Annotated in this window: 53 protein-coding genes and 5 tRNA genes (2 of these 58 cut by a window edge); 33 read left to right on the top strand and 25 right to left on the bottom strand. The window is 71.8% G+C overall.

Annotation, left to right across the window (positions count from 1 at the left end):
• Positions 1-459 carry the 3' portion of a PIN domain-containing protein gene (locus ACIBH1_RS21050; RefSeq protein ID WP_397315497.1) on the top strand. The gene continues 93 nt to the left of window position 1, outside the view, so only the last 459 of its 552 coding nucleotides appear in the window; its start codon lies off the left edge, out of view; it ends in the stop codon at positions 457-459.
• Between the two features lie 457 nt (positions 460-916).
• On the opposite strand, the gene ACIBH1_RS21045 is transcribed toward ACIBH1_RS21050, so the two are convergent.
• The 3 genes from ACIBH1_RS21045 to ACIBH1_RS21035 form a co-directional block, all read right to left on the bottom strand.
• Positions 917-991, bottom strand: a tRNA-Val gene (locus ACIBH1_RS21045).
• 21 nt (positions 992-1,012) lie between these two features.
• Positions 1,013-1,084: transfer RNA gene (locus ACIBH1_RS21040), tRNA-Gly, on the bottom strand.
• A gap of 20 nt (positions 1,085-1,104) precedes the next feature.
• A complete protein-coding gene (locus ACIBH1_RS21035; RefSeq protein ID WP_397315496.1) occupies positions 1,105-1,767 on the bottom strand; it encodes an ACT domain-containing protein in 663 nt (220 codons plus the stop codon).
• Between ACIBH1_RS21035 and dusB the strand changes: the two genes are divergently transcribed.
• Complete coding sequence (dusB, locus tag ACIBH1_RS21030; RefSeq protein ID WP_397315495.1) at positions 1,679-3,076, top strand: tRNA dihydrouridine synthase DusB; 1,398 nt, start codon at positions 1,679-1,681, stop codon at positions 3,074-3,076. The genes ACIBH1_RS21035 and dusB overlap by 89 nt on opposite strands.
• 6 nt (positions 3,077-3,082) lie before the next feature.
• Positions 3,083-3,868: a phytanoyl-CoA dioxygenase family protein gene (locus tag ACIBH1_RS21025; protein WP_397315494.1), complete on the top strand. Its 786-nt coding sequence runs from the start codon at positions 3,083-3,085 to the stop codon at positions 3,866-3,868.
• An 11-nt stretch (positions 3,869-3,879) separates the two neighbouring features.
• Here ACIBH1_RS21025 and ACIBH1_RS21020 read toward each other — a convergent pair whose 3' ends face one another.
• A complete protein-coding gene (locus tag ACIBH1_RS21020) occupies positions 3,880-4,371 on the bottom strand; it encodes a DUF2087 domain-containing protein (protein ID WP_397315493.1) in 492 nt (163 codons plus the stop codon).
• 26 nt (positions 4,372-4,397) lie between these two features.
• Between ACIBH1_RS21020 and ACIBH1_RS21015 the strand changes: the two genes are divergently transcribed.
• Entirely contained in the window at positions 4,398-4,985 is a 588-nt protein-coding gene (locus tag ACIBH1_RS21015; RefSeq protein ID WP_397315492.1) for a hypothetical protein, read from the top strand.
• A 124-nt stretch (positions 4,986-5,109) separates the two neighbouring features.
• On the opposite strand, the gene ACIBH1_RS21010 is transcribed toward ACIBH1_RS21015, so the two are convergent.
• The gene (locus ACIBH1_RS21010) at positions 5,110-7,611 is read right to left on the bottom strand and encodes a DEAD/DEAH box helicase (protein ID WP_397315491.1); all 2,502 of its coding nucleotides are present in this window, start codon (positions 7,609-7,611) and stop codon (positions 5,110-5,112) included.
• A gap of 109 nt (positions 7,612-7,720) precedes the next feature.
• Between ACIBH1_RS21010 and ACIBH1_RS21005 the strand changes: the two genes are divergently transcribed.
• Positions 7,721-8,635 carry a DUF4344 domain-containing metallopeptidase gene (locus ACIBH1_RS21005; protein ID WP_397315490.1) on the top strand — a complete coding sequence of 305 codons (915 nt, stop codon included), beginning with the start codon at positions 7,721-7,723 and terminating at the stop codon, positions 8,633-8,635.
• Here ACIBH1_RS21005 and ACIBH1_RS21000 read toward each other — a convergent pair.
• Together ACIBH1_RS21000 and ACIBH1_RS20995 are read right to left on the bottom strand one after the other, a co-directional pair.
• A complete protein-coding gene (locus ACIBH1_RS21000) occupies positions 8,624-9,124 on the bottom strand; it encodes a GNAT family N-acetyltransferase (protein ID WP_397315489.1) in 501 nt (166 codons plus the stop codon). The two genes, ACIBH1_RS21005 and ACIBH1_RS21000, sit on opposite strands and share 12 nt — an antisense overlap.
• On the bottom strand, positions 9,121-10,377 hold the full coding sequence (locus tag ACIBH1_RS20995; RefSeq protein WP_397315488.1) for an acyltransferase: 1,257 nt from the start codon (positions 10,375-10,377) through the stop codon (positions 9,121-9,123). Before ACIBH1_RS20995 ends, ACIBH1_RS21000 begins: the two co-directional genes overlap by 4 nt.
• Positions 10,378-10,533: 156 nt before the next feature.
• On the opposite strand from ACIBH1_RS20995, the gene ACIBH1_RS20990 reads away from it, so the two are divergent.
• Together ACIBH1_RS20990 and ACIBH1_RS20985 are read left to right on the top strand one after the other, a co-directional pair.
• Positions 10,534-11,796 (top strand): sensor histidine kinase, encoded by a 1,263-nt coding sequence (locus ACIBH1_RS20990; RefSeq protein ID WP_397315487.1) that lies wholly within the window; start codon positions 10,534-10,536, stop codon positions 11,794-11,796.
• Entirely contained in the window at positions 11,774-12,421 is a 648-nt protein-coding gene (locus ACIBH1_RS20985) for a response regulator (RefSeq protein ID WP_397315486.1), read from the top strand. The genes ACIBH1_RS20990 and ACIBH1_RS20985 overlap by 23 nt, the downstream gene beginning before the upstream one ends.
• Positions 12,422-12,500: 79 nt before the next feature.
• Here the strand turns inward: ACIBH1_RS20985 and mihF are convergent, their stop codons facing one another.
• The 3 genes from mihF to ACIBH1_RS20970 all read right to left on the bottom strand — a co-directional run bounded on the left by mihF (position 12,501) and on the right by ACIBH1_RS20970 (position 14,568).
• Positions 12,501-12,806, bottom strand: a complete 306-nt coding sequence (mihF, locus tag ACIBH1_RS20980; protein WP_181613748.1) for an integration host factor, actinobacterial type — start codon at positions 12,804-12,806, stop codon at positions 12,501-12,503.
• A gap of 102 nt (positions 12,807-12,908) precedes the next feature.
• A complete protein-coding gene (locus ACIBH1_RS20975) occupies positions 12,909-13,313 on the bottom strand; it encodes a heme-binding protein (protein ID WP_397315485.1) in 405 nt (134 codons plus the stop codon).
• A 124-nt stretch (positions 13,314-13,437) separates the two neighbouring features.
• A complete protein-coding gene (locus ACIBH1_RS20970) occupies positions 13,438-14,568 on the bottom strand; it encodes an ROK family protein (protein ID WP_397315484.1) in 1,131 nt (376 codons plus the stop codon).
• 53 nt (positions 14,569-14,621) lie between these two features.
• Between ACIBH1_RS20970 and ACIBH1_RS20965 the strand changes: the two genes are divergently transcribed.
• The 12 genes from ACIBH1_RS20965 (at position 14,622) to ACIBH1_RS20910 (ending at position 27,064) form a co-directional block, all read left to right on the top strand.
• Positions 14,622-15,800, top strand: coding sequence for an MFS transporter (locus tag ACIBH1_RS20965; RefSeq protein WP_397315483.1), 1,179 nt, complete (start codon positions 14,622-14,624; stop codon positions 15,798-15,800).
• 100 nt (positions 15,801-15,900) lie between these two features.
• The gene (locus ACIBH1_RS20960; protein WP_397315482.1) at positions 15,901-16,908 is read left to right on the top strand and encodes a LacI family DNA-binding transcriptional regulator; all 1,008 of its coding nucleotides are present in this window, start codon (positions 15,901-15,903) and stop codon (positions 16,906-16,908) included.
• Entirely contained in the window at positions 16,905-17,816 is a 912-nt protein-coding gene (locus ACIBH1_RS20955) for a carbohydrate ABC transporter permease (RefSeq protein ID WP_397315481.1), read from the top strand. Before ACIBH1_RS20960 ends, ACIBH1_RS20955 begins: the two co-directional genes overlap by 4 nt.
• A complete protein-coding gene (locus ACIBH1_RS20950; RefSeq protein ID WP_397315480.1) occupies positions 17,813-18,631 on the top strand; it encodes a carbohydrate ABC transporter permease in 819 nt (272 codons plus the stop codon). The genes ACIBH1_RS20955 and ACIBH1_RS20950 overlap by 4 nt, the downstream gene beginning before the upstream one ends.
• A 17-nt stretch (positions 18,632-18,648) precedes the next feature.
• Positions 18,649-19,959 carry an ABC transporter substrate-binding protein gene (locus ACIBH1_RS20945; RefSeq protein ID WP_397315479.1) on the top strand — a complete coding sequence of 437 codons (1,311 nt, stop codon included), beginning with the start codon at positions 18,649-18,651 and terminating at the stop codon, positions 19,957-19,959.
• A gap of 5 nt (positions 19,960-19,964) precedes the next feature.
• Complete coding sequence (locus tag ACIBH1_RS20940) at positions 19,965-20,927, top strand: ADP-ribosylglycohydrolase family protein (RefSeq protein WP_397315478.1); 963 nt, start codon at positions 19,965-19,967, stop codon at positions 20,925-20,927.
• Positions 20,928-21,995 (top strand): ADP-ribosylglycohydrolase family protein, encoded by a 1,068-nt coding sequence (locus tag ACIBH1_RS20935; RefSeq protein WP_397315477.1) that lies wholly within the window; start codon positions 20,928-20,930, stop codon positions 21,993-21,995. It begins immediately after the preceding gene.
• The gene (locus ACIBH1_RS20930; protein WP_397315476.1) at positions 21,992-23,131 is read left to right on the top strand and encodes an ADP-ribosylglycohydrolase family protein; all 1,140 of its coding nucleotides are present in this window, start codon (positions 21,992-21,994) and stop codon (positions 23,129-23,131) included. Before ACIBH1_RS20935 ends, ACIBH1_RS20930 begins: the two co-directional genes overlap by 4 nt.
• A complete protein-coding gene (locus ACIBH1_RS20925) occupies positions 23,128-24,522 on the top strand; it encodes an ADP-ribosylglycohydrolase family protein (protein WP_397315475.1) in 1,395 nt (464 codons plus the stop codon). The genes ACIBH1_RS20930 and ACIBH1_RS20925 overlap by 4 nt, the downstream gene beginning before the upstream one ends.
• Positions 24,503-25,393, top strand: coding sequence for a ribokinase (gene rbsK, locus ACIBH1_RS20920; RefSeq protein WP_397315474.1), 891 nt, complete (start codon positions 24,503-24,505; stop codon positions 25,391-25,393). Before ACIBH1_RS20925 ends, rbsK begins: the two co-directional genes overlap by 20 nt.
• Before the next feature lie 85 nt (positions 25,394-25,478).
• Positions 25,479-26,258, top strand: a complete 780-nt coding sequence (locus tag ACIBH1_RS20915; protein ID WP_397315473.1) for a maleylpyruvate isomerase family mycothiol-dependent enzyme — start codon at positions 25,479-25,481, stop codon at positions 26,256-26,258.
• Positions 26,259-26,272: 14 nt separating this feature from the next.
• Positions 26,273-27,064: an inositol monophosphatase family protein gene (locus tag ACIBH1_RS20910; RefSeq protein ID WP_397315472.1), complete on the top strand. Its 792-nt coding sequence runs from the start codon at positions 26,273-26,275 to the stop codon at positions 27,062-27,064.
• 100 nt (positions 27,065-27,164) lie between these two features.
• On the opposite strand, the gene ACIBH1_RS20905 is transcribed toward ACIBH1_RS20910, so the two are convergent.
• Positions 27,165-27,737, bottom strand: coding sequence for a TetR family transcriptional regulator (locus tag ACIBH1_RS20905; RefSeq protein ID WP_397315471.1), 573 nt, complete (start codon positions 27,735-27,737; stop codon positions 27,165-27,167).
• 64 nt (positions 27,738-27,801) lie between these two features.
• Between ACIBH1_RS20905 and ACIBH1_RS20900 the strand changes: the two genes are divergently transcribed.
• A complete protein-coding gene (locus tag ACIBH1_RS20900; protein WP_397315470.1) occupies positions 27,802-28,701 on the top strand; it encodes an oxidoreductase in 900 nt (299 codons plus the stop codon).
• A gap of 17 nt (positions 28,702-28,718) precedes the next feature.
• On the opposite strand, the gene pyrF is transcribed toward ACIBH1_RS20900, so the two are convergent.
• Positions 28,719-29,531 carry an orotidine-5'-phosphate decarboxylase gene (gene pyrF / locus ACIBH1_RS20895; protein WP_397315469.1) on the bottom strand — a complete coding sequence of 271 codons (813 nt, stop codon included), beginning with the start codon at positions 29,529-29,531 and terminating at the stop codon, positions 28,719-28,721.
• Between the two features lie 4 nt (positions 29,532-29,535).
• Positions 29,536-30,156, bottom strand: coding sequence for a pyroglutamyl-peptidase I (gene pcp / locus ACIBH1_RS20890; protein WP_397315468.1), 621 nt, complete (start codon positions 30,154-30,156; stop codon positions 29,536-29,538).
• 24 nt (positions 30,157-30,180) lie between these two features.
• Between pcp and ACIBH1_RS20885 the strand changes: the two genes are divergently transcribed.
• Entirely contained in the window at positions 30,181-30,660 is a 480-nt protein-coding gene (locus ACIBH1_RS20885) for a DUF2283 domain-containing protein (RefSeq protein WP_397315467.1), read from the top strand.
• Here the strand turns inward: ACIBH1_RS20885 and ACIBH1_RS20880 are convergent.
• Complete coding sequence (locus tag ACIBH1_RS20880) at positions 30,643-30,999, bottom strand: hypothetical protein (RefSeq protein ID WP_397315466.1); 357 nt, start codon at positions 30,997-30,999, stop codon at positions 30,643-30,645. The two genes, ACIBH1_RS20885 and ACIBH1_RS20880, sit on opposite strands and share 18 nt — an antisense overlap.
• A gap of 24 nt (positions 31,000-31,023) precedes the next feature.
• Here ACIBH1_RS20880 and ACIBH1_RS20875 point away from each other — a divergent pair, with 24 nt between their 5' ends.
• Both ACIBH1_RS20875 and ACIBH1_RS20870 read left to right on the top strand, forming a co-directional pair.
• Positions 31,024-31,845, top strand: coding sequence for a Cof-type HAD-IIB family hydrolase (locus ACIBH1_RS20875; protein ID WP_397315465.1), 822 nt, complete (start codon positions 31,024-31,026; stop codon positions 31,843-31,845).
• Positions 31,845-34,508, top strand: a complete 2,664-nt coding sequence (locus ACIBH1_RS20870; RefSeq protein ID WP_397315464.1) for a glycoside hydrolase family 2 TIM barrel-domain containing protein — start codon at positions 31,845-31,847, stop codon at positions 34,506-34,508. Before ACIBH1_RS20875 ends, ACIBH1_RS20870 begins: the two co-directional genes overlap by 1 nt.
• On the opposite strand, the gene nfi is transcribed toward ACIBH1_RS20870, so the two are convergent.
• Positions 34,501-35,151 (bottom strand): deoxyribonuclease V, encoded by a 651-nt coding sequence (gene nfi / locus ACIBH1_RS20865; RefSeq protein WP_397315463.1) that lies wholly within the window; start codon positions 35,149-35,151, stop codon positions 34,501-34,503. The genes ACIBH1_RS20870 and nfi overlap by 8 nt on opposite strands.
• A gap of 77 nt (positions 35,152-35,228) precedes the next feature.
• Here nfi and ACIBH1_RS20860 point away from each other — a divergent pair, with 77 nt between their 5' ends.
• From ACIBH1_RS20860 to ACIBH1_RS20850, 3 genes are read left to right on the top strand one after another with little or no spacing between them, the layout of a single operon-like run.
• A complete protein-coding gene (locus ACIBH1_RS20860; RefSeq protein WP_397315462.1) occupies positions 35,229-36,344 on the top strand; it encodes an alpha/beta hydrolase in 1,116 nt (371 codons plus the stop codon).
• 27 nt (positions 36,345-36,371) lie between these two features.
• Complete coding sequence (locus ACIBH1_RS20855) at positions 36,372-39,662, top strand: protein kinase (protein WP_397315461.1); 3,291 nt, start codon at positions 36,372-36,374, stop codon at positions 39,660-39,662.
• Complete coding sequence (locus tag ACIBH1_RS20850) at positions 39,659-40,375, top strand: sulfite exporter TauE/SafE family protein (RefSeq protein ID WP_397315460.1); 717 nt, start codon at positions 39,659-39,661, stop codon at positions 40,373-40,375. Before ACIBH1_RS20855 ends, ACIBH1_RS20850 begins: the two co-directional genes overlap by 4 nt.
• Here the strand turns inward: ACIBH1_RS20850 and ACIBH1_RS20845 are convergent.
• The 6 genes from ACIBH1_RS20845 to ACIBH1_RS20820 are packed head-to-tail and all read right to left on the bottom strand — an operon-like array spanning position 40,355 to position 47,333.
• On the bottom strand, positions 40,355-41,266 hold the full coding sequence (locus tag ACIBH1_RS20845) for an SGNH/GDSL hydrolase family protein (protein WP_397315459.1): 912 nt from the start codon (positions 41,264-41,266) through the stop codon (positions 40,355-40,357). The genes ACIBH1_RS20850 and ACIBH1_RS20845 overlap by 21 nt on opposite strands.
• Before the next feature lie 46 nt (positions 41,267-41,312).
• Complete coding sequence (locus ACIBH1_RS20840) at positions 41,313-42,521, bottom strand: serine/threonine-protein kinase (RefSeq protein WP_397315458.1); 1,209 nt, start codon at positions 42,519-42,521, stop codon at positions 41,313-41,315.
• Between the two features lie 37 nt (positions 42,522-42,558).
• Complete coding sequence (locus ACIBH1_RS20835; protein WP_397315457.1) at positions 42,559-44,058, bottom strand: M1 family metallopeptidase; 1,500 nt, start codon at positions 44,056-44,058, stop codon at positions 42,559-42,561.
• A gap of 55 nt (positions 44,059-44,113) precedes the next feature.
• Positions 44,114-44,659, bottom strand: a complete 546-nt coding sequence (locus ACIBH1_RS20830; protein WP_397315456.1) for a hypothetical protein — start codon at positions 44,657-44,659, stop codon at positions 44,114-44,116.
• A gap of 32 nt (positions 44,660-44,691) precedes the next feature.
• A complete protein-coding gene (locus tag ACIBH1_RS20825) occupies positions 44,692-46,260 on the bottom strand; it encodes a cation:proton antiporter (RefSeq protein WP_397315455.1) in 1,569 nt (522 codons plus the stop codon).
• A complete protein-coding gene (locus tag ACIBH1_RS20820; protein ID WP_397315453.1) occupies positions 46,260-47,333 on the bottom strand; it encodes a hypothetical protein in 1,074 nt (357 codons plus the stop codon). The genes ACIBH1_RS20825 and ACIBH1_RS20820 overlap by 1 nt, the downstream gene beginning before the upstream one ends.
• Before the next feature lie 62 nt (positions 47,334-47,395).
• Here ACIBH1_RS20820 and ACIBH1_RS20815 point away from each other — a divergent pair, with 62 nt between their 5' ends.
• Positions 47,396-48,025 (top strand): LysE family translocator, encoded by a 630-nt coding sequence (locus ACIBH1_RS20815; protein WP_397315451.1) that lies wholly within the window; start codon positions 47,396-47,398, stop codon positions 48,023-48,025.
• Between the two features lie 5 nt (positions 48,026-48,030).
• Here ACIBH1_RS20815 and ACIBH1_RS20810 read toward each other — a convergent pair.
• The 3 genes from ACIBH1_RS20810 to ACIBH1_RS20800 form a co-directional block, all read right to left on the bottom strand.
• Positions 48,031-48,105 (bottom strand) — tRNA-Val (locus ACIBH1_RS20810).
• 13 nt (positions 48,106-48,118) lie between these two features.
• A tRNA-Cys gene (locus ACIBH1_RS20805) sits at positions 48,119-48,189 on the bottom strand.
• A gap of 15 nt (positions 48,190-48,204) precedes the next feature.
• A tRNA-Gly gene (locus tag ACIBH1_RS20800) sits at positions 48,205-48,276 on the bottom strand.
• A 113-nt stretch (positions 48,277-48,389) separates the two neighbouring features.
• Here ACIBH1_RS20800 and ACIBH1_RS20795 point away from each other — a divergent pair.
• The 3 genes from ACIBH1_RS20795 to ACIBH1_RS20785 all read left to right on the top strand — a co-directional run bounded on the left by ACIBH1_RS20795 (position 48,390) and on the right by ACIBH1_RS20785 (position 51,644).
• The gene (locus ACIBH1_RS20795) at positions 48,390-49,070 is read left to right on the top strand and encodes an ArsR/SmtB family transcription factor (RefSeq protein ID WP_397315450.1); all 681 of its coding nucleotides are present in this window, start codon (positions 48,390-48,392) and stop codon (positions 49,068-49,070) included.
• A gap of 32 nt (positions 49,071-49,102) precedes the next feature.
• Positions 49,103-50,653: a histidine ammonia-lyase gene (gene hutH / locus ACIBH1_RS20790; RefSeq protein ID WP_397315448.1), complete on the top strand. Its 1,551-nt coding sequence runs from the start codon at positions 49,103-49,105 to the stop codon at positions 50,651-50,653.
• Positions 50,654-50,726: 73 nt separating this feature from the next.
• On the top strand, positions 50,727-51,644 hold the full coding sequence (locus ACIBH1_RS20785) for an SMP-30/gluconolactonase/LRE family protein (RefSeq protein ID WP_397315446.1): 918 nt from the start codon (positions 50,727-50,729) through the stop codon (positions 51,642-51,644).
• On the opposite strand, the gene ACIBH1_RS20780 is transcribed toward ACIBH1_RS20785, so the two are convergent.
• Entirely contained in the window at positions 51,634-52,788 is a 1,155-nt protein-coding gene (locus ACIBH1_RS20780; protein WP_397315444.1) for a Rid family hydrolase, read from the bottom strand. The genes ACIBH1_RS20785 and ACIBH1_RS20780 overlap by 11 nt on opposite strands.
• 57 nt (positions 52,789-52,845) lie before the next feature.
• On the opposite strand from ACIBH1_RS20780, the gene ACIBH1_RS20775 reads away from it, so the two are divergent.
• The 3 genes in view from ACIBH1_RS20775 to ACIBH1_RS20765 are tightly spaced (at most 4 nt apart) and all read left to right on the top strand, a layout consistent with a single transcriptional unit that may run on beyond the window.
• Positions 52,846-53,712, top strand: a complete 867-nt coding sequence (locus ACIBH1_RS20775; protein ID WP_397315443.1) for a LysR family transcriptional regulator — start codon at positions 52,846-52,848, stop codon at positions 53,710-53,712.
• Between the two features lie 4 nt (positions 53,713-53,716).
• A complete protein-coding gene (locus ACIBH1_RS20770; protein ID WP_397315442.1) occupies positions 53,717-54,721 on the top strand; it encodes a chorismate-binding protein in 1,005 nt (334 codons plus the stop codon).
• Positions 54,718-55,181 carry the 5' portion of an aminotransferase class IV gene (locus ACIBH1_RS20765; RefSeq protein WP_397315441.1) on the top strand. It continues 367 nt past the right edge of the window, so the window shows 464 of its 831 coding nt (coding positions 1-464); its start codon is at positions 54,718-54,720; its stop codon lies beyond the right edge, outside the window. Before ACIBH1_RS20770 ends, ACIBH1_RS20765 begins: the two co-directional genes overlap by 4 nt.

Raw genomic sequence — 55,181 nt, 5'->3', positions numbered from 1 at the left:
GCCCATTGGACCAATGAGATCCTGGATGAGGTGATCCGTAATCTCGCCGCCAATCGGCCAGACATCCCGGCCGGCAAGCTGACCGTCCTGCGGGAGCGCATGAACGCCGCGCTCCCCGCCGCGCTGGTAGAAGGCCACGAGGCTCTGATCGAGGGCCTGAAACTGCCCGACGCAGACGACCGTCACGTCTTGGCCGCCGCGATCAGGTGCGGAGCGGAGATCATCGTGACCTCCAACTTGAAAGACTTTCCCGCTGACGCACTCGCGACTTATGGAATCGAGGTCAGAAGCCCCGACGACTTCGTCCTCGATCAGCTCGATCTTGACGAGGGCGCGGTACGCGCCTGCGTCCACCAGATTGCCAACGGTAGAGTCCGGCCTCCGAAAACCTTTGCCGCAATCCTCGATGCACTGGAGCGTGCCGGACTGGTGGAATCAGCCGCGGCGCTTCGGGACTGATTCTCTCGCGGTTGTGAGGGGGGCGGCAGTTGAGGATCCCTCTTGAGGGGAGCGGTGATTCCTGGCGCGTTCAGACGCGTTGAGTTACATGGCTACCTGGCCGTTGCGGTTCGCCAGGAGCATTCCGAGCATGCTCAATGCAGTCGATCGGGGGCATTGTGAGAGCGCCCGGTGGTGACGTCCATTGAGTCTTGCGGAGCACCGTGCCTCCGTGTTGCGCGGTTGCGGCGACTCGGTTCCGCGCACAGCATGGGATCCCCGCAGGGGTGGAACCTCTGGCGACTTGCTCGCACCAGCTCAACCATCAAGAACAGCGCAACCATGCGGGGCCCGGGGCGGCAGCCCCGGCTGGGGGTTTGGGGGCTCGGCCCCCAATGAGGGCAGCCTGACTTACCAGGCGCGAAGCGCCCACCCTAGGAAGCCCATGCCCTTGAAAGGGGAAGGCGGGAAGAATTGATGGTGGACGATACTGGGATTGAACCAGTGACCTCTTCCGTGTCAGGGAAGCGCTCTCCCGCTGAGCTAATCGTCCAAAATCTCCGAGGAGACTCCGAGCGGAAGACGGGATTCGAACCCGCGACCCTCACCTTGGCAAGGTGATGCTCTACCCCTGAGCCACTTCCGCGTGTCGCTGCAGGAAGTACTTTACCCGACTCCAGGCGTGCTTGTGTCCCCGCTGGACGTCCGGCGGGAGATGGCGCGTTCGGTGCCCGGCAGGCTGAGGAAGATCTCGAGGATGCGGGTCAGGCGGTGCACCTCGGTCCGGTGGAAGCATGGTCCGTCGGCTCGGGCGAGGAGCAGGGTGAGGGCCAGGGGTGGCAGTGGCGCGGTGATGACGTGCAGGGCCGGGTCCAGGGTGGAGGCCACGGGGCGGGGTGGGGCTTCGGCGGGGATGGGGACCTCGGTGGGAGCTCGCCAGCTGGCGTACACCGGGCGCTCGGGGGTGGTGACGGCGGCCCAGTCGGCGCTGAAGAGCACCGGGAGGGAGTCGACGAGGGTGCTGAGGCCGCGTTCGCCGGCGGTGGTGATGTATTTGAGGATTTCCAGCTCCGGATAGGTGCCGGGGGCCTCGCGGGTGATCCAGATGCCTTCGACGTGGACGCCGGGGATGGTGTGGAGGCTTTTGGTGAGGGCCTCGCGTGACAGGCCGTCTGGGCAGAAGACGGTGAGGTCGTCGACGGCGCGTCCGGCGCCGCGGTCGAGGACGGTGAGCTGGGTGATGTCGGCGCCAGACTGGCCCAGGACGTGGGTGACCTGCCCGAGCGATCCTGGCCGGTCGGGGAGGGCGAGCCGCAGACGGAGAAGCATCGGTTCCAGCGTAGCTGCGAATAACGCTCTGGGGCCGGGCTGCGCTACAACTGTGGGAGTGAAGATTGGGCCGATTGGGGTGTGGCCGCCGGTGGTGCTGGCGCCGATGGCGGGCATTACGAATGCGGCGTTCCGGGTGATCTGTCGTGATGTCCAAGGGGCGGCGGCGCCAGTCCTGAAGGCGGCGGCGCCGGTCGAAGGCGTGACGGCGCCGGTCCAAGGGGCGGCGTCAGTCCAAGGGATGACGGTGCCGGTCCAAGACGCGACGCTCCAGGCCGGTGGTGTGGCTGGGCCGGTGGATGCCGCCGGCCTGTACGTCTGCGAGATGATCACCACCCGTGCCCTGGTGGAGCGCAACGTCAAAACCATGCGCATGATCAGGTTCGCCCCCGGCGAGTCACCCCGGAGCATCCAGCTCTACGGCGTCGACCCCGACACGGTCGGCCGCGCCGTGAAGATGATCGTCGACGAGGACCTCGCCGACCACATCGACCTGAACTTCGGCTGCCCCGTCCCCAAGGTCACCCGGCGCGGCGGCGGGTCCGCTCTGCCGTACAAGCGCAACCTGCTGCGCCGCATCCTGAGGAGCGCTGTCGCGAACGCGGGCGCGCTGCCGGTGACGATCAAGATGCGCACGGGCATCGACGACGACCACCTGACCTACCTCGACGCGGGCCGGATCGCGCAGGAGGAGGGCGTGGCCGCGGTCGCGCTGCACGCTCGTACGGCCAGGCAGCACTACGGCGGCACGGCCGACTGGAGCCACATCGCCCGCCTGAAGGAGGCGGTGACGCAGATCCCGGTGCTGGGCAACGGCGACATCTGGTGCGCCGACGACGCGATGCGGATGGTGGCGCAGACCGGGTGCGACGGCGTCGTGGTCGGGCGGGGCTGCCTGGGCCGCCCGTGGTTGTTCCGCGATCTGCAGAACGCCTTCAACGGCAGCCCGGAGCGGGCCAGGCCGGCGCTGGGCGAGGTGGCCGAGGTGATGGGCCGCCACCTGGAGGCGCTGGTGGGCACGCTGGGCAGCGAGCGGTCGGCGGTGGTCGACTTCCGCAAGCACGTCGGCTGGTACCTGAAGGGCTTCACCGTCGGCGCGGAGCTGCGGCGGGAGCTGACGAGCGTGGAGTCGGTGGACGAGTTCCGCCGCATCACGAACAATCTCGACCAGGGGCAGCCGTGGCCGCCCAACACCGACACCCCGCGGGGCAAGTCGGGCGAGCGGTCGAAGGTGCTGCTGCCCGAGGGCTGGCTCGACGACCCCGACGACGGTGTGGTGAGCGAGGAGTCCGACGTCTCTGGAGGGTGATCGCCGGTGGGGGAGCTCGACGACTTCCTGTTCGACCTGCGCGGCTTCCTGATCCTGCGTGACGCGATCGACGCCGGGCTGCTGGCCAGGCTCAACGCCGAGGTCGACGCCTTCCCCCGGGAGCTCGGGCGCGGCGGCTGGCATCGGGGGGCGCAGCGGCGCGACTACACCGGCGAAAGCGGTTACGAGCTGCACCAGGCCGTCGCGGCGGGGGCGCCGTTCGAGGAGCTGATCGACCATCCGAGCTGGTACGACCTGGTCAGGCACTACGCGGGGGAGGAGGACAGCTACGTCGAGGGTGTCTTCGTCGACGAGACCATCGCCTCGGTGCGTCACAGCGGCGGGCGTCACGGCCTGCACTCCGGCGGGCACCGTTCGGCGCTGCGCACGGCGTACGGCTACAGCCACGGGGTGTTCCGCTGCGGCATGGTCAACATCCTGCTCGCCCTCACCGACATCGGCCCGGGTGACGGGCCGACCATCGTGGTGCCGGGCTCGCACAAGTCGAACCTGCCGCACCCGTTGGCGGCCATCCGTCACCCCGAGGACCTGCCAGGGGCCGAGCCGGTGCATCTGGGCAAGGGGGATGCGCTGCTGTTCACCGACGCGCTGCTGCATGGGGGCGCGACGAGGACCAATCCGGGGGAGCGGCGGGTCGTGATCTACCGGTATGGGCCGGTGTGGGGGTCGAGCAGGTACGGCTACGTCTATGACGAGGAGTGGCTGGCGGGGCTGACCGAGCGGCGCAGGCGCATCCTGCGGCCACAGCCGCCGGTCAGGCCGGGCGACTGAAGGCCTGAAGGTTACAGGTCGACCGGGCCGCCGCTGCGCCAGTACACGTTGTCCTCGCGCGACAGCAGGTCCTCGTCGATCAGATACCGCCGCAAGGCGGCGTAGTCATCGTGAAACGCCCGCAACGCCACGTTGACATCTTTCTCCGCATATCGCACCCCGGGCTCGAAGACCCGCACGATGTACTGCAGCACGATGCGCCGCTTGTCGCGCTTCATCGGCATCTCGCGCAGCCGCCCGTCGCCCAGGAAGGTGCGCAGCACCTTCTCCTCTGGGCTCAGCTTCGGCGTGGGCGCCGCCGTGGCCTGCAGGATCTCGCGGAACCGCATCGGCCGCGCCTGCCAGCCCCCGTCGTCCTGCCGTACGGCCAGGCCACCGCGCTCGAGGCGGTGCAGCACCTCGTCGGGCGCGTCGCAGGAGCCGAGCACGAGGCCGGCGAAGGCGCGAAGGGTGTCGTCCTGGGCGAGCAACCCGATGGTCCGTCTGATTTCTTCGTCGTGCACCTGCCCATTTTGGCATCATGTGCCCGGTGAAGCTGATCCTTTTTCTCTCCGTCGCCGCTGGTCTGACCATCCCGAACGGTTTCCTGCTGTACGAGGGCCAGGCCGCCAAGAAGGACGACGACCCGGAGACCTCCTGGCAGGTCACCGCCCGCAAGAGCGCCCTGTTCGCGGTCAACCCGTGCAACAAGGCCGGTCTGGCGCAGAAGGGGCGTACGGCGGCCAAGACCATCGTGTACACCGCGGTGCCCGACTTCTCCAAGACCGAGCAGGTGATCCTCTACTCGTCGGTCGAGGCGGCGCAGGACGCGATGGGCGAGCTTCGTGCGGCGGTGCGCAAGTGCGCCGTGCGCAAGGACTACGGCGCGGGCTCCTACCGCTTCGCGGCCTCGGCGCGCTCGCTGGGCGACGAGGCGCTGGCGGTGCGCGGGCAGTACTACCAGGGCAGCAAGGCGCGCATCGGCGGCGAGCGGGCGATCGTGGCGCGCCGGGCCGACGCGATCGTGATCTACACGCAGGGCGGGGAGTGGGGCAAGCCCGCCAGTGGTGACTACGCGCGACAGGCCAAGGACGCTACTCGCATGCTCGGCAAGATCTGCGAGATCGCGGCCTGCTGACCGGCAATTGTCCCGATCTTGCGACATTCTCATGACGAGACTCCGACCATAGCCGGACAACACTGAAGAGACAGGCGTGTGCCGGGACGTCCTTGCCAGTCCGTTCCGGTACACGCCTTCGTCGTCAGAGGCGGTTGAGCCCCCGGACGTGCACGACCGCGCGGCCCTCCTCGTCGGAGGCGGCCAGGTCGATCTCCGCGTCGAAGCCCCAGTCGCCGTTGGTCTCGGGGTCGAGCACGACCTGGCGCACCTTCCACAGGCCCGTCTCCTCGGTGATGCGCAGCAGGTTGGGCCCGCGCGCGTCGCCGTCCATGATGATCTCGTCGTGCTCGTCGTAGTAGGCGTCGAGCATGGCGCCCCAGTCGCGGTCGGGGTAGAGCTCCTCCAGCTCCTCCTGCCGGTCCATGGCGGCCAGCTCGACCAGGCGGAACATGGCGTTGCGCACCAGGACGCGGAAGGCGCGCGGGTTGCCGGTGACCGGGCGCACCCTGGTCTCGAGCTCCTGCTCGCGCTCCAGCGCCTCGGCGGGGTTGGCCAGCTTCTCCCACTCGTCGATGAGCGAGGAGTCGACCTGCCGCACCAGCTCGCCGAGCCATTCGATGAGGTCGACCAGGTCGTCGGTCTTGAGGTGCTCGGGGATGGTGCGCGACAGCGTGCGGTAGGCGTCGGCCAGGTAGCGCAGGACCGTGCCCTCCGAGCGCGGCAGCTCGTAGAAGGAGATGTACTCGGTGAAGGTCATCGCCCGCTCGTACATGTCGCGGATGACCGACTTGGGGCTGACGGTGTAGTCGGCGACCCACGGGTGGCCGCGCCGGTAGGTCTCGTAGGCGCCCAGCAGCAGGGTTTCGAGCGGCATGGGGTACATGACCTCGGCCAGCAGCTCCATGCGCTCGTCGTATTCGATGCCGTCGGCCTTCATCTGCGCCACGGCCTCGCCGCGCGCCTTCTTCAGCTGGGCCGACAGGATCTGCCGCGGGTCCTCCAGAATCGACTCCACGATGGAGACCATGTCGAGCGCGTAGGTGGGCGACTCGCGGTCGAGCAGGTCCATCGCGGCCAGGGCGAAGGTGGACAGCGCCTGGTTGAGGGCGAAGTCCTCCTGCAGGTCGATGGTCAGCCGGGCGCGGCGGCCCTGGTCGTCGGGCTCGGCCAGCTGCTCGACGATGCCGCCGGCCAGCAGCGAGCGGTAGATCGCGATGGCCTGGCTGATGTGCCGCCGCTGCCACTTGCGGTCTTCGTGGTTGTCGGTCAGCAGCTTCTTCATCGCCTGGAAACAGTCGCCCGGCCGGTTGATGACGGCCAGCAGCATGGCGTTGCTGACCTTGAAGCGCGACCCCAGGGGCTCGGGCTCGGCGTCCTGGAGCTTGGCGAAGGTCTCCTCGCTCCAGCCGACGAAGCCCTCCGGCGGCTTCTTGCGGGCGTAGCCGCGCCGCCTCTTGGGGTCGTCGCCGATTTTGGCCAGGGCCTTGGCGTTCTCGATGTCGTGCTCGGGCGCCTGGCAGGAGACGTAGCCGATGGTGTCGAAGCCGGCGCGCCCGGCCCGGCCGGCGATCTGGTGGAACTCGCGGGCGCGCAGGCGGCGCACCTTGTTGCCGTCGTACTTCGACAGCGCGGTGAACAGCACGGTGCGGATCGGCACGTTGACGCCCACGCCGAGGGTGTCGGTGCCGCAGATGACCTTCAGCAGGCCGGCCTGGGCCAGGCGCTCGACCAAGCGGCGGTACTTCGGGAGCATGCCCGCGTGGTGCACGCCGATGCCGTGCCGTACGAGCCGTGACAGGGCCTGGCCGAAGCGGGTGGTGAAGCGGAACTTGCCGATCATCGTGGCGATGGCCTCTTTCTCGGCCTTCGAGCACATGTTGATCGACATCAGTGACTGCGCCCGCTCCATCGCCGCGGCCTGGGTGAAGTGCACCACGTAGACCGGGGCCTGGCCGGTGGAGAGCATCTCCTCCAGCGTCTCGTGCAGGGGCGTCATGCGGTAGGAGTAGATCAGCGGGACGGGTCGCTCGGCGTGCTTGACCACCGCCGTGGGGCGGCCGGTGCGCCGGGCCAGGTCCTCCTCGAACATCGTGACGTCGCCGAGGGTGGCCGACATCAGGACGAACTGCGCCTGCGGCAGCTCCAGCAGCGGCACCTGCCAGGCCCAGCCGCGGTCGGGCTCGGCGTAGAAGTGGAACTCGTCCATGACGACCTGGTGCACGTCGGCGCGCTCGCCGTCGCGCAGCGCCAGGTTGGCCAGGATCTCGGCGGTGCAGCAGATGATGGGCGCTCCGGCGTTGACCGACGCGTCGCCGGTCATCATGCCGACGTTCTCGGTGCCGAAGATCGCGCACAGGTCGAAGAACTTCTCCGAGACCAGCGCCTTGATCGGCGCGGTGTAGAAGCTGCGCTGGTCCTTGGTCAGGGCCGCGAAGTGGGCGCCCGCCGCCACCAGCGACTTGCCGGAGCCGGTCGGGGTGGCCAGGATCACGTTGCTTCCCGAGACGACCTCGATGAGCGCCTCCTCCTGCGCCGGGTAGAGCGTCAGGCCCCGTTCGGAGTTCCACTCGGCGAAGGCCGAGAAGATGTCGTCGGGGCTGGCGTCGATGTCGTCCGGCAAGCGGTCAATGAGGAGGTTGTCCACCCGTCCATAATCTCACCGAGTCAACCGGGCCCAGTCAGGACACGGTCGTGAGTGGATCTCACCGGCCCCCGCACAGTGACACGATGGAATCGTCTGATTACATACCGCTATGAGACTGATCGTGCTCGGCGTGCTGGCCCTGACCCTGGCCGCCTGCGGCAATCCGCCGCAGCGGACGGCCACGGGCGCCTCCGCCACGCCGTCGGCTTCCGGCCAGGCGGGCGGCGCCGGCGTGCCCAGCCCCGCCTCCACCTTCCGCTTCACCGCCGGCTACGAGGCGCCAGGCAACCGCGACCTGCTGGCCGCCGAGAAGCTGATGAAGGACCACGACCTGATCCAGCAGTGGACGGATTCGGCCAACACCAGCTTCGTCCCGCCCGTCAACGTGCCGATCACCGCCATGCAGTGCGACACGGTCAACGCCTTCTACAACCCCGACGAGAAGTCGATCACCATGTGCTACGAGATGGCCGGCTATCTCAAGCAGCTGTTCGCCCAGCCGGAGGAGGGCCAGCAGGCCCCGGACGCGCAAGAGGTGGACGAGCGGGTCGTGGGCGCGCTCAACGGCATCTTCTTCCACGAGCTGGGCCACGGCCTGATCGACCTGTACGACCTGCCCACCACCGGCAAGGAGGAGGACGCGGTCGACCAGCTGTCGGCGCTCGTGCTCATCGGATCGGCCGAGGAGAGCAAGGACTACAGCGGCATCATCAGCATGATGGACGCCTGGGGCCGCATGGCGCAGGCCGAGGACGGCGCGCTGGGCAAGGACGTCTTCGCCGACGAGCACTCTCTCAGCGGGCAGCGCTACTACAACGTCATGTGCTACCTGTACGGCTCCAACCACAACGCCTTCCTGCCGCTGGTGTCGGAGGGGGACCTGCCGGTGGCCAGGGCGCAGCGCTGCGAGCACGAATACGCGAAGATGGCCGATTCGTGGAGCCGGCTGCTGCAGCCGTACCTGCGCACGGACCTGCCGAGCCCGTCACCCACGGGGTCATCCCCCAGCCCGTCAGGAAGCTAGCTCCCGCTGGTAGATCACCACGTCGACCCAGCGCCCGAGCTTGAATCCCACCCGGGTCAGCCGTCCGGCCTCGGTGAAGCCGTGGCGCAGGTGCAGCTTCGCCGAGGCGGCGAGCCCCGTGTCGGCGATCATGGCGACCATCTGGCGGGCGGGCGTCGCCGCGCACCCCTCGATCAGCGCGGCCAGCAGCCGCCCGCCCAGCCCGTGCCCGGTGGCCCCGGGCGCCAGGTAGATCGTGTCCTCGACGGTGTGGCGGTAGGCGGGCTTGGGCCGGTACTGGCCCGCGTAGGCGAAACCCAGCACCCGCCCGTCCGCCTCGGCCACCAGGAAGGGCATGCCCGCGGCCGTGACGGCGCCGGCCTTGGCCGTCCAGGCGTCCAGATCGGGGGCCACCTCGTCGAAGGTGGCCACCGTCTCCGCCACGTAGTGGGCGTAGATGTCACGCACGGCCGTCAGATCCTCGTCACGCAGGGGGCGAATCACGCTCATACCGGCTGATTGTTCCGCACCCGCGGCAGCGTGATCAGCAGGCCCCCGCCCAGAGCCGCCACCGCGAGGAGCGGTGCGAGCCCCGGCGCGAAGCCGGTGACCGTCAGTGTCAGCAGCGCGCCGCCGACCAGCACCGACGCCGCCAGCGCGGCGCCCCAGCCCAGAGCACGGTACGGCAGGGCGGGCGGCTCCTCGAAGCGCGCGAAGGCCCGCAGGAGCCCGGCCATCACCAGCGACAGCATGGCCAGCCACAGCGGCCACCCGGCGAACCAGCCGCCGCTGAACGGCTGCGGAGTCTCGACGCCCGCCAGGACCACCACGACCCCAGTGACGGCGAACAGGGCGGGCATGTGCCACAGGTAGACGGTCATGATGCGCGGCCCCGCCCACATGACGAGCCGGTCGAGCGGCAGGCGCAGGATCCACGGGCGCAGCAGCGTGAACAGGCCGATCTGGCCGACCGAGACCGCCAGCATCGCCAGCGTGGGCGGCGCCATGTTCGACATCTCGGCGCCCGGCAGGCCGATCATGCTGCCCGGGTAGGGGCCGAAGGCCACCAGCAGCGCTGCGGTGCCGTACCCGGCCAGGGCCAGCACGCCGGGACGGCGCAGCATGCCGTCGCGGTAGAGGAAGCCGAGCTGGTGTACGGCGAGCCAGACGAAGACGATGTTCAGGTAGCCCAGCGCGTCGACGCCGGTGCCGAAGCGCAGCAGGTCGGCGGCGACCGCGCCGAGGCCGAGCACGAGCGGCACCCGGGCGCCGTGGCGTTCGTGCAGGCGCATGAGCAGCGGCGTCGCGATGACGGCGATCAGGTAGACGGCCAGGAACCACAGCAGCTGCCCGGTCAGCTTGGCCCCGGTCTCCAGCGGCTGCTCGGGCACGCCCAGCGTCGCCAGCAGGTGGGGGAGCGGCAGCCAGACCGCGGCCAGCGGCAGCAGCGGCCAGGCCAGGCGCCGCAGCCGCACCCCCAGCCACATCGGCGCGCCGCCCGCGGCCCGCCGGAAGCTGATGGCGTTGGCCGCGCCGCCGGCGAAGAAGACCAGCGGCATGACCTGGCTGATCCAGGTGATCACCCAGATGCCGGGCGTGGCCAGGGCGTTGCCGGTGGCCAGCCGGGCGCCGTCGTAGGCGAGCACCGGGATGCTCCAGTGCTGCAGCACCACCAGCGCCATGCCGAAGATCCGCAACATGTCGATGAAGGGATCGCGGCGGGCCGACGCCTGCCGTACGGGGCGATCGAGGAGAACCGTCATGCCCACAAATCTGGCGTTTCGGCACGTCGGGCACAGTCACGCAGACTGCCGTCTTGAGGTCAAGATCCCCTCACCCCCGTGGTGGGGCCAGCACTACCACGACCTCGCCTGCCTGCCGGGTCGCTCCGGTTGATGGGGAGCCGTAGCGTTGAGGCCATGCGTTCCCGGATGCGGCGAGTCCTGCTCGACTCGCGATACCTCGTTGTCGGTTTCCCCGCCGCCGTGCTCGGCTTCGCACTGCTGATCACCGGTTTCGCCGCGGGCCTGGGCACCGCGGTCGTGTGGATCGGAGTGCCGATCCTGGCCGGCACCCTCATGCTCGCCCGCGGCCTGGCCGACGCCGAGCGCAGCTGGATGGCCGACGTGCTGGCCAAACCCCCCGTGCGGCCCCGCTACAAGGTGGCCCCCGCCGGAGCGGGCGCCTTCCGGCGGTTGGTCAACCCCATGACCAGCGGCCAGTCGTGGCTCGACCTGCTCCACGGCATCCTGCTGCTGCCGATCGCGATCATCGGCTTCGTGCTGACGGTGGTGGCCTGGGCGATCCCGCTGACCGGGCTGACCTACCCGCTCTACGGCATCATCACCTCCCGCATCCCCGGCAACACCGACCTGGCCGAGCTCATGGGCCTGGGCGAGGGCTACTGGGTGAGCGTGGCCGTCTACGGCGTCATCGGCGTGCTCGGCCTGCTGCTGATGCCCTTCCTGATCCGCGGCGGCGTGCTGCTGCGCGCCGGATACGGCCAGCTCCTGCTCACCCGCGTCGCCGAGTTGCAGGAGCGGATCGAGGACCTGGCCGAGGGCCGCGCCGCCGCGGTCTCCGCCGAGGCGGCCGCGCTGCGCAAGCTGGAGCGCGACATCCACGACGGACCCCAGCAGCGCCTGGTCTCGCTGGCGATGGAGCTGTCGCGGGCCCAGCGCCAGATGGCCAAGGACCCCGACGCGGCCCGCGCGACCATCTCCAGCGCCATCACCGCAACCCGCGAGACCCTCGACGAGCTGCGCGCCCTCTCGCGCGGCATCGCCCCGCCGATCCTGGCCGACCGCGGGCTCGCGCCCGCCCTCGCCGCGCTGGCCGGCCGCTGCACCGTCCCCGTCGACCTCGACGTCCAGATCGAGGGCCGCTTCCAGGCCTCCGTCGAGAACGCGGTCTATTTCGTCGTCGCCGAATGCCTCACCAACATCGCCAAACACAGCCGCGCCACCCTCTGCGCGATCACGCTCAGCCGTACCGGAGACTCGTTGTTGCTCACGATCGGCGATGATGGGGTCGGCGGCGCGCACGTCGCCAAGGGACATGGCCTGGCGGGCCTGGCCGATCGTCTCCGCGCAGTCGACGGGGAACTGGCGGTCCAGTCACCCGACGGCGGGCCGACGATGATCGTGGCGGAGGTGCCCTGTGCGGGTGGTGGTGGCCGATGACGCAGTCCTGATCAGGGAAGGACTCGTCAGGCTCCTGGAGGAGTTCGGCAACGAGGTGGTGGCCACCGTCGGGGATGGACCGTCGCTGGTGCAGGCCGTCCAGGAGCACAAACCCGATGTGTCGGTCGTCGATGTGCGCATGCCGCCCTCGTTCACCGACGAGGGACTGCGGGCCGCGGTGGAGGTCCGCCAGAAGGTGCCGGGAGCGCCGGTTCTCATCCTGTCGCAGTACGTGGAGGTGTCGTATGCCGATGACCTCCTGGCCGATGCCCACGGGGCGGTCGGCTACCTGCTCAAGGACCGCGTCATCGACGTGGAGGAGTTCCTCGAGGGGTTGCGGCGTGTGGCCTCCGGCGGCACGGTCTTCGATCCGCAGGTGGTGTCGCAGCTGATGGTGCGACGGCGCAAGAACGATCCGCTCGCCCAGCTCACCCCGCGCGAGCGGGAGGTGCTCGGGCTGATGGCCGAGGGCAAGTCGAACCCGGCCATCGGGCGCCAGCTGGTGATCAGCGACGGCGCCGTGGAGAAGCACATCCGCAGCATCTTCGCCAAGCTCGGCCTGCATGCCGAGGACTCCGACCAGCATCGCCGCGTGCTGGCGGTGCTCGCCTACCTGCGGTCCTAGCGCGCCGGGGGGAGGGTGGGGGAGCCGGGTGCTCCCCCACAACCGCCAGCGGCCCTAGAACCCCCGGAAAACTGCTTGCTTAGCCGAGCGCGTCGACAAGCTTCTTGCGCTGCTGAGCGCCCAGACCACCCAGGCGACGCTTCTCGTCGACGCCCGCCTCCTCCATGAGGGCGGTGGCCTTGGCGGGACCGATGCCCTTGACCGCACGCAGCGCCTGGGAGACCTTGATCTTCTTGGCGATGTCGTCGTCGCGCTCAAGGAGCTGGGCGAAGGTCAGCTCGCCCGACTTGACCTTGGCCAGCAGAGCGGTGCGCTCGGCACGCGCCTGAGCGGCCTTCTCCAGAGCCGCCTTGCGCTGCTCAGGGGTCAGCGTGGGAAGTGCCATCGTGTATCTCTCCTCGGGGAGTTTCGTTCCGGGACTCTGTTACCCGTATTGCAACGGCTAATCATGGCGGATACCAGCGGCTTGCGTTGCCGAAAGCGCATCTCAGCGGGTTCGCCATACCAGAGCTGCCGCTTCGGCGCACGCGACGTCCTGCGCGACGGTGCCTCCGCTGACTCCCACACCGCCCGCGACGCGGCCGTTCTCCCCCTGGTCGGACCACAGGGGCAGGCCTCCGCCCAGGCAGACGAACCGGTCGCCGGGCAGGCCCGCGAGCTCGCCGCCCGGCTTGGTCAATTCTGCCAAAACCGCAGTTGGGACGCGGTTTGCCACCGACGTGTACGCCTTGCCTGGCGCGAGGACGGGGCCGGCGATCGCGGCGCCGTCCATCCGCTGGAAGGCGACCAGATGGCCGCCCGTGTCGACCACGGCGACGGAGATCTTGGCGCCCTCCCGGCCGGCCTGCTTGACGGCGGCCTCGCACATGCGGAGCGCCAGTTCCAGGTCCACATAACCCCCAAAAACGCATTGATCGCCTCTATCCGTACCGCTCCGCCCGCTGGACCGCAAGGATGGGCTCTGACCTGCGGTTTTCCGGCATCGGGGCAGCTAGACCGACCAGGGGGTACGTGGTCTACATCACACTCTGCATCCGGGCGTGTCGCCACGCCTCGACGCGCCCAGGCGTGAGGAATCCATCGAAAACCGACTCCATCGCGCCGATCAGCGGCCCGCGCCAGCCCAGCTCCGACGCCGTCACCTGCGCGGGCGCCTCGCGATGCATGGCCATCAGGGCGCGGCGGTAGGCCGGATCGAAGGACCCGGCCGCCAGCAGGCCGCCGAAGCCGGAGACCGTCACCAGGTCGGGATCGTGCGCGTTGACCAGCGCGCCGATGCCGGACCCCAGGGCCGCGGCCACGCGCTCGACCGCGTGGCGGGCCGGGGCGTCCGCCCTGGCCAGGACCCGCTCGGCCTCCGCCCGGCCGTGGCCCTGGCCGTACGGCAGGCCCAGGTGCCTGAGCAGGGCGTTGGCGCCCACCTGGAGGCTCCAGCACCCGGTGGCGCCGCACAGGCACGGCTCGTCGCCCGGGACGAGCGGCATGTGACCGTACTCGCCCGCCCGGCCCGTCGCGCCCGTCACCGGCCAGCCGTCGATCAGGAGGCTGCCGCCGGGGTCGAAGGCGACGTGCAGGTGCAGTCCGACCTTGGTGCCGCGCAGGGCGCCCCGGCGCGCCTCTGCCAGGCCCGCCAGGCGGGCGTCGTTGCCGACGGTCAGGGGGGTGGCGCCCAGGCCGAGCAGGCCGGCCACGTCGACCTCGCGCCAGCCGAGGTGGGAGATGTCGACCCTCTCGCCCTGCCGTACGGGGCCCGCGATGGCCAGGCCGATGCCGACGGTGCGGTCGGTGACGAGGGCGCGCAGGACCTGGCCGAGCGGGCGCAGGGCGCCGTCCGGGGTGCGGTCGTGGGCGCGCGTCTCCACCGTGCGCGCCGCGCCGCCCAGCTCGCAGACGGCGATCTCCCACTCGTCCTCGCGCAGGTCCACGGCGAGCGCCTGGGGGCCGGCGGGGTGCGCGCCCGGCACCATCGTGGGCCGCCCGCGCCCGTGCTCGGCGGCGGGCGACTCGGTCAACAGCCGTGCGGCGGCCAGCTCGCCGACCAGCACCGACGCGGTGCCTCTGGCCAGCTCCAGGTCGCGGGTCAGCTGCGCGCGGGTCCTGGTCGCCCCGCCCTCGTGGACGGCGCGAAGGAGGCGAACCCTATTCAAAGCTCGCAAATCACCACTTACGGTCGGCATCACCCTTCCATTATGCTCTAGGCGTGAACATAAAGCGGGCCCGTCTGGGCGTGTTCGGGTACTTCTTCCTCCTCGGTTTGATGGTCGGTTTCTGGGCGGCGGGCCTGCCCTCTCTCAACCAGCGGCTCCAGCTCGGCGAGGGCCGCCTGGGCGTGGTTTTGTTGCTGGTGTCGTTCGGCGCGCTGGGCTCGATGCTGATCGCCGGCCAGCTCGTCGACCGGTTGTCGAGCCGGCGCATGAGCCAGGTCGCCGCGCCCCTGTGCGCGCTGGCGCTGCTCGGCCCGGCGCTGGCTCCCGACTACACCACGCTGATGGTCTCCGCCGTCGTGCTGGGCCTGGGCATCGGCGTGGTCGAGGTGGCCATCAACACCCACTCGGTCGAGGTCGAGCACCAGTACGGCCGGCCGATCATCTCGGCCTTCCACGGCACCTGGAGCCTGGGCGGCGCGGTGGGCGGCGCGATCACCTCGATCGCGCTGGGCCTGGGCGCCGACGCCCAGATGTTGCTGGTCGGAGCCGCCCTGGTGATCCCGGTGCTCGACCTGACGTTGTCGGGCACCCTGCTGCCGCCCCCCGAGCCCGTCGCCGAGCAGGAGGGGGAGGGCAACGGCCGCAGGATCCCGTGGGGCCTGGTGCTGATCCTCGGCGTGGCCGCCTTCGCCGCGCACCTGTCGGAGGGCGCCGCCATGGACTGGACCGGCCTGCACAGCTCGAACATCCTGGGCGTGGACCCGGCCATCGCGCCGATCGCCTTCACGATCTTCTCGACCGCCATGACGGTCGTGCGCTTCGTCGGCGACCCGGTGCGCGCCCGGCTGGGCAACGTCACCACCGTCGGCCTGGCGGGCGCCATCGCCACCGCCGGCTACGCGCTCGTGCTGCTGTCGCCGGTCTTCGGCGGGGTGGCGCTGGCGTGGATCGGCTGGGGCCTGACGGGTGTGGGCCTGGCGACGGTGATCCCGGTGCTGTTCAGCGCCGTCGGCGCCTCGGGCGGATCGGTGGGCAAGGCCCTGGCGCTGCTGACCGCCTTCGGCTACACCGGCCTGCTGATGGGCCCGGCCGTGCTCGGCTTCGTGGCGGAGGCGACCTCGCTGCGGATCTCGCTCATCATCCCGGCCGTCTTCGCCGCCATCATCGCGCTGGCGGGGGTGCCGGCGCTGCGCCGCCTGCCCTCGGCGACGAAGGTGCCCGCCAAGGTGTGAATCGTCGCGTTATGTAGCTGTGACTTGACCCCCAGGTTACCGACGGGTTTCATGGGGCCAGCACAGTAAACGTTTACAGTACGTCTGAAAGGGGCTCCCGGTGCCCGACGGTCCCACGATCACCACGATCGCCGAGCACGCCGGGGTCTCGATCGCGTCGGTCTCGAGAGTACTCAACGGCCTGCCCACCCGGCCCGAGACCGAGCGCAAGGTGATGCGGGCCGCGGACGAGCTCGGATACGTGCGCAATGCCGTCGCCCGCTCCCTGAAGTCACGCCGCACCCACCAGATCGCCTTCGCCATGGCCGACATCGGCAACCCGGTCTACCTGGCCATGGTGCGCCAGATCCAGCCGGTTCTCAAGGCGGCGGGCTACCGGCTGGTGCTCCACTCCACCGACGCGGTCGTCGCCGACGAGATCGACGTGCTGCGCAGCCTCGGCGAACGCTACGTCGACGGGCTCATCATGAGCCCCATCCGCGTCACCGACGACCACCTCAAGATGATCGAGACCGCCCGCGCCCCCGTCGTCATCATCGGCCTGGTGCCCGACGGCACCGCCGTCGACAACGTGCGCGCCGACTCGCGCGAGGGCGTGCGGCTGGCCGTCGGCCACCTGCACGAGCTCGGCAGGCGGCGCATCGGCTTCCTCAACGGCCCGCTCGACACCGTGCCGGGCGCCGCCCGCGACGCCGCCTTCCGCGAGGCGCTGGAGGAGTGCGGCCTGCCGTACGACCCGGCGCTGGTCGAGGTGGGCGACTTCTACCGGGAGGCGGGCGCGCTGGCCGCGCGGCGGCTGCTGGAGCGCGACGGCGACGTCGACGCGCTGATGTGCGCCAACGACCTCATCGCGCTCGGCGCGCTCGACGTGCTGCGCCAGTACGGCAAGCGGGTGCCGCAGGACGTGGCGGTCGTCGGCATGGACGACACCGACCTGGCCGCGGCCTCCTGGCCCACCCTGACCAGCGTCTCGCTCGGCTCGGCCGAACGCGGCCGCGCCGCCGCCCAACTGCTGCTCGCCCGGCTCGAGGACGGCGGACGCGCACCCACCGTGGTGACCGTGCCTCCCCGGCTGATCGTGCGCGAGTCCACCTTGGAGACCTCATGACGGCAACGGCCACGCGGCCGGTCCGCACCGCCTCGCGCGGACCCTCGCCGGCCTCGCGGCAGCGGCGCGAACTGCTCGTGCTGATGCTGCCCGCGCTCGTGCCCGTCGTGCTGTTCAGCGTCGGACCGCTGCTGTACGGCATCGCGCTGGCCTTCACCGACGCCAGGGCCGGGCGCAACGTGGAGTACGGCTTCAACGGCCTCGACAACTTCACCCGCCTCATGGGCGACAGCGCCTTCTGGCAGGCCATGGTCACCGGCCTGATCTGGGCCGTCTCGGTGACCGTGCTGACGTTCCTGTTCGGCCTGGGCCTGGCCCTGCTGCTCAACGAGAACCTGCGCTTCCGCGGCTTCGCCAGGGTGCTGGCCGTGGTGCCGTGGGCGATGCCGCCGGTCGTCATCGGCCTGATGTGGCGCATGGTCTACCACGCCGACGCCGGCATCCTGAACGGCATCCTCGGCACCGACATCGACTGGCTGGCCGACTTCACCTTCGTGCTCCCGGCGATCATCCTCATGGGCGTGTGGAGCGGCATGCCGCAGACCACCGTGGTGCTGCTCGCGGGCCTGCAGAACGTGCCGGCCGAGCTCTACGAGGCCGGGAAGATCGACGGCGCGGGCAGCTGGCAGCGGTTCCGCAACATCACGCTGCCGCAGCTCAAGCCCGTCATCGTGGCCATCACCTCGCTCGACTTCGTCTGGAATTTCAACCAGTTCAGCCTGATCTGGGTGCTCACGCAGGGTGGACCGGGCGGACGGACGACCCTGCCGATGGTCTTCGCCTACCAGGAGGCCTTCCGCTACGGCCGGTTCGGCTCCGCGGCCGCCTTCGGAGTGGTGATCATGATCGTGGTGCTCGCCATCCTCGGGGTCTACCTGTGGCGGCAGATGAGGGAGGCCAACTCGTGAAGCGGCCGCTGCAGTACCTCGCACTCGTCGTCTACGTGGTCTTCCTCGGCTTCCCGCTGGTGTGGCTGCTGTCGACCAGCCTCAAGACGCCACGCGAGATGGCCTCCACCGACCCGTCGTGGATCCCGGCCGAGCCCACCTTCGCCAACTTCATCGACGCCTTCGGCGAGCAGGACCTCATCGGCGCCGGCCTCCGAAGCCTGGTCGTGGCCCTGTTCAGCGCCCTGCTGACCGTGGCGCTGGCGCTGCCCGCCGCCTACGTGATGGCCAGACACCGGGGCCTGGCCAGCCGCGTGGCGACCGGATGGGTGCTGGTCAGCCAGGTCTTCCCGTTCATCCTGATCATCATTCCGCTCTTCATGGTGCTGCGGAACCTGGAGCTGACCAACACGCTGACCGGCCTGGTCCTGGTGCACGTCACCTTCACCCTGCCGTTCGCGCTGTGGATGCTGCAGGGCTACGTGCGTGCCGTACCCCGCGAACTGGAGGAGGCCGCGTCGGTCGACGGGGCGGGACGGGTGCGCTCCATCGTGAGCGTGGTCGCCCCGCTGCTGGCCCCCGGCGTGGTCGCCACCCTGCTGTTCTCGTTCATCTCCTCGTGGAACGAGTTCCTCTTCGCGCTCGTGGTCCTGCGCGACCCCGACGTGATGACCCTGCCGCTCACCCTGGCCCGCTTCACCGGGCCGGAGGGAGTGGCCAGGCTCGGCCCCCTCGCCGCCGCATCGCTCATGGCGACGATCCCCAGCCTGATCTTCTTCGCAATCATCCAACGGCGGCTGAAGTCCGGCCTCATGGCCGGAGCCGTCAAGGGCTAGTTCGGAGGTCTCCCCATATGCGCATCACATCCGCTCTGGCGGCAGCGGCGATCCTCGCCCTGTCGGCCGCATGCGGCAGCGGCGGCTCCACCGGAGCCAGCGGCGGCGGCACCGCCTCCGAGGCGCCCGCAGAACCCGTCAAGCTGAACTTCCTCTCGCTGGCCTGGCAGAAGGAGTCCATCGAGGCCAACAAGGCCCTGGTGGACGAGTGGAACAAGAACAACCCGAACATCCAGGTCACCTACGTCCAGGGCAGCTGGGACAACGTCAACGACCAGCTCGTCACCCAGTTCGAGGGCGGCGGCGCCCCCGACGTGATCCACAACGACTCCCCGGCCCTCTCGGGCTTCGCCACCCGCGGCTACCTGCTGGACCTGAAGGACAAGCTGCCCGCCGAGCTCAAGAGCGACATCCCGCAGCCCGCGTGGGACACCGTCACCTTCGGCGCCGAGGGCGGCGTGTACGGCGTGCCGTTCCTGCAGGAGTCGCAGGTCATCATCGCCAACAAGAAGCTGCTCGACGCCGCGAAGGTGCGCGTCCCCACCGCGGACAACCCGTGGACCTGGGACGAGTTCGCCGAGGTCAGCAAGAAGCTCACCAAGGACGGCGCCTTCGGCGTGGCCTGGCCGATGAAGTCGCCGGTCAACAAGACGCTGAACCTGGCGCTCAACTTCAACGGCACCTTCTTCCAGACCGGCGCCGACGGCAAGTCCACCGTCAAGGTCGGCCCCGAGGAGAAGGAGGTCCTGCAGCGGATCCACAACCAGATCCACGTCGACAAGTCCGCCGACCCCAAGACGCTCGGCATGGGCACCGCCGACCCGCTGCCCGGCTTCTACAAGGGGGAGTACGCCATGCTCCCGGTCGGCGTCTACCTGCGCCAGCAGGTCGCCGAGCAGGCCCCGGAGGGCTTCGAGTGGGTCACGCTGCCGCCGCTCAAGGGCACCAGCTCCAACCAGGGCGCGGTCTCCCAGACCCTGTCCGTCTCGGCTGACAGCAAGAACCCCGACGAGGCGCTGAAGTTCATCTCCTTCTTCCTGAACGGGCCGAACCAGGCCAAGCTCGCCAAGGGTGACTGGCTGCTGCCCACCTCGCAGAAGGCCGCCACCGACCCGTCGATCACCGGCGCCGAGAACGGCTGGGACGTCGCCACCGCCTCGGTGAAGAGCCTCGTCGTCGCTCCCTTCCTCAAGGTCAACGGCTACGACGAGTGGAAGTCCAAGGTCGCCACCCCGGTGCTGCAGGAGTACTACGCCGGCAAGATCTCCCTCGACGACGCGGCCAAGCGGCTCGTCGAGGAGGGGAACAAGGTCCTGGAGCGGTACTGATCTTGATGGACTACCGGGACCGTGCCCGCGGGTGTCTCCTCGGCCTGGCCGCAGGAGACGCCCTCGGCGCACCCGCAGAGAACCTCACCCCGGCCGAGATCGTCGCCCGCTGGGGGCGGCTCACCGAGATCTCGGGCGGGGGCACCGACGACACCGAATACGCGATCTTCGCCGCCTCTCTCCTCGTCCGCCACGGCTCGGCGCTCACCCCGGCCGACGTCGTAGCCGCCTACCGGGAGCAGGTGCTTCCCCTGGTCGCGGGGCCCATGAAGGGAGCCGGCTTCTCGGAGCTCGGCACCGTCACGGCCCTGCGGCGCGGCCTGGAGCCGCCGCTGACCGGGGCCTCGCACTTCCACGGCTGGTCCGACGGGCTGGCCATGCGGGCCGCGCCGTACGGCGTCTTCGCCGCGGGCGACCCGCTGGAGGCCGCGCGGCTGGTCGAACAGGACGGCCTGGTCAGCCACGCGGGTGAGGGCATCACCGGCGGCAGGGCCGTGGCCGCGGGAGTGGCCGCCGCCATGACCGGCGCCCCGCCCTCCGAGGTGGTGGCGGCCGCGCTGTCGGCGATCCCGGCCGACTCGTGGACGGCGAGGAACGTGGAACGGGCGCTGGCGCTGACCGGCCCGCCGGACACGCTGATCGAGGCCCTGCACGAGGCGGTGGTCGTCCCCCACTACCCGTGGACCGACCTCGCGCCCGAGGCGGTGGCGCTCGCCTTCGCCGCCTACCTGCACGGCCAGGGCGACGTCGAACGGTCGGTGACCTTCGGCGTGAGCCTCGGCCGCGACGCCGACACCATCGGCGCCATCGCCGGCGCCCTGGCAGGAGCGGGACAGGGCGAATCGGGGGTCCCCGATCGCTGGGCGAGCAAGATCGGTAGCGTTGCGGGCAAGAGCCTGCCCGCCGTCGCGGGCAAGCACGTCCTGGACGTCGCGGACGAGCTGATCGCAGCTCGGGGAGGACGGTAAGTGTCGGGGAACACGTCGGCGAGCACGCCGGCGGGCAGCATGCCGGGAAGCACGGTCGGCGGCGCCAGGGGCGGTCCGGCCGGCGGGGCCGCGGGCAGGGCCAAGGGCGCCGCGCTCGGTCTGGCCGTCGGCGACGCCACGGGCTGGCCCGCGGCGCGGCACCGCTCGCACCTGCACGCTCCATGGAGCAGGCGACTGCACCGCGAGCTCGACACCTTCGCCGAGGAGCACGGGGTCACGTCGCTGCCCGTGCCGTTCGCGCTCAACCAGCCGACCGAGCCGCTGGCCCTCGGGCCGTCGGACGACGCCGAGTGGCTCGCGTGGACGATCCTCACGATCGACCAGCCCAGGGCCGAGGCGTTCAGGGGGCTCATCGGCGCGCCGATCAGGGCGCGCATCTCGGTGACCACCGCCCTGGGCAACCTGGCCAGGGGGCTGGAGCCACCGGCCAGCGGGCACGACAACCCGCACTTCTTCGACGACGCCGCCGCCGTCAGGGCGGTCGCCTTCGGGATCGCGGGCACAGCCCGCGGGCGGGACCCGGTGCGGGACGCCGGGCGGGACGCCGAGGTGACCAACGCCGGTGACGGTGTGCTCGCGGCACGCGCGATGGCGGGCGCGGTGGCCGCCGCGGTCGAGACCGGCCGGCTCGCCGACGCCCTGGACGCCGCGCTGGCCGAACTCCCCGACGGCACCGCGATCGGCCACAACGCCCGCCAGGCGCTGGCGATCGCGGCCAAGGCGGGCGACCCGTTCGCCGCCGTCCCCGCGCTCGACGCGGCGCTGCTCGACCACGTCTACAGCTACGGCGTCGCCGCCGCGCTCACCGTGCCGGTGGCGCTCGCGCTGGCCTCGGCCGGGCCGCTGGAACGTGCCGTGCCCGCGGCGGCCTGCCTGGCCCCGCTCGCCGACTCGGCGCCCGCGCTGACCGGCGCGCTCACCGGCGCCGTCGCCGGCCACGAAGCGATACCGGAGGGCTGGGCGCACGTCGCCCGCACCCTGTCCGGCTGCTGCCTGCCCGACCTGGCCGGCAGGGATCTGATGGAACTTGTGGAAGGAATCGCATGACGCCGCTGGAGAGCAAGGCCACCGGGTGCGTGGCGGGAGCGGCGGTGGGTGACGCGCTCGGCGGCGCCACGGAGGGGTGGACGCCCGAGCAGATCGTGAAGAGGTACGGCGGGGCGGTCGAGGGGGTCGTCCCGCCGTACAACGCCGACTGGCGCAACGCCCGGCCGATCGCTCCCTACCACAAGGGCGACGGCCACATCACCGACGACACCCTCATGACGCACGCGCTGATCAGGGTCTACGAGAAGGCCGGCGACCACCTCGACGCCTACGCGGCCGCCGACCACCTGGTGCCCGAGCTGATGACCGAGAAGGTGTGGATCCCCGAGTTCGAGGCGGAGGCGCTGCCCCTGCAGCGGATCTTCCTGGCCGAGAAGTGGCTCGTCGCCCGCCTGCACTACGGGCACGTCGACCCGCGCGAGGCAGGGACGGGCAACATCGTCAACTGCGGCGCCGCGATGTACATGGCGCCGGTGGGCGTGGTCAACGCGGGCGACCCGCGCAAGGCCTACGACGAGGCGATCGACCTGGCGGGGGCGCACCAGTCCAGCTACGGCAGGGAGGCGGCCGGCGTGATGGCGGCGGCGGTGGCCGAGGCCATGCGGCCGGGCGCCACCGTCGACTCGGTCGTCGCCGCCGCCTCCGCCCTGGCCAAGGACGGCACGAAGGCGGCCATCGAGGCGGTCTGCGCCCGCGCCCGCGACCTGGGCCACTGGAGCGAGTCCTTCGAGGCGCTGCGCGAGGCGGTCAGGCCGTACGACACGGTCGCCGACACCTACCGCGACCAGGGCCTGGGCGCCCGGCGGCCGTCGCGGCTGCACAGCATCGAGGAGTTGCCGCTGGCGCTGGCGTTCCTGGTCATCGCCAAGGGCGACTTCCGGGAGACGGTGCTGGGCGGGGTCAACTACGGCAGGGACGCCGACTCCATCGCCTCGATGGGCGGGGCCATCGCCGGGGCGCTCGGCGGGCTGGCGTCCGTGCCTCAGGAGTGGGTGGAGCAGGTCGGTACGGCCAGCCGTACTGACCTGGTCGCCCCGGGACTGGCGCTGGCCGGGGTCGCCCGCCGGGTCCACGCGCAGGACCTGCTGCGCCGCCGCGCCCACGAGGACGCCTTCGCCCAGCTGGCCGACGGATGATCCGGCTCACCTGGGTCCAGCCGGAGGACCTGGTCGGCCACGAGCTGCGCCAGGCCGCCGAGGACGGTCGCGCCGACGGTGCCGACGGCGCCGACCGGGACGGTCACGCCGGTGGCGCCGCGAAGGGCGCGCGTACGGCGGACGCCGTGGCGCAGGTCGCGCGGCGGTGGCGTGAGGCCGGGGGCCATGACGCGCCGCCCCGGGCGGGAGCCTCGGCTCCTGACGCCCGCCACCTGCGCGGCCTGGCCGAGGACCTGCTCGACGAGCTGGCCGCCATCCCGTCGCCGCTCGGCGAGCCGTCCGAGCTCGACGACATCATCGCCGCCTGCCCCGGCTGGCCCGAGCCCGGCCGCGCCATCACCAGCGGCGAGCGGGTCCTGAACGCCTGGCAGGGCAGGGCGGCCGGATGCGTGCTCGGCAAGCCCGTGGAGAAGATCCCGCGCGAGGGCATCAGGGAGATCGCCGAGGCCACCGGCAACTGGCCGATCAGCGGCTGGTTCACCGCCGCCGGCCTGCCGCCGGAGGTCGCGGCCCGCTGGCCGTGGAACCGCCGCAGCGCCGTCAACTCCCTGGCCGAGAACATCGACGGCGTCCCCGAGGACGACGACCTCAACTACCCGCTGCTGGCGCTGACGGTCCTGCGCAGGTACGGCAGGGCGTTCACGACCGAGGACGTCGCCCAGGTCTGGCTCGACGAGCTGCCCGCGGGCCGTACGTTCACCGCCGAGCGCGTCGCCTACCGCAACCTGCTGCAGGGCCTGGAACCACCCGAGACGGCGAGCTTCCGCAACCCGTTCAGGGAGTGGATCGGCGCCCTGATCAGGGCCGACGTGTACGGCTGGACCAATCCGGGCGACCCGGCCACCGCGGCCGAGCACGCCTGGCGCGACGCCCGCCTGACGCACACCGCCAACGGCGTCTACGGCGCCATGTTCGCCGCCGCCCTGTGCGCGCAGTCGCTGGTCGCCTCCGACGTCATGGAGGCGGTGGAGGCGGGGATCGCGGTCGTGCCGCCCGCCTCGCGCCTGGGCACGGCGCTGCGGGCGGCCGTCGACGACGCGCTGTCGGAGCCCGACTTCGAGCGGGTCGTCGACCGCCTCTACGAACGCCACGGCCACCTGCACTGGGTGCACACGATCAACAACGCGGCCCTGATCGCCGCCGCGCTGGTGCACGGGAAAGGCGATTTCACCCGCTCGATCGCGGGGGCGGTCGCGGCCGGCTGGGACACCGACTCCGCGGGCGCGACGGTCGGGTCCGTGGCCGGGGCGATCTCCGGCGTGCCCGATCGGTGGCGCATGAAGAACACCCTGGCCAGCAGCCTCACCGGGTACGACGGAATCGGCCTGGACGAACTGGGAAGATGGACCCATGATCTCGGTTTTCGGTAGCGCGAACATGGACCTCGTCGCGTACGTCCCCCAGGCCCCCAAGCTCGGCGAGACGGTCACGGGACGGGCCTTCCACACCATCCCCGGTGGCAAGGGGGCCAACCAGGCCATCGCCGCCGCCCGCGCGGGCGCGGACGTCACCTTCCTGGGAGCCGTCGGCGACGACGGCTTCGGCATCGCCATGCGCTCCACCCTCGTGGACGCCGGGATCGAGGTGACGGCGTTGCGCCAGGTGCCCGGCGCCAGCGGCATCGCGCACATCGTCGTCGACGACTCGGGCGGCAACTCCATCATCGTGGTGCCCGGCGCCAACGGCACCGTCACCGGCCTGACCGGCGACGATCACACCCTGATCTCCGCCTCCAGCGCCCTGCTGCTCCAGCTGGAACTGCCGATCGAGGGCGTCACCGCCGCCGCCCGCGCCGCCCACGAGGCGGGCGTGCAGGTCGTGCTCACCCCGGCGCCCACCCGGCCGCTTCCCGCCGAGCTGCTGGAGGCCGTCACCCTGCTGGTGCCCAACGAGCACGAGGCCGCCGACCTGACGGGCACCTCCGACGCGGACTCCGCGCTGGAGGAGCTGCTGAAGCTGGTGCCCGAGGTGGTCATCACGCTCGGCTCCGAAGGCGCGCTGTACGGCTCGCGTTCCGGTGAGCGGCTGCGCGTGCCGGCCGTCAAGGTGGAGGCCGTCGACACGACCGCCGCGGGAGACACCTTCGTCGGCGCGCTGGCCGTCGCCCGCTCGGAGGGCCTCGGTCCCGAGGACGCGCTGCGTTTCGCCTCCGTGGCAGCCTCGATCTCGGTCCAGCGCGAGGGCGCGAGCACCTCGATGCCCGGCCGCGACGAGATCGACGCCCAGCTGGCCGCCCACTGAGCTCGGGGCGGGCCGGGGTGAGATCGACCTCCGGCCCGTCCCGACCCTGAACCGGTCGACGCGGCGCGCATGACATGGTGGTCTCATGGACTTCCTCCCGCACTTGCGCCGCGAGATCCAGGAGTTCGAGACCGCCGCGCGGCAGGTGACCGACGCGCCGCCGGTGCCGTCGTGTCCCGGCTGGTCGATGGCCGACCTGGTGATGCACCTCGGCGGGGTGCACCGCGGCATCGTGCAGCTGATCGTGGACAAGCGCCAGGGCTTCCCCGACATGTCGGACCTGGGCTTCCTGAAGCTGCCCGGCGACCTGTCCGGCTGGCCCGACCCCGCGCGGGCGCCGAACCTCGGGCCGATGCCGCCGGGCCTGTGCGACTGGTTCGCCGAGGGCGCGGCGGAGCTGGCGGCGGTATTCGCCGGGCGTGCGGCCGACGAACCGGCGTGGACGTGGTCGGCCGAGCAGAGCGTCGGGTTCTGGCTGCGCATGCAGACCATCGAGGCGGCGGGCCACCGCTGGGACGCCCAGCTCGCGCTGGGCCGGCCGGAGCCCATCGACCGCGAGCTGGCCGCCGACGCCGTCGCCCAGACCTTCGAGGTGATGGTCCCGGCCCGGCGCGCGTGGACCCAGGCGCCGCCCGGCGCGGGCGAGAGCTACCTGTTCCGGCAGAGCGACGGCGACGGCGCGTGGCCGGTGCGCTTCGACGGCACCGCGATCACGAGCGAGGCGGGTGATCACACGGTCGAGGTGACCGGCACCGCCTCCGACCTGATGCTCTTCCTCTGGCACCGGATCGGCACCGACACCCTCCGGATCACCGGCGAGCGCTCCCTCCTGGACCGTTACTTCGTGCTGGTTCCGCCCGTGTGAGTACGATGACGATCATGGACCAGGTGCCGGAGATCCTCCGCGAGGCAGCCGAGCAGGCCATCATCCCGCGCTTCCGGGCCCTGTCCGGGGGCGACGTGAGCGAGAAGTCGCCGGGCGAGCTGGTCACCGTCGCCGACCGCGAGGCCGAGGCGCTGATCGCCCCGCGGTTGCGCGCCCTGCTCGACGTACCCGTCGTGGGGGAGGAGGCCAGCTCCGACACTCCCGGCCTGCGCGCGGCGCTGCACGACACGGCCTGGCTGGTCGACCCGCTCGACGGCACCTCCAACTTCATCGCCGGCAGCCCGGACTTCGCGGTGATGGCGGCGCTGGTCAGGAACGGCAGGACGGTCGCCGGCTGGATCCTGCGCCCGCTGCTCGACGCCGCCCGGCTCACCGGGTGGCAGGTGTACGCCGCGGAGCTCGGTGGCGGAGCGTGGCGCGACGGTGAGCGCATCTGGCGCGAACCCGCCCGCCCTCCGCTGGGCGGCGCCGCGCTCACGCGTTTCTTCGACCCGGAGGCCAGGGCCAGGCTGGCCGCGGCCGAGGTGCACTTCAAGCGCCTGACACCGGGGGCCAAGTGCGCAGGGGTCGACTATCCCCGGGTGGTCGACGGGGAGCAGGACTTCGTGCTCTTCCACCGCACGCTGCCGTGGGACCACGCGCCGGGCACCCTGCTGGTGTCGGAGGCGGGCGGCATGGTCGCACGGCCCGGTGGCGCGGCCTACCGTCCGGCCGAGGAAGGCGTCGGGCTGCTCGCGGCGGCCGACGCCGCCTCCTGGAAGCGCGTCGCCGCGCTGGTCTTCTAGGGCGGCTGCCCCGCGCGGACTCGCCAGGACCTGCGCGATACCCCGTCGACCTGCGCCGGGCCCGTCGACCCGGGCCCACTCTCGCCAGGTCGGCGGGCTGCTACACCTGGTCGATCTTCGCCAGGTCCAGGGTGCGCTCCACCAGCTCGCCCAGGTCCTCCGCGCCGTCCGACGCGACCCACGCCCCGAGCGCGACGTCGAGCGCCGTGAAGGCGACGCCCGCGATGAGCGCGGCGCGCACCGGGTCGATCGCCGACCGTGCCTGGAGCCGGCCGGCGACGCTCTGCCGCCACTCGAACTGCCGGTCCAGATAGCGGGCACGCAGCGCCGGCGTGCCGATGATGAGCCTGCTCAGCGCCAGCGCCTTCTCGGGAAAGCTCCGGTAGTGCACCGTCAGCTCCATCAGCGCGTGCCGTACGGACAGCGCGGGCGCCTCGTCGGCGGGCCTCCCGTCGATCACCGACTCCGCGTGCTCGCCGACGGCCGTGAGGACCTCGACGATCACATCCTCCTTCGAGCGGAAATAGCGGAAGAAGGTGCGCCGGGACACGCCCGCGGCCTCGACGATCTGCTCGACCGTCGTCTCCTCGTAACCGTTGCGGGCGATCAACTGGGCCGCGACGTGCGACAGCTCGTCCTTGACCAGCTGGCGCTTGCGCTCGAGGAAACTCACGCGACAAGGATAGCACTCCATGCAGTCCTTGACACTCAGTGCCAAAAGATGCACTCTGGGACGCATGGACCGATGGACCTATGCCAACGTGCCTGACTTGTCGGGCAAGACCGCGATCGTCACCGGAGCCAACAGCGGGCTCGGCTACGTCAGCGCGCGCGAGCTCGCCCGCAAGGGCGCCAGAGTGATCATGGCGGTGCGCGACGAGCGCAAGGGCGGCGCGGCCAAGGCCGAGATCGAACGGGCGATCACCGGCGCCGACCTCGACCTGCGCCTCATGGACCTGGCCGACCTCGACTCGGTGCGCGCCTTCGCGTCGGGCGTCGACGGCAGGATCGACATCCTCATGAACAACGCCGGCGTCATGATGCCTCCGCGCACGCTCACCAAGCAGGGCTTCGAGCTGCAGTTCGGCGCCAACCACCTGGCCCACTTCGCGCTCACCGGCCTGCTGCTCGACCGCCTGGCCGACGACGGGCGCGTGGTGACCGTCAGCTCCGACCTTCATCGGCGGGGCCGGATCGACTTCGACGACCCGCACGGCGAGCGGCGTTACTCCCCGATCGGCCACTACGCCCAGTCGAAGTTCGCCAACGTGCTCTTCGCCCTGGAGCTCGACCGGCGGCTGACCGTGTCGGGGGCGCGGATCAGGAGCATCGTCACGCATCCCGGCTACACCGCGACCAACCTGCAGACCTCGGGCCCGCGCGGGCTGCTGAAGTGGGGCGGCTGGCTCGGCAACCAGCTCTTCGCCCAGAGCGTCGACATGGGGGCGCTGAGCCAGGTCTACGCCGCCGTCGAGCCGCAGGCCCAGGGCGGGCAGTTCATCGGCCCGCACCGCGGCATGCGCGGCTACCCGGCCGTGGCCCGTCCCGTCGCCTCCGCCGAGGACCCCGAGAGCGCCCGCCGCCTGTGGACGCTGTCGGAGCAGCTCACGGGCGTCGTGTACAAGTTCCCGGGCTGACCGGCCGGGGGCGGTGGTCAGCTCAGGAGGGCGGCGAGCTCGTCGCGGTAGGTCGTGACCCGTTCGCGTAGCCGCGCCGGGTCGGTCAGGACGGCGCGCGACACCGACGGCACGACCGCGTGGCGTACCGGGGCGAAGAGCCTGGCCACGTCGGCCGGGGAGGCGCCCTGCGCGCCAACGCCGGGCACCAGGACGGGGCCGTGGAGCCGCTCCAGCGGATAGCCGATCGACGGCAGCGTGGCGCCGAGCACCACGCCGACCGGGCCGAGCGGCTCATGGGAGGCGCCGGCGGCGTTGGTGGCGGCGACGGAGTCGAGGATGCGGTCGGCGACCAGGTCCTGGAGTTCGGCGGCCTCCGGGTTGGAGGTGCGGGCCAGCACGAAGAGCCCCGCGTCGTTGCCGACCGCCGAGGCGATGGCGCCGCTCAGGGAGCCGAACCCCAGGTAGGGGTGGACGGTGATGGCGTCGCAGGCCAGCGGGCTGCCCTCGTCGAGGTAGGCCTCGGCGTAGGCGGCCATCGTGCTGGGGATGTCGCCGCGCTTGACGTCGAGCACCGTCAGCACGCCCGCCTCGCGCAGGTCGGACAGCAGGCGCTCCAGCACGGCGATGCCGCGGCTGCCCCAGCGTTCGAAGAAGGCCGACTGCGGCTTGGCCACCGCGGCCACGTCGGCGGCGGCGTCGACCACGGTGTGGCAGAACCGTTCGAGCCCGGCGGGCGAGTCGTCGAGGCCCCAGGCGTGCAGCAGCTGGGGGTGCGGGTCGATGCCCACGCACAACGGACCACGTTTGTCGAGGCCGGCGCGGAGCCTCGTGCCGAAGGAGTCACCCACCCGGTCAGGCTATCTCGCCGGACACCACCGGCACATCCACCTCAACAGTCAGAGCGGTGTCCACCAGGATCCGCAACGCCCGGGCGACAATCTCGACGGCCATGCTGGGCTGCGACGACGTGGTGACCTGGCCGGGGGAGTACGGCACGTGCACGAATCCGCCGCGCAGGCCGGGACGCTCGGTGGCGATGAGGTGCGCCAGGCCGTAGGCGACCTGGTTGCAGACGAACGTCCCCGCGCTGTAGCTGACCGAGGCGGGCACGCCCGCCTGCCGTACCGCCTCGACCATGGCCTTGACGGGCAGGTTGGTGAAGTAGGCGGCGGGCCCGCCGGGGACCACCTCCGCGTCGAGCGGCTGGGCTCCCGCGTTGTCGGGGATGCGCGCCTCGATGAGGTTGATGGCGACCTTCTCGACGCTGATCCCGCTGCGCCCGCCGGCCTGGCCGACGCAGAGCACCAGGTCGGGCTGGTGCTCGTCGATCGCCTCCCGCAGCACCTGGAGCGAGGCGGCGAAGACGCAGGGCAGCTCCACGACGGCCACGCCGCTCACCAGCCGGGCGGCCTCGTGGGAGGGGTTGGTCGATTCACCGCCGAAGGGCTCGAAACCGGTGAGGAGAGTGCGCATAACCAGGAAGGGTAGATCATCGACATGTACGAGATCGCCCGGCGCACCCTGTGGCTGCGCTCATCGCCGCCACGTGAGGTGACCGTGACGATCGGCCTCCCGGTCGAGGAGCCCTCGGGGGAGTGGAGCTGCCCCTACCGGATCGACGGGCTCGACGGCTGGGAGCACCAGCGCCGGGTGACCGGTGAGGACGCCGTCGACGCGCTGGAGCTGGTGCTGGCGGTGGTGCGCAGCGCGCTGGCCGGATCGCACGAGGCACGCGAGGGGCTGCTGGACGGCATGCTCGACGGCGAGCGGGCGGGCCAGCGGGCGGTGTTCGTGCGCTGGGACACCGAGGTGAACGCCGCCTATATCGCGATGAAGCGGGAGATCTCTTCGGGCGAGGCCGTCAGGCAGGTCGTGGCCGGTGACGACACGGTCCTCGACTTCGGCGCGGAGGGCGAGCTGCTGGGTGTCGAGCTGCTCGACGCCGAACGGCAGATGCCCTCAGAGATGCGCCTTTGACAGCAGCAGCTTCCAGCGGGGCAGCTCGAAGGCGACGGTGGTCATCGCGATCAGCGTGACGATGCAGGCCGCCAGGGGGATCCACGCCGCCCAGGAGCTGATGACCGCCGCCAGCAGCTGCAGGATCACCAGTCCGACCGTCACGTAGCCGGGCACGGCCACGAGCACGTGGGGGCGCGAGCCAGGCGTGGCGAATACGGTCGGCAGGCCGATCAGCACGATCACGGAGAGCACCGCGAGAAACGTGGAGTGCGGCCAGATCGCCCACGGGGTCGCCACCCAGGCGAGGATTTCGCTGGTGAAGCGGAGCGCTGAACCTTTATCGATCTCGGTAGACATATAGGGAAATCCTATGATCGACGGGTGACTTCTGTGCGCATCGTCGCGACCGACCTGGACGGAACCCTCCTCGACTCGACCGGTGCGGTGAGCACCAGGAACCGCAGGGCGCTGGACCGGGCGCGCGCCGCCGGGGCAGAGGTCGTCTTCGTGACGGCCCGGCCGCCGCGCGGGCTGGACGTGATCGCCGCCGCGGCGGGGGCGGACGGCTTGGCCATCTGCAGCAACGGCGCCGTCGTCTACGACCTGGCCCGGCGCGAGGTCGTCGCCACGCACGCGCTGGCCGCCGAGGTGAGCAGGAAGCTGGCCCAGGCCATCGCCGAGGCGCTGCCCGGCGTGGTGTTCGCCGTGGAGACCGGCCACGGGGTGCTGGTCGAGCCGGGGTACGGCAGATGCCACCTGCACGACGAGCGGTTCTGCACCAAGGTCGAGTCGGTCTTCGACGTCGATGTGCCCTTCGCCAAGCTGATGGCCTGGTCCAGGGAGCTGGCGGCAGACGAGATGCTCGCCGTCGCCCACGCGGCCGCCCCCGGCCTGGCGGAGATCACCCACTCCGGGGTCGAGGGGCTGCTGGAGATCTCGGCGACCGGCGTCACCAAGGCGGGCTCGCTGGCGATGTTGTGCCAGGACCGCGGCGTGGAGCCGGACGAGGTGGTGGCCTTCGGCGACATGCCCAACGACGTGCCCATGCTGGCCTTCGCGGGCCGCGGCTACGCGATGGCCAACGCCCATCCGCTGGTCCTGGAGGCGGCCCGGTTCACGACGCTCTCCAACGACGAGGACGGGGTGGCGGCGATCCTGGAAGAACTCTTCCCAAATGCCGATATGTCGGAAAAAGTTGGTTAGTGAGCTATTTCGAGGACTTCACTCCCGGCGCCGGCCGCAAGGCCCCCAGGGCCGCCCTTGACACCGACGCCCGCGTCATCGACCTGAGCGGCCCGTGGCGTTTCCGGCTCTCGCCCACCGCCCACGCCCCCGACTTCGCCGACCCCGACCTGGACGACACCTCGTGGGAGCTGCGCCGGGTGCCGGGACACTTCGGCACCCCCGCCTACACCAACGTGCGCTACCCCTTCCCGATCGACCCTCCACGGGTGCCCGACGAGAACCTCACGGGCGACCACAGGATCGCCTTCGAGGCCGGGTTCGAGCGGGCGGTGCTGCGCTTCGAGGGGGTCGACTCCTGCGCCAGGGTCTGGCTCAACGGCCAGGAGCTCGGCCACTCCATGGGCAGCCGGGTGCCGGTGGAGTTCGACGTGACCCTGCGGCCGGGACGCAACGTGCTGGCCGTACGGGTGCACCAGTGGTCGGCGGGCAGCTACCTCGAAGACCAGGACATGTGGTGGTGGCCCGGCATCTTCCGCGAGGTGAAGGTCATCGAGCGGCCCGCCGTGCCGATCGACGACGTCTTCGTGCACGCCGGCTACGACCACACGACCGGCGGCGGCACGCTCAGGGTCGAGGCCGGTGACGCCCTGCTGACCGTCGAGGAGCTGGGCGTCCACGATCACCCCGCCGGACAGACGATCACGCTGGAGCGCGTCGAGCCGTGGAGCGCGGAGCGCCCGAGGCTGTACGAGGCGTTCGTGCACAACGGGCACGAGAGGGTACGGCTGGCCATCGGCTTCAGGACCGTCACCATCGAGGACGCCGTCCTGAAGGTCAACGGCGAGCCGCTGAAGCTCAAGGGCGTCAACCGCCACGAGTTCCACCCGGTCAAGGGGCGCGCGCTCGACGCCGACACGATGCTCGCCGACGTGCTGCTCATGAAGCGGCACAACATCAACGCCGTGCGCACCAGCCACTACCCGCCGCACCCGCACTTCCTCGACCTGTGCGACCGGTACGGCCTGTGGGTGGTCGACGAGTGCGACTACGAGACCCACGGCTTCCAGGAGCTCGACTGGCGCGGCAACCCCTCCGACGACCCGCGCTGGGAGCCGGCCCTGCTCGACCGCATGCGGCGCATGGTCGAGCGGGACAAGAACCACCCGAGCGTCATCATGTGGTCGCTCGGCAACGAGGCGGGCACCGGGCGGAACCTGGCCGCGATGGCCGCCTGGACCAGAGGGCGCGACTCCTCCCGCCCGATCCACTACGAGGGCGACCGCGCCTGCCCCGACGTCGACGTCTACAGCCGCATGTACGCCTCCCACGCCGAGGTCGAGGCCATCGGCAGGGGCGAGGACGAGGACGAGCGCCGCCGCGCCATGCCGTTCGTGCAGTGTGAGTACGCCCACGCGATGGGCACAGGACCCGGCGGCCTGGTGGAGTACCAGGAGCTGTACGACGCCCATCCGCGCTGCGCGGGCGGGTTCGTCTGGGAGTGGATCGACCACGGCCTCAGGCACGACAGGCACGGCTACGCCTACGGCGGCGACTACGGCGAGGTGCTGCACGACGGCAACTTCGTCTGCGACGGCCTGCTCTTCCCCGACCGCACCCCTTCCCCGGGCCTGCTCGACCTCAAGAAGGTCTACCAGCCGCTGCGCTTCACCGCCGCCGACGGCGTGCTGCGCGTGGAGGGCGACACGGCCGGGCTCGACCTGGAGTGGTGCGTGGAGGCCGACGGCGTGCTCGTCGACTCGGGGCCGATGGAGAGCGCCGAGCTGAAGCTGCCCGCAGGCGGCGAGGACGAGCGCTGGCTGACCGTGCGCGCGTGCCTGGCCGACGACACCGCCTGGGCGCCCGCCGGGCACGAGGTCGCCTGGCACCAGGTACGGCTCACGCCGGGACCCGACCGCCTGGCCGGGCTGACCGAGGGAACGGCCCCGGCGATCCCCCTGTTCGAGCGGGTGGTGCCCCGGCTGGAGTTGTGGCGGGCGCCCACCGACAACGACCAGGGCGGCGGACTGCGCTGGCACTGGTCGCACCACGGGCTCGACCGGCTGACCTACCGCACCGAGCACCGCCCTGACGGCACGGTCGTCCAGCGGGTCGGCCCCGCCGCCACCGACGAGGGCTACCTGGCCACCTACACCTGGCGCGAGACGACCGCCGGGCTGCTGCTGGAGGCCGAGCTGGAGCCGGTCGGCGAGTGGAAGGTGCCGCTCGCCCGCCTGGGCCTGGCCTTCGAGCTGCCCGCCGAGCTGACCACCGTCACCTGGTACGGCAGGGGCCCGGGCGAGGCCTATCCCGACACCGGGGCGGCGGCCTACGTCGGCCTGTTCACGCGGACGATCGACGACCTGCAGACGCCGTACGTGCGTCCGCAGGAGAACGGCCAGCGGGCCGACGTGCGGATCGCGGTCCTGAGCACGCCGCGCGGACCCGGCTTCAAGGTCACCGGCGACCGGCCTTTCGGCCTGACGGTCAGGCGCTGGAGCACCGCCGAACTCGACGCGGCCGCGCACCGCACCGACCTGGTGGCGGGGGAGAAGGTGCACCTGATCGTCGACTTGGCCCAGCACGGCATCGGCACCGCCTCGTGCGGTCCCGGCCCGCTGGAGAAGTATCGCCTCACCGTCCGCCCGGAGGCGATCCGGCTGCTGTTCGAGCCGGTCAGCTGACCGTGCCGTAGCGGGCCAGGTGGTCGGCCAGGCGGATCGGCTCCGGCAGCCGGTAGCGCGGCGCGCACCTGAGCACCTGCTCGCACGCGGTCTCGAGGCTGATGCGGTGACCGGGCGAGACGAAGACCGGCCGCACGCTGGGCTGGGTGCGCAGCACCCGGCCCACCACCTCGCCGTCGAGCACGATCGGCGACCAGGAGCCGCGCGCCGGGGCGGGATCGTCGAACTCGCCCACGAACGGCGTCTTGCCCACGCCCACCGACGGCAGGCCGGTCAGCACCCCCAGATGGCAGGCCAGGCCGAAGCGGCGCGGATGGGCCAGCCCGTGGCCGTCGCACACCAGCAGCCCGGGCGCCCGCGACAACCGCTCCAGCGCCTGGACCAGCGCGGGGATCTCGCGGAAGGCGAACAACCCCGGCACGTAGGGGAAGGCCGCCTCGCCGTGCACCAGCGCCTGGTCGACGACCTGGAGCGTGCGGGCGTCGAGCACCACGACCGCCGCCGACAGCTCGTCGTCGCCGCGGTAGTGCACGTCGAGCCCGGCCACGGTGTCGAAGCGGTCGGGACCGGTGAAGCTCACGCGCGGACGCAGGAGTCTCTGGATCTCCTCCGCCTCCGCCGCGGTCTTCGGCCAAGGCTGCATCTGGCGATGGTAGACCCGCTCTGCCGTCCGGGGGGCCTCGTCTGGCGGGCGTCCGGCTTTCACCGTACTGTCTGATCATGCCGGACGTGCGAATCATCGTCGGCCCCGACGTCGTTGCCGACGCCGCGCTGCTCCAGGAGGTCGCCGAGCGCGAGTGCGCCGCGCTGGACGTCACCCTGGGCCGTGAGGGCGAGGCGGTCGTGGTCGTCTCCTCCGATCCCGACCTGGCCGGGCAGTTCCCCGGCGCGGTGTGGCTGGATCTGGCCAGGAACGACCACGGGCCCGACATCCACGGGCGGGGCGTGGCCGGGCTGACCTGGGCGGTGCGCAGGGCGGTGCACCGCCGGCGCCATCCCGGCGAGATCGTGGCCTACGGCACGCATCCCGACCAGTGGGCGGAGCTGCACCTGCCGCCGGGGCCTGGGCCGCACCCCGTGGTGGCGCTGGTGCACGGCGGATACTGGCGCTCGATCTGGGGCGCCGACCTGATGGACGCCCTCTGCGTCGACCTGTGCGAGCGCGGATTCGCCGCGTGGAACCTGGAGTACCGCCGCCCCGACCTGCACGGCTGGGAGGCGACGGCGGCCGACGTGACCGACGGGCTGCGCCGGCTCGCGACCCTCGAGGCGCCCCTCGACCTGGGCAAGGTGGCGGTCGCCGGGCACTCGGCGGGCGGCCAGCTGGCCCTGCGCGCGGCGGCCGACCTGGCGGCGGACGAGAAGCCCGGGAACGGTCCCGGCCTCTCGGCGGCGCTGGCCGTGTCGCTGGCCGGGGTGCTCGACCTGGTCGAGGGCGACCGGCGCTGGCTCAGCTCGGGAGCGGTGCGTTCGGCGCTCGGCGCGGTCGGCCCGGCGGGACCGGGCCTCGCCCCCGGCCTGACGCAGCGGCCCACGGGCGTCGAGCCCATGACGGGCGCCGAGCCCAGCCTGTATGAGAGCGAGCTCTTCAACTCCGTCTACGGCGACGCGAGCCCGCTGCACCGGCTGCCGCTGGGCGTGCGGCAGCTGATCGTCCAGGGCCGCAGCGACGACCTCGACCTGGTCGACTTCGCCCGCCGCTACGCCCGTGCCGCCAAGGAGGCGGGCGACGACGTGACCTACCTGGAGATGTCAGGCGACCACTTCGCGGTGATCAACCCGAAGGCCCCGATCTGGCAGACCACCGCCCTGGCCATCGCGAACGCCTTGCGGTAGGCGCCCGCTGGGCCGTACGAAAGAGGGATGCTCCCCGCCCACTCGACGAACGAACCGCAACGCCTCGACGGCTACTGGCTGGGGCGCCGCCTGGGCACCGGCGGGCAGGGCGTCGTCTACGAGGCCTACACCGACGACGGCGCCAGGGTGGCCGTCAAGGTGCTGCACCACGCCTCGGGACGCATCGCCAAGGAGGTCGAGGCGGCCCAGCGGGTGGCCTCGTTCTGCACCGCGCGCGTGATCGAGGCCCGGCTGGACGCGCCGCGGCCCTACATCGTCAGCGAGTACGTCGACGGCCCGAGTCTGCGCCAGGCCGTCCAGCAGGGCAGGGTCTTCGCCGGCGACGATTTGCGCCGCCTGGCCACCGGGATGGCCACCGCGCTGGCCGCCATCCACCAGGCGGGCGTGGTGCACCGCGACCTCAAGCCGGCCAACGTGCTGCTCGGCCCCGACGGGCCGCGCGTGATCGACTTCGGCATCGCCCGCACCGAGGACATGTCGCTCACCACCGCCCAGGTCGTGGCGGGCACCCCGACGTACATGGCGCCCGAGGTGATCGCGGGGGAGCGGGCGGGCTCCGCCGCCGACATCTTCGCCTGGGGCGCGGTGGTGCTGTTCGCCGCCACCGCCCGCGACCCGTTCGAGGCCGAGAGCCTGGGCGGGGTGATGTACCAGGTGCTCAGCCGCGAGCCCGACACCGGCATGCTGGTCGAGCCGCTGCGCTCCCTGGTCCCGGCCGCGCTGGCCAAGGATCCCCGGGCCAGGCCCAGCGCCGCCGAGCTGCTGTGGGCGCTGGTGGGCGGGCTGGACCTGGCGGGCGGCAGCCGTACGGCGGCCGGGCTGGTCCGTCCCCGGGTGTCGGAGCGCGCGCTGGGCGAGCTGGCCGAGGAGGTCTACGAGGGGCTCGGCCAGAACGAGCGCGACCTGGTGCCCGAGGTCTTCCTGCGCATGGTCGAGGCCGACGAGGAGGGCGCCGACGCGGTGCGCAGGGTGCCGCGCGAGGAACTGACCGACGGGCGGCGCGAGGCCGACGAGGTCATCACCGCCTTCTCGCGGGCCGGGCTGATCTCGGCGGGCGACGGCTCGGTCATGATCGCCCATCCGGCGCTGCTGCGCGCCTGGCCCCAGCTGCGTTCCTGGCTCGACGACGAGCGCGAGGGCCTGACCGTCCACCGCGGCCTGACCAGGGCGGCGCGCCAGTGGCACACGGGCGGCAGGCGCGACGGCGACCTCTACCAGGGCTCGGCGCTGGAGCACGCGCTGAGCTGGGCGGCGACCGGGCGACGGCGGCTGAGCCTCAACAGCGTCGAGAGCGACTTCCTGGCCGCGGCGTCGCGGCTGACCCGCCGCCGCACCACCAGGCGCCGCCTGGTCTCGGCGGCGCTGGCCGTGCTGCTGGCCGTGGCGCTGGGGGCGGGCGGCTACGCGGAGTACCAGCGGCGCACGGTCGCCGAGCAGCGCGACCAGGCGCTGGCCAAGGACGCCGCGCGGCGGGCGGAGAGCCTGCGCGTCACCGACCCGCTGCTGTCCAGACGGCTGGCGGTGGCCGCCTGGCGGCTCGCGCCGGTCACCGAGGCCCGCTCTGCCCTGTACGGCGCGCAGACCCAGCGCGAGCTCGACGTGTTCGCCGACCCCGAGCAGGGTCTGGGAGTACGCGCCCTGTCGGCCGACGGCGCCCGCCTGGCCTCGGTGCGAGGCGGCCAGGCGCGCGTGTGGGACGTGAAGGCCGCGCGCGTGCTGCGCCAGTTCCCCGTGCGCGACGCCCAGGCGCTGGCGCTGGGCCCCACGACGCTGGCGGTACTCGACGGCGGCTCGGTCGTGGTGCACGACCTGGAGAGCGGAAGCACGGCCACGCCGGACGTGCGCGGCGTCACCGGGATCGGCTACGACGGCGACGTCCTGGTCCTGCGCGAGGAGCGCGGCATCACGCTGTGGAAGGACGGCACGCTGTTCGAGCGCCGCGGCGCCGGGCTGGGCGCCGTCGCCGTCGGCGCGGGCTGGGTCGCCCTGGTCGGCGAGCAGGGCCAGGTCGAGCTGTGGGACCGCCAGAGCGGCCGCCGCACCAGGACCTTCCCGGTCAAGGAGGCCTACAGCCTGGCGTTCTCGCCCGGCGACAGCGTGCTGGCCGTCGGCACCAGGGCGGAGATCGCCTTCTACGAGCCGGCCACCGGCGCGCACCGGGTGGAGCTGACCATGAGCCAGCCGCGGGCGGTGGAGCTGACCTTCACCGGCCGGGGCGAGCACCTGCTGGTCACCCAGTCCGACTCGCTCGGGCACAGCTTCGAGGCGATGGCGTTGTGGCGGCTCGACGAGCCGGGCGGCCCACCCTGGCGTTACTCCTTCGGCTACGAGTACCCGGAGACCGTCAGGGTGAGCGGGACCACCGCCTCCTACCTCACCACCTCCGGCCTGGTCGCCACCCTCGACCTGGCTCCCGACCTGGCCCCGCGCGCCGCCGACGGCGAGGCGCTCGGCGTCACCGACGCCGGCGGCAGGCTGGTGGTCACCCGCCGCGGCGAGCAGGTGGCCGCCTTCGCCGCCTCCACGCCGCAGGGCTCCTTCCAGTACGCCCTGCACGGCTCGCTGCTGGCCTACGGCGAGCAGGAGGGCGACCGGGTGCGCTTGTGGGACGTCCGGCAGGCCAAGGAGGTCGCGGTGCTCGACGCGCCCGTCGCGTCGCTGCGCTTCAGCCCGGGCGGCGACGTGCTGGCGATCGGCAACCAGATCTGGGACGTGGGCTCGCGCAAGCTGAAGCGCACGATTCCCGACATCTCGGATGTCGTCGCGATCGGTCCAAAGGGGCAGGCCCTCGCGAACGCGCTCGCGGGCACATGGTACGGATTGGGGGTGGATGTCACGACCGGCGCCAAGACGGCGCTCCCCCTCGGATACATCGGCGCCGCCGCGTTCAGCCCCGACGGCCGCACGGTGGCGGTCGGCGACAACGACGGCCGCCTGCAGTTCCTCGACGCGACCACCTGGCGCAGGATCGGCCCCTCGCTCGGCGGCCACACCGACGACATCGGGCAGATCGTCTTCTCGCCCGACGGCACGATGGCGGCGACCTCCGGCAACGACCCGACGCTGCGCCTGTGGGACGTGGCCGGCCAGCGGCCGCTGGGCCTGCCGATCGAACCCGCCTCCGGCGAGACGTCCTTCGCCTCGGGCAGGCTTCACTCCGGCGGCGTGCCGGTGCTCGACCTCGACGGCGACCGGGCCGCCGCGGCGGTCTGCGCGGCCGCGGGACGCGGGCTCGACGAGCGCGAATGGTCACGGCAGCTGCCCGGAGTCGCCTTCCGAGAGACCTGCCCCCGGTGACCGAGTTCTTCGGGCTGCTCGGCATCGGGGTGCTGAGCGGGATCCTCAGCACGGTCGTCAGCCTCGCCTCCGTCCTGTCCTACCCGGCGCTGCTGGCCTTCGGACTGCCGCCGGTGACGGCCAACGTGACCAACACCGTGTCCCTGGTCTTCACCGGCCTCGGCGGCGCGATCGGCTCCCGCCCCGAGCTCGTCGGCCAGGGCGAGCGGGTCAGGCGCCTGGGCTGGATCACCGCGCTCGGCGGGGCGGCGGGCGCCGCCCTGCTGCTGCTCACCCCCGCCCGCGCCTTCGAGCTGGTGGCGCCCTGGCTGATCGCCGCCGCCTCGCTGCTGATCATCCGCCCGCCCGCCGCCAAGCACGAGCACGGCCCGCTGATGAAGGTCGCCCTGTTCGGCGTGGCGATCTACGTCGGCTACTTCGGCGCGGCGGGCGGCGTGCTCATGTTCGCCGTGTTGTCGGCCATGTTCGACCAGCTCCCGATGCGCAACAACGCGCTGAAGAACGTGCTGTCCGCGCTGTCCAACGTGGTCGCCGCCACCGGCTTCGCGCTGTTCGGCCCGGTCGACTGGCCCTCGGTGCCGCCGCTGGCCCTGGGCTTCCTGGCCGGCGGCTGGATCGGGCCGGCCATCGCCAGGCGGCTGCCGGGCCGTACGCTGCGCTACCTCATCGCCGTGTGCGGGCTGGGCGTGGCGCTAAAGCTGGCCTTCCTGTAGGACCTCCAGCACCCGCCGGGCCTGGTGGCCGGCGCCGAGCCTGTTCGGGTGCAGGGGTACGGCCGGGCCGGGCGGGTCGGTGGTGAAGGGCAGCACGCCCTCCACCCACCTGACCTTCGGCAACTGGCAGACGTCGTGGCCGATGCTGGTCGTGTAGGTGTCGACCATCGTCACCCGCTTGGCCCGCGCGACCCTGGCCAGCATGTGGTTGAGCTCCTCCAGCTTGTCGCCGAGCCATTCCAGGTCGATGTCGTTGGCCTGGACGTAGGGGTAGCAGCCGCCCGACTGCGGCAGCCCCGCGAGGTAGTTGACCAGCAGGACGCGCGCCCGGGGCGAACGTTTCCTGATGCCGTCGACCACCTTGGCGACCGCCGGCTCGGCGGCGCGGATCCTGGCCGACATGCCGTCGCCCTCCGGGGTGACCCACTTCGCCTTGCAGGAGGCTCCCAGCGGCGCGGGAGGCGCCAGACCCGGCACGATCTGCAGGCTGGGCAGCAGGTTGACGCATCCGGCCGCGGCCGTGGCGAGCCCGGCGTCGTTGCCGCCGATGCCGAGCGTGACCAGGTCGGTCGTGGCCCTCAGCCGGTCGAACTGGGGCCGGTTGACCCCGGCGACGAACGGAGGCAGGTGGTTGACCTCCTGCTCGCGCGTCATGTGGGCGGTGGTGGCCGCGCCGCAGGTCGCGTCGCGGAAGACGGGCACACGCAGCGCGCGGGCGACCTGCTTGGGATAGTTCCACGACGACTGGGCGCAGCCGCTGGGCGCGTGGTCGGTGACGATGCCGGTGATCGTGACGTCGGCGCTCCACGAGTCGCCCAGCGCGACGTACTCACGGACGGCGGTGCCGGGCGCGGTGAGCAGCCCGGCGGTGAGGATCAGAGGTAGTAGCACGCCAGGTAGTCTGACGAACACGGTGAGTGCTGTCAGGCCGAACGGGTCAACGCAGCCGGATGTCGGCCATCGACGCCGCCAGCACCGCCGCCGCCATCAGCGCGGCCACCGCCCCGACCAGCACCCGCTGCAGCACCACGCGCCTGCGCCGCAGCCGCGCCGTCTCCAGCAGGCAGGGACGCCGCTCGGCCACCCACCGGTGCAGCCGAGGCCAGGCGCGCAGCAGGACCAGCTGGCGCAGTGCGACGCGTCCGTCTTCGACCGTCAGCAGCCCCGCCGCGGCGAAGTGGTGGACGATCGAGGCGGGCAGCGTTCCGAGCGGCGCGTGCCGTACGGTGTCGTGGCCCTGGTCGTCGACGCCGATGAGTGCCAGGAGCGTCTGCGGCACCAGCGGGCGCTGCGACGGGGGCAGGCTCAGGTAGCGCGACTCGGCGATCTCGCCGATGCCCGGACGCGGGACGGTGGCCAGCGACGCCGCCTCCCGGCTGCCGCGCTTCGGGTCCCACGTGCCCAGCAGCGCCAGCAGCAGCTCGCGCGCGCTCGGCCGCTGCGCCGGGTCCTTGGCCAGCGCCGCGCCGACCAGCGTGCGCAGCGGCTCGGCCAGCGCGCCCAGGTCGGGGGCTCCCGACAACACCAGGTGCATCACCCCGTCGGGGGCGGGGTCGTCGAACACGTCGCGTCCCGTGGCGGCGAACAGCATGACCGCGCCCCAGGCGAAGACGTCGGCCGCGGGTCCCGACGGGCGTCCGGCGAACAGCTCGGGCGCCAGGTAGGCGGGCCAGAGCTCCGCGGCGCGCGCCACGCCGAACCCGGTCACCCTCGGGCCCTCCGGTCCGATCAGCACGGTGTCGGGCCGCAGGTCGCGGTGGATCACGCCGGCCTCGTGGATGGCCACCAGCGCGGTGGCGGTGCCGATCGCCAGGCGGCGCAGCCGGTCGGGGCCGAACGGCCCTTCGAGCCCGACCAGCGCCCGCAGGTTCGGGCCCGGCACGAACTCGTTGACGGTGTAGGCCGGGTAGGCCGGGTCGTGCTCGGTCCGGGCGTCGATGACCCGGGCCGTGCAGTGACCCGCCACCCGCATGATGGCGGGCAGATCCCTGCGGAGGCGGGTGGTTCCACCGTGGACCATCCTGATCGCCACCCGCTGACCGCAGGGATCGTACCCCTCGTAGACCTCGGTCCGGCCCAGCCGGCCGGCCACCCAGTAATCTCCCAGGCGCGCCGGGTCGCCCGCGCGCAGAGCCAGTGCACTCACAGGGGCTTTGTCGCTGTGAACAGGGAAAAGGTTGTCTCTAGAGAGGTCCGTGGAGCCTTTCGTGGGTCAATTTGTGGGATTCCAGGAAGTTTGGCCCCGAGGATTGTGATCTCGTTGAGACCAACGTGTCCGGAGCCGGCCGCTCGGCGGGCTTGGCCGGGGTGTACAGCCAGGTCTGGAAGAGCGTGTCGAGCTGCCTGCCGGCCTTCTTCTCCGCCAGCGACACGAACTCCCCGGTGTCGGCGTTGCCGTGCTGCTTGATCCGGGCCCAGGCCTTCAGGATGTCGAAGAAGACCGCGTCGCCCACCTCGCTGCGCAGCGCCTGCAGAGTCATGCCGCCTCGCCAGTAGACGGAGGCGTAGAAGAGGAACTCGGGCGTCGGATCGCCCGGCACCCGCAGCCAGAAGCGCGGGTGGTCGGCGGGGATCTCGTCGTAGAGGCCGTTGGCGAGCTCGGCGGCGGTGCCCGTGCCCTGCTTCTCCGACCACAACCACTCGGCGTAGGTCGCGAAGCCCTCGTTGAGCCAGATGTCCTTCCAGCGCTTGAGCGCGACGCTGTCGCCGAACCACTGGTGGGCGTTCTCGTGCACGACCACGCCGACGTCGGTGGCGCCGTCGAAGAAGACCGAGTCGTAGACCGGCTGGGTCTGCGTCTCCAGGGCGAAGCCGACGTTCTCGTTGACCACCGAGCCGCCCATCGAGTGGAACGGGTAGCGGCCGAAGAGGCTCGCCAGATGGTCGACGACCTCGGGCGTGCGCTCGACGCTGTCCTTGGCGAACTGCTCGCGCGGGCCGAGCGTCGGGTCGTAGGCGGTCGTGACGGGCAGGCCGCGGTGCGTGCGCTGCCGTACCTCCAGGTCGCCGACGAACAGCGTGGCCAGGTAGGAGGCCATGGGCTTGTCCATCAGCCAGCGGTAGGTGGTGCGGCCCTCGCGGGTGCGCGTGCCGGTCAGGACGCCGTTGCTGATCGCCTCGGTGCCCTGCGGGACGGTGACCGCGATGTCGTAGGTCGCCTTGTCGAGCGGGTGGTCGTTGCTGGGGAACCACCACCAGGCGATCTCCGGCTGGCCCAGCGCCAGCGCGCCGTCGGCGCGCTTCACCCACGGCTTGACGATCCCCGGCACGTCGTGGGCCGAGGGGGTGTCGGCGTAGGCGACCTCGACGGTGAACGGCACGCCCTTGGCCAGCGTGCGGCCGGGCGTGATCTCCAGCTCGTGCGTGCCGGTCCTGGCGAAGGCCGCGGCGCGGCCGTTGACCTTCACCTCCTGGACGGCCAGCAGGAAGTCGAGGTTGAAGCGGCTCAGGTGCTGGGTGGCGGTGGCCACGATGGTGGCCCTGCCCTTCAGCAGGTCGGCGCCCGGCTGGTAGTCGAGGCGCAGGCTGTAGTGCCTGGCGTCGTAACCGCCGTTGCCGTAGTCGGGGAAGTAGGCGTCGCCGATGCCCGGCGCGCCCGGCGTGCCGCGAACTCCCGCCGCCTGGGCGGGTGCGGCGACGAGCGGTAAGACCAGGAGGACGCTGGTGAGAGTCTTCGCGAGCATGCCCCAGAAGCTACGCCCGGCCCCCCGGTGGTGTCGGGCGATTGGCCGGGACAGGTCACTCCCGGTGGAATGGGCGGGTCGTGTCGTCGGGATTCGGCTGACCGTAGGGCGGCTGCTGGTGCATCTGCTGGTGCTGTGCCTCGTGCGGGAGCGGCTGGTAGTGCTGCGGGGCCCAAGCGGCGGGGCTGATCCTGGCCCTCCAGCGCGACGGGAAGAACGAGGCGACCAGCAACGTCAGGCCGAGAGCGAGCAGCAGGCCGGTGTAGAGCAGCGTGTCGAGCCCCAGGGCGAACTCCGACGGCAGGAGCGTGCTGAGGTTCATGCGGAAGCCGTCGAGCACCATCCCCACGAAGGGCACCACGCCCAGGACGGTGTAGGCCAGCCCCGGCAGCAGCGAGGCCAGCGGCGACAGGCGCGAGCCCATCGCGAACCCCAGCAGGGCCGCGGCGGCCAGCAGCACCGGCAGCCCGATCCAGGGCAGGTAGAACATCCGCATCCCGGTGACCACCCTGGTCAGGCCGAAGGTGAGACCGGCCAGGATGATCGGCGTGAGCAGCAGCCCGGCGACGGCGCCGAGCCCATGGCGTGCACCGTTACTCATGGGATGAGACGCTACCCACGTTTCGTCCGGATTTACAGCGCGCCGGCGCTGTGCAGGTCGAGGCGGTGCAGCACCTGGTCGGCGGCCTGGGGGTCGACGCCTGGTTCGCGGCGCGCGGTCAGGATCTCGCGGCGCGCGGCCTCCACCATCTCGGTGTCGATGCGCCGCACCTTGCGCATGAGCTCGCCCCGCTGCTCCAGTTGCCGCTTGTAGTCGGCGAACTCGTCGTCGGGAGGCTCGTCCCCGAGGGCGGCCAGGAGCATGCGCTGGCGGCCACGCAGCCGTCCCACGATCTCGTCGGGCACGTCCTCGGTGCGCTCCAGCTCCTCCAGCCGGGCCAGCGCCGCGTGGCCCGCGCGGATGGCCAGCGGCTTGGTGGCCGCCTCCAGCGCGTCGGCCTCGGCGCGCACGCCCAGCGCCGCGACCAGCGTCGGCAACGTCAGCCCCGGCAGCACCAGGGTGACCACGATGACGGCGAAGGCGGCCAGCAGCAGGTCGCCTCGCGCCGGGGTGGCCAGCGGCAACGCCAGGGCCAGCGCCAGCGTGGCCAGGCCGCGCATGCCGCAGAAGCCCAGCACGAGGTCCTCGCGCCAGCTCGCCGAGGCCTGGTCCTGGTCGGAGACCCGGCGGGCGATCGGGCCCGCGAACATCATCCAGACGAAGCGCACCACGACGACGGTCAGGCAGATCAGCAGGGCGCTGCCCAGGTCGGCCCCGCCGGTGTCGATCACCTCGCGCAGCTCCAGGCCGATGAGGCCGAAGGCCAGGCCGGTGATGAGCAGCTCCAGCGTGTCCCAGAACGCGCCGCCGTACAGCCGGTCGCTCACGCCGAGGTCGTCGAAGCCGGAGCGGCCCATCGTCAGCCCGGCGGCCAGCACCGCCAGCACGCCGGAGGCGGCGATCGCGTCGGCGGCCAGGTAGGTGGCGAACGGGACCACGAGTGTCAGGCCGCTGCGCGCGGTCAGCTCGGCGATGCCGTCGCGCAGCCTCTTGGCGAGCAGGCCGACGCCGATCCCGAGCAGCACGGCGACGACCGCCTCGTAGAGGAAGTTCAGCACCGCGGTCGGCAGGGAGTAGCTGCCGCTGGCCATGGCCGCCACCGCCCCGCCGTAGACGACCAGGGCGGTCGCGTCGTTGCACAGGCCCTCGGTCTGCAGCGTGGTGACCAGGCGGCGGGGCAGCTTGAGCGGCTCGGCCACCGCCTCGGCGGCGACCGGGTCGGGCGGCGCGGTCAGCGCGCCGAGCGCCACCGCGGCGGCCACGGTCACGCCCGGGATCACCAGCCAGGCGGTCCAGGCGACCGCGGCCACCGTGACCAGCACCAGCGCGCCCGCCATCCACAACACCGTGCGGCGTTTGGCCCACAACATGCCCCACGAGGTGCGCTGGGCGGCGGCGAAGATCAGCGGCGGCAGGAACAGCGGCAGGATCAGGTCGGGCTCGATGGAGATCATCGGGATGCCCGGCACCAGGGCCAGCACGACGCCCAGCAGCAGCACCAGCACGGGGTACGGCCGGCGGATGCGCTCGCCCACTCCCACCAGCAGCACGGTGGCGAGCATGAGGCCCAGCACCACCGCCAGCTGCCCGAGAGCGTCCATCACCCGTCCCCTCGATCACGCGTCTTGGCCAGCAGGTCCTTCAGGTCGGCCACGATCGGGCGGAAGAAGTCGGCCCGGTCGCCGGAGTTGGTCATCGTGCTGACCGCGAAGTTCATCGCCCCGAAGCCGGCCAGCAGCGCCGCGCACCGCAGCAGCGCCTGCGGCACGCCGAGCACGTGCGAGGGCTTGGGGGTGGCGCCCACCCAGGTCTTCGCGGTGGCCGGATCGACCGCGATCACGCCCAGGACCGTGAAGAAGACGAAGACGCCCAGCCCCACCACGGTCGCCTGGACGAGCTGGCGGGTGGCCAGCACGGTCAGCAGGTTCCAGTGCGCCCCGCTCGACAACGTCGAGGCGGTCTTGGCGTCCTCCAGCTCGTCACGCAGGTGGCTGGCGCTGGCGATCACCGTGACCAGCGCGAACAGCAGCAGCACGAGCGTCAGGCGTTTCCAGCTGATGTGGTCGCCGAGCTGCCACACCTCGGCGCTCAGGAAGGCCAGGAAGGTGACGAAGAGCATGCTCGGCATGGCGCGGCCGTGCAGCTTGCCGGAGTTCTTCAGGTCCGTGAGCGACTGCTTGGCCGCGATGCGGAACAGCGCGACCACGCCCAGGTTGACGCCCACGGCGCAGAGCACCAGCCAGACGGCCGCCCCCACGGCCAGCGTCACCGCCAGGCCCGCGGCGGCCCAGGCGGGGTCGGCCTCCAGGCCGTCGGACAGCTCCGCGTAGGCGGGGGCGCCGTTCTTGGCGTAGTCGGCGACCACGATCAGCGCCGGGGCCAGCACGAACAGCGGCGGCACGGCCAGCGCCACCCAGCGCGGCATCACCCGCCGCCGCTCCCTGAGCGGCCGGCACGCCACCCACGCCAGCGCCGCCGCGCACGACCCGCCCACGGCCATCCACAGCATGTCCCAGCTCTCCAGCGGCAGGAAGATCGCCGCCACCAGGGCCCCGAGGAAGAAGGCCAGACCGGGCAGCATCCTGGGCAGCACGTGGGTGCGCGCGCTCCACCCCTTGACGAGCTGCGGCAGGCCGTTGGCCACCAGGAGGCGCTCGACGGCGTCCGGTTGCATGGGGTCAGCCAAGCACGCAGCGTGATCACCAGGCCGGGCGCAACGCCCCTTATGGTGGATTCATGGACTCCCTTCCGCAGATCCTGGCGTTCGCCGGGGTGGTGATGCTGGGCTCGATGTCGCCCGGACCCGACTTCGCCGTCGTGGTGCGCCGCTCGGTGCAGTCAGGCCGCGGCCACGGCATGGCCGCGGCGGCGGGCATCGCGGTGGGGGTGTTCTTCTGGGTGGTCGCCGCGGCCACCGGCATCGCCGCGCTGCTGGCCGCCTCGGCGCTGGCCTTCACCGTCGTCAAGGTGGTGGGCGCCGCCTACCTGCTCTACCTGGGGGTGCGCGCCTGGCTCGCGGCCGGGCGTACGGCGGAGCCGGCCGCGAGTGGCGCCCATGCCCGTGGCGGCCGGGCGTCGGCCTTCAGCGAAGGGCTCCTGACGAACGCGCTCAACCCCAAGGTCGCGATCTTCATGATCGCGCTCGTCCCGCAGTTCGTGTCGGCGCAGGCGGGGATGGCGCAGGTGCTGACGCTCTCGGCCGCGGCGCTGGTCACCAACGCGGTGTGGTTCGGGGTGCTGGCCAACCTGGTGGCGGTGCTGCGCCGGTTCCTGACGCGGCGGCGGGTGCGGCGGGCGGTCGACTACGTGACGGGCACCGCCCTGATCGGGCTCGGGGTGCACCTGGCGGCGTCGAAGGCGCCGTGAGGAGATGGTGGACGATACTGGGATTGAACCAGTGACCTCTTCCGTGTCAGGGAAGCGCTCTCCCGCTGAGCTAATCGTCCGCGTTCTTCATCGAGGTGGAGACGGGATTTGAACCCGTGTGGACGGCTTTGCAGGCCGCTGCCTCGCCTCTCGGCCACTCCACCGAGCCGGAAGCTCCGAGCGGAAGACGGGATTCGAACCCGCGACCCTCACCTTGGCAAGGTGATGCTCTACCCCTGAGCCACTTCCGCGTTGCCGCTCGTTCGCGGCGACGTAGGCAACTGTAGCGAATACTGGGCGAGTCCCCAAACCGGATTGCATCCTTCGTCGGGCGTCGAAGTGTCGCGGCGGTACGGTCGAAGGCATGGAGGCGGACATCGCGCCGGTCGCGGCGCTCATGGCGGATCCCACGAGGGCCACGATGCTGACGGCGCTGCTGTCGGGCAGGGCGCTGGCGGCGGGCGAGCTGGCCAGGCTCGCCGGGGTGAGCGCGCCCACGGCCAGCGCCCACCTGGCCAAGCTGCTCGACGGCGGACTGGTCGAGGCGGTCAAGCAGGGGCGGCACCGCTACTACCGGCTCAAGGGGCACGAGGTCGCCGAGGTGCTGGAGACGCTGGCGCGGATCAGCGCCCGCCCCGCCGTACGAAGCCTGCGGCAGTCGAGCCAGGCCAGGCAGCTCGAGGAGGCCAGGACCTGCTACGACCACCTGGCGGGGCGGGCGGGCGTGGCGCTGTTCGACGGGATGCGGGAGCGCGGCTACCTGGCCGGGGGCGAGGTGACCGCCGAGGGGGAGCGGGTGCTCGGGAGGCTCGGCGTCGACGTCGAGGGCGCCAGGAAGGCGCGCAGGCGATTCGCGCCCGAATGCCTCGACTGGACCGAGCGCAGGGCCCACCTGGGCGGGGCGCTCGGCGCCGCGCTGACCGGCGTCCTGCTGGAGGAGGAGTGGCTGGTCAGGGGGCGCGCGCCCCGGGCGATCGTGGTGACGGAGAAAGGAAGGCGGGGGCTGGAGGCGACGTTCGCTTGTAAGGAGCTAACATCGCATTAGCCTGTTACCGAGCTGCGAGAGAGTGCGTGAGTATGCGCGACAACGGAGTCGTGAACGTCGGCCCAGAGCCGCTGAGCTTCGCCGAAGTGGTCCAGGTGGCCAGAGGGGGCGCCGCGGTGCGGCTCACCGAGGACGCCGTGGCCGCCATCGCGGCGGCCCGCCAGCGGGTGGAGGAGCTGGCCGAGAGCCCGGTGCCCGCCTACGGCATCTCCACCGGTTTCGGCGCGCTGGCCACCCGCCACATCGATCCCGCCCTGCGCGCGCAGCTGCAGCGCTCGCTCGTGCGCTCGCACGCCGCGGGCAGCGGTCCCGAGGTGGAGACCGAGGTCGTGCGCGCGCTGATGCTGCTGCGCCTGCACACGCTCGCCACCGGGCACACCGGCGTACGGCCGACCACGGCCAAGGCGCTGGCGGGGCTGATCAGCGCCGGGATCACCCCGATCGTGCACGAGTACGGCTCGCTGGGCTGTTCCGGCGACCTGGCACCGCTGGCGCACGTGGCGCTCGCCCTCATGGGGGAGGGTTCCGTCCGCGACGGGTCCGGAACCGTCACCTCCGCGTCAGAGGCGCTGAAGCAGGCCGGCCTCGAGCCGGTCGAGCTGGCCGCCAAGGAGGGCCTGGCCCTGATCAACGGCACCGACGGCATGCTCGGCATGCTGATCCTGGCCATCGAGGACCTGACCAGGCTCCTCAAGACCGCCGACATCAGCGCGGCGATGAGCGTCGAGGCGCTGCTCGGCACCGACCGGGTCTTCGCCCCCGAGCTGCAGGCATTGCGCCCGCACCCGGGCCAGGCCCTGGCCGCCGCCAACATGGTGAAGGTCCTCGACCGCTCCGGGATCATGGCCAGCCACCGCGACCCCGAGAACTGCACCCGCGTCCAGGACGCCTACTCCCTGCGCTGCGCCCCCCAGGTCGCCGGCGCCGCCCGCGACACCGTCGACCACGCCGCCAGGGTCGCCACCTGGGAGCTGGCCAGCGCCGTCGACAACCCCGCGGTGCTCGACGACGGCCGCGTGGAGTCCAACGGCAACTTCCACGGCGCGCCCGTGGCGTACGTCCTGGACTTCCTGGCCGTGGTCGCGGCCGACGTGGCCTCCATGTCCGAACGCCGCACCGACCGTTTCCTCGACAAGGCGCGCAACCACGGCCTGCCCGCCTTCCTGGCCGACGACCCCGGCGTCGACTCCGGCCACATGATCGCGCAGTACACCCAGGCCGCGATCGTCAGCGAGATGAAGCGCCTGGCCGCCCCGGCCAGCGTCGACTCCATCCCGTCGAGCGCCATGCAGGAGGATCACGTCTCCATGGGCTGGGGCGCCGCCCGCAAGCTGCGCCGCTCCGTCGACGGGCTGACCAGGGTGCTGGCCGTGGAGATCCTCACCGCGGCGCGCGCCCTCGACCTGCGCGCCCCGCTCGCCCCCGCCCCCGCCACCGCGGCGGTGGTGTCGGCGCTGCGCGAGACCATCCCCGGCCCCGGCACCGACCGCTACCTGGCCCCTGAGATCGAGTCGGCGGTCCGGCTGGTGGCCGACGGCGTCGTGGTCTCGGCCGTGGAGTCGGTCACCGGCCCGCTGGCCTGACTTCCTGGCAAGTCGCTGTGAAGTGACTCCGTGCCCCTTTGTCCACCAGGGAAAGAGGGGCACAGTGACCCTCATGAAGTTGAGGATCATCGCCACCGCGGTGGCCTGCGTCACGCTGACGGTCATGAGCGCCGCGCCCGCGCAGGCCGGGCCATCGCGCCCCGACACCATCGCCCTGCCCAACGGCTGGCAGCCCGAGGGCATCGCCATCGACCGCGACGGGGACGCCTACTTCGGCTCCCGCGCGACGGGCTCGATCTACCGGGCCGATCTGAAGACGGGCCAGGGCACGATCATCAGCCAGGGTCCCGGCACCCCCTCGCTCGGCCTCAAGACCGACAAGCGGGACCGCCTGTTCGTCGCGGGCGGCACCGGCGGCGACGCCCGCGTGATCGACACCAAAACCGGCGCGCTGCTGAAGAGCTACCAGCTGGCCGCCGCCGGCGCGAGCTTCGTCAACGACGTGATCCTGCACCGCGGCGCCGCCTACTTCACCGACTCGCGCAACCCGGCGATCTACAAGCTGACCCTGGGACGTCGCGGCGCCCTGCCCGAGGCGGCCACCACGATCCCGCTCACCGGCGCCATCCAGTACACGACCGGCAACAACGCCAACGGCATCGAGATCACCCCCGACCGCACCGGCCTGCTGATCGTCCAGTCGAACACCGGCAAGCTCTTCCGCGTCGACCCCGCCACCGGCGTCACCACCGAGGTGAACCTGGGCGGCGAGACCCTCGTCAACGGCGACGGCCTGCTGCTGCGCGGCACCACCCTCTACGTGGTGCAGAACCGCCTCAACACCGTCACCGTGCTGACCCTCGACGAGGCGGCCACCAAGGGCACGGTCACCAAGCGCATCACCGACCCGCGCTTCGACGTGCCCACCACGGTCGCGGCGTGGCGGGGCCGGCTCTACCTGCCCAACGCCCGCTTCACCACCACGCCGACGCCCGAGACGCCCTACACCGTCGTCGCCGTCAAGAAGTGAGGCTGACGATCAGGTCGACCTCCAGGAGGAGTCCGGGCACGAACAGCCTGGACACCTCCACGGTCGTGCTCGCGGGCGGCGTGCCGGTGATGTACCGCCGCCGCACCGCGCCGTAGGCGGCCCGCTGGTCCATGTCGACCATGTAGCTCCGGATGAAGGCGATGTCGCGGAAGGACGCGCCCTGGTCGGCGAGGATCCTGCCGATGTTCTCGAAGATCGCCTCCGCCTGGGCCGTCATGTCGCCCTCCCCGACGACCTTGCCGTCGGCGTCGAGGGCGACCTGCCCGGAGACGTACAGGGTGCCGCCCGCGCGCACCGCGTGGGAGTACATGCCGTTGGTGGCCGGCACCGTGGCGGGATTGACCGGTACGGCACGCGCCTGCCCCGCCTGTTCGACGTAGGGCGCCACCGAGGAGAGGTCACGCGTGCCGTACCCCTCGGCGATGGCCCCGTCGAGCCTGCCCAGCGCCGCCGAGGCCAGGGTCGAGCCCTGCCAGGCGCCCAGGCGCAGGTCCTTGGCGGCCAGCTCGAGCGCGTAGCGTGTCTGCTCCGACGGCACGCGCAACCGCTCGGCCACCGCGCCGAGCGGGGTGGCGCCCAGCACGTCCAGCAGCGCGTCACGGTCGACGCCGTGCGCCGTGCCGTACGCCAGGGTCTCGGCGACCAGCACCTGCGCGGGCACGATCGTGTTCATCACCGCGAGCTTCATGGCCGCCCCCGCCCCGAGCGGCCCCAGTTCGCGCACGGTTCCGAAGATCGACAGCAGCTCGCGCACGCCGGACACGTCGCCGCCCGCCAGGACGGTCAGCGTGCCGTCGGCGGCGGGCTGCACGCTGCCCAGCACCGGCGCGTCGACCAGGGCGATCTCGCGGGGGAGCAGCGCCCTGACCCGCCGGACCGCCTCGGGACCGATCGTCGACATCTCCACCACGGTCGTGCCCGGCCTCAACGCGGGCAGCGCGTCGCCGAGCACCTCCAGCACCGCATCGCCGTCACGCAGCATCGTGATCACGACGTCGGCCTCCGCGACCGCTCCGGCCACCGGCCCGTCGCCGCGCCGCCACGTCGTCACGTCGTGCCCGTTGTCCGTCAGCCGCCGCGCCATGGGCACGCCCATGCGGCCCTGTCCAAGGAAAGCAATCATGCGGCTATTCAACGGATTGGCCAGGCATTCCACAAACGACTAGATTGCATGGCAGCCATGCCTGACATGAATGCCTTGAGATTGTTCGACGAGATCGCCCGGAGTGGGTCCTTCACCGCGGCGGGCGAGTTGCTGGGCTACACCCAGTCCGCCGTCTCGCGCCGCGTGGCCGCCCTGGAGCGCGAGGTGGGCGGCCCGCTGTTCGAACGGCTGGCCAGAGGAGTACGGCTGACGCCGGCGGGCGCCGCGCTCCACCGCCACGTCGTGGCCGTGCTGGAGCGGCTCGAACGCGCGGGCGAGGAGCTGGCCGCGATCCACCGCGGCACCGGCGGCACCCTGCGCATCGGCTCGTTCTCCACCGCCAACGTGCACCTCGTGCCGTCGGCGCTGCGCCGCCTGGCCCGTCCCGGACTGGAGGTGCAGCTGGTCGAGGGGCTCTCTCCTGTCCTGGTCGAGCGGCTCAACGCCGGGGCCCTGGACGTGGCGGTGATCAGCGACTATCCGGCCGGGCTGCCGACCTCGCCGGTCGGGCTGGTGCCGTTGAAGGAGGACGAACTGCTCGTCGCGCTGCCCGGCGAACACCCGCTGGCCGCCCGCGACGAGATCAAGCTGGCCGACCTGGCGGGGGAGACCTGGATCGAGGCCGCCCCGCGCGGCCAGCCGACGCTGCTGACGCAGGCGGCCACGGCGGCCGGGTTCACCCCGCGCGGCGGCCTGCGGGTGGCCGAATGGTCGGGCAAGTTCGGCTTCGTCACCGCCGGGCTGGGCGTCACGCTCGTGCCGGAACTGGCCGCGCGTGCGGTGCCCGAGGGCGTGGTGCTCAAGCGGCTGAGCGAGTCTCTGCCGTCCAGGCGCGTCTACGCCGCCCTGCCGCCCTCCCCGCTGCCCGCCGCGCTGGAGCTCGTCGAACTCCTGAAACAATAGGGACGTGCACGACAGTCTCGCCCACGTGGGAGGCCTGCTGGCCACCGGCCTGCGGGACGTCACCACCGACCTGGCCGCCCTCGACGGGCCCGGCTGGTGGGCCGTCGTGGTCGACTACGAAGACAAGGTCACCTGCGCGCGGTTCGACGAGGTACGGCAGGCGCCGCTGCCCGCCGCGTCCGGTCCCTGGACGGGGCCCTCGCCCTCCTCCTGGCGCAGCTCGCTCGACCGCGACGGCTACGAGCGGGGCGTGCGGCGCATCCGCGACTACATCAGGCAGGGCGAGGTCTACCAGGCGAACCTGTGCCGGGTGCTCGACGCCCCCATGGTGCCGGGCGACGACCCGCTGGCGCTGGCCCACCGGCTGGCCCAGGGCAATCCCGCCCCGCACGCCGCCTTCATCCGGCTTCCCGGGCTGACCGTGGTGTCGGCCTCGCCCGAGCTCTACCTCTCCCGAGACGGGATGACGGTCACGTCGCGGCCGATCAAGGGCACCGGGGTGAGCGCCGCCGACCTGCTCGACAAGGACTACGCCGAGAACGTGATGATCGTCGACCTGGTCCGCAACGACCTGGGCATCGTGGCCGAGGTCGGCTCGGTCGAGGTGCCCGAGCTCTGCGTGGTCGAGGAACATCCCGGCCTGGTGCACCTGGTCTCCACCGTGCGGGCCCGGCTCGCGCCGGGACGCGGCTGGGCGGAGCTGTTCGCTGCCACATTTCCTCCTGGTTCGGTCACCGGTGCTCCTAAATCTTCCGCTTTGCGCATCATCAATGAGCTCGAACCTTCGCCCCGCGGGCCGTACTGTGGGGCGGTGGGCTGGGTCGACGGCGACCGGCGCACAGCGGCCCTGGCCGTCGGCATCCGCACCTTCTGGATCGCCGGCGACGAGATCCGGTTCGGCACCGGTGCCGGCATCACGTGGGGCAGCGAGCCGCGGCGCGAATGGCACGAGACCGAACTGAAAGCCGCACGGCTCATCGAACTAGCATCCTCAGGAGGCTTGGCATGAACGTTCCCGTCTGGGTCAACGGGGAACTCCTCGACCCGGCGCAGGCCCGCGTCTCGGTCTGGGACCACGGCCTGATGGTCGGCGACGGCGTCTTCGAGACGATCAAGATCGTCGACGGGCGGTCGTTCGCGCTCACCCGCCACCTCGACCGCCTGGCCCTCAGCGCCCAGCGCATGGACCTGCCCGCGCCCGACACCGCGGCGATCGCCGACGGCATCGACCAACTCCTGGCCACGGCACCCGCCTGGAAGCTCGGCCGCATCCGCGTCACCTACACCAGCGGGCCCGGACCCCTCGGCTCCGACCGCGGCACCCAGGGCGCCACCACCGTCGTCATCGTCGACGAGCAGCCCGCCTTCCCCGCCACCGCCAACGTCACCGTCGTGCCCTGGCCGCGCAACGAGCGCGGAGCGCTGTCCGGCGTGAAGTCCACCTCCTACGGCGACAACGCCAAGGCCCT

Origin of the sequence: Nonomuraea sp. NPDC050663 (assembly GCF_044456985.1) — a bacterium.
Lineage (GTDB): Bacteria > Actinomycetota > Actinomycetes > Streptosporangiales > Streptosporangiaceae > Nonomuraea.
This window is presented reverse-complemented; position numbering and strand designations above follow the sequence as displayed.

Coding starts and splice junctions, on each gene's coding strand:
- ACIBH1_RS20995 (WP_397315488.1), bottom strand. CDS start 10,377: ATGACGGTTCTCCTCGATCGCCCCGTACGGCAGGCGTCGGCCCGCCGC.
- ACIBH1_RS20990 (WP_397315487.1), top strand. CDS start 10,534: ATGCGTTCCCGGATGCGGCGAGTCCTGCTCGACTCGCGATACCTCGTT.
- ACIBH1_RS20915 (WP_397315473.1), top strand. CDS start 25,479: ATGGACTTCCTCCCGCACTTGCGCCGCGAGATCCAGGAGTTCGAGACC.
- ACIBH1_RS20820 (WP_397315453.1), bottom strand. CDS start 47,333: ATGCAACCGGACGCCGTCGAGCGCCTCCTGGTGGCCAACGGCCTGCCG.
- ACIBH1_RS20815 (WP_397315451.1), top strand. CDS start 47,396: ATGGACTCCCTTCCGCAGATCCTGGCGTTCGCCGGGGTGGTGATGCTG.
- ACIBH1_RS20830 (WP_397315456.1), bottom strand. CDS start 44,659: ATGAGTAACGGTGCACGCCATGGGCTCGGCGCCGTCGCCGGGCTGCTG.
- dusB (WP_397315495.1), top strand. CDS start 1,679: ATGTCGGCGCCAGACTGGCCCAGGACGTGGGTGACCTGCCCGAGCGAT.
- ACIBH1_RS20910 (WP_397315472.1), top strand. CDS start 26,273: ATGGACCAGGTGCCGGAGATCCTCCGCGAGGCAGCCGAGCAGGCCATC.
- hutH (WP_397315448.1), top strand. CDS start 49,103: ATGCGCGACAACGGAGTCGTGAACGTCGGCCCAGAGCCGCTGAGCTTC.
- ACIBH1_RS20885 (WP_397315467.1), top strand. CDS start 30,181: ATGTACGAGATCGCCCGGCGCACCCTGTGGCTGCGCTCATCGCCGCCA.
- ACIBH1_RS20880 (WP_397315466.1), bottom strand. CDS start 30,999: ATGTCTACCGAGATCGATAAAGGTTCAGCGCTCCGCTTCACCAGCGAA.
- ACIBH1_RS20925 (WP_397315475.1), top strand. CDS start 23,128: ATGATCCGGCTCACCTGGGTCCAGCCGGAGGACCTGGTCGGCCACGAG.
- ACIBH1_RS20940 (WP_397315478.1), top strand. CDS start 19,965: ATGGACTACCGGGACCGTGCCCGCGGGTGTCTCCTCGGCCTGGCCGCA.
- ACIBH1_RS20855 (WP_397315461.1), top strand. CDS start 36,372: ATGCTCCCCGCCCACTCGACGAACGAACCGCAACGCCTCGACGGCTAC.
- ACIBH1_RS21000 (WP_397315489.1), bottom strand. CDS start 9,124: ATGAGCGTGATTCGCCCCCTGCGTGACGAGGATCTGACGGCCGTGCGT.
- rbsK (WP_397315474.1), top strand. CDS start 24,503: ATGATCTCGGTTTTCGGTAGCGCGAACATGGACCTCGTCGCGTACGTC.
- ACIBH1_RS20860 (WP_397315462.1), top strand. CDS start 35,229: ATGCCGGACGTGCGAATCATCGTCGGCCCCGACGTCGTTGCCGACGCC.
- ACIBH1_RS21005 (WP_397315490.1), top strand. CDS start 7,721: ATGAGACTGATCGTGCTCGGCGTGCTGGCCCTGACCCTGGCCGCCTGC.
- ACIBH1_RS20825 (WP_397315455.1), bottom strand. CDS start 46,260: ATGGACGCTCTCGGGCAGCTGGCGGTGGTGCTGGGCCTCATGCTCGCC.
- ACIBH1_RS20785 (WP_397315446.1), top strand. CDS start 50,727: ATGAAGTTGAGGATCATCGCCACCGCGGTGGCCTGCGTCACGCTGACG.
- pcp (WP_397315468.1), bottom strand. CDS start 30,156: ATGCGCACTCTCCTCACCGGTTTCGAGCCCTTCGGCGGTGAATCGACC.
- mihF (WP_181613748.1), bottom strand. CDS start 12,806: ATGGCACTTCCCACGCTGACCCCTGAGCAGCGCAAGGCGGCTCTGGAG.
- ACIBH1_RS20795 (WP_397315450.1), top strand. CDS start 48,390: ATGGAGGCGGACATCGCGCCGGTCGCGGCGCTCATGGCGGATCCCACG.
- ACIBH1_RS20900 (WP_397315470.1), top strand. CDS start 27,802: ATGGACCGATGGACCTATGCCAACGTGCCTGACTTGTCGGGCAAGACC.
- ACIBH1_RS20955 (WP_397315481.1), top strand. CDS start 16,905: ATGACGGCAACGGCCACGCGGCCGGTCCGCACCGCCTCGCGCGGACCC.
- nfi (WP_397315463.1), bottom strand. CDS start 35,151: ATGCAGCCTTGGCCGAAGACCGCGGCGGAGGCGGAGGAGATCCAGAGA.
- ACIBH1_RS20780 (WP_397315444.1), bottom strand. CDS start 52,788: ATGATTGCTTTCCTTGGACAGGGCCGCATGGGCGTGCCCATGGCGCGG.
- ACIBH1_RS20835 (WP_397315457.1), bottom strand. CDS start 44,058: ATGCTCGCGAAGACTCTCACCAGCGTCCTCCTGGTCTTACCGCTCGTC.
- ACIBH1_RS20930 (WP_397315476.1), top strand. CDS start 21,992: ATGACGCCGCTGGAGAGCAAGGCCACCGGGTGCGTGGCGGGAGCGGCG.
- ACIBH1_RS20945 (WP_397315479.1), top strand. CDS start 18,649: ATGCGCATCACATCCGCTCTGGCGGCAGCGGCGATCCTCGCCCTGTCG.
- ACIBH1_RS21035 (WP_397315496.1), bottom strand. CDS start 1,767: ATGCTTCTCCGTCTGCGGCTCGCCCTCCCCGACCGGCCAGGATCGCTC.
- ACIBH1_RS20775 (WP_397315443.1), top strand. CDS start 52,846: ATGCCTGACATGAATGCCTTGAGATTGTTCGACGAGATCGCCCGGAGT.